The sequence below is a fragment of the Streptomyces sp. NPDC047974 genome, assembly GCF_040653375.1.
Taxonomy (GTDB): domain Bacteria; phylum Actinomycetota; class Actinomycetes; order Streptomycetales; family Streptomycetaceae; genus Streptomyces.
The window spans coordinates 11,109-67,451 of sequence record NZ_JBEZNU010000004.1 but is presented as its reverse complement, the minus strand read 5'-3'; the positions used below and the strand labels follow the sequence as shown (position 1 = coordinate 67,451).

Genomic DNA, 56,343 nt, shown 5'->3' with positions numbered 1-56,343 from the left:
CGCGTGGTCGATGGCGTCGCCGCCGACCGGGATCCGCTCGGCGGTCACGATCGCGCCGAGCGAGAGCACCGCGACCTGGGTCGTCGCCGCCCCGCACACCATGATCATGGTCGCGGTCGGCTGCTCCACCGGCAGGCCGCAGCCGACGGCCGCGGCGATCAGGGTGTCGACCAGCTCGACCCGGCGCGCCCCGAGTCCCACCAGGGTCTCGACGGCCGCCCGCTGGGCGAGCGGATCGCTGTCGTGCGGGGTGCAGGCGGCGGCGCGGAGCCGGGGCTTGCGGCGGAGCTGGCGGCGCAGCTTCTCGCCGAGGAGGTGACGGAGCATCCGCTGGGCCATCTCGATGTCGACGACCGTGCCGCCGGAGACCGGGCGCACGACCCGGATGTAGTCGGGGGTGCGGCCGGTCATCTTCTCGGCGAGCGCGCCGACCGCGATCAGCGCTCCGGTGCGGGTGTTGACGGCGGCGACGCTCGGCTCGTCGACGACGAGTCCGGCCCCCTTGACGAAGACCCGGGTGCGGGCGGCACCGAGGTCGACGGCGACATGGCAACGGCGCAGCTGATCGAGGCTGACGGTCACGGCGGATCCTCCGGGGTGCGGTGCTGACACGGGCGAGGTGTCGCGGTGCGGGTTTCCTGTTGGCATCGTGCGACCGCCGGGCCCGCCGCGCGCGCTGGGCTGCGCCGCCCGGGGCCCCGGTACGGGGGCGGCGCGGGGCCGGTACGACGGCGGCGGGGCGGTGGCGAGGAGCCGGCGGGGCGGCGGCGAGAGGGGAGCAGGCGAACCGGGAGAATCGCGACGCCACGGCGTCCACCTGCGGTTTCCTCACAGGATCCTCACGTCCTCGCCTACCCGGAGTCGTGGCACTCGTCCTAGCGTGCGAGCCCCATGGACTACTGCCACGCGTGCCGGCGGCATCTCAATGGGGCCCTCGCCTGTGCCGGGTGCGGGACTCCCGTCGAGCGGCTGCGGTACGACACCCCCCACGCCCCGCCTCACCCCGCGCCTCACGAGGGCGCCGAGGCACCCGGTCCGTACGGGCCAGGCCCGTCGTACGGGCCAGGCCCGTCGTACGCGCCGGATCCGTACGTGCCGGATCCGTACGTGCCGGATCCGTACGCGCCGGAGATGTTCGCGCCGGATCCGTACGCACCCGCTCCCGGTCCGTACGCGTCCGGTCCGGAGGTGTACGCGCCCGGTCCGGATCCGTACGTGCCCGGCCCGGAGGCGTACGCGCCCGGTCCGGATCCGTACGCGTCCGTGCCGGAGGCGGAGGCGCCGGCCGGTGAGCCCGTGGCTCCCGAGCACGTCTACGAACTGGACCTGGTGGTGCCGCCGAGGCCGGCCGGGCGGCGGGCGGCGGGCCGTGCCGCCGCGCGGGGCGGGCGAGGGCGTGCGGGGCGCTCCGGGCGGGGCCGGACGGTGGCGGTGAGCGCGCTGGGGCTCGTCCTGGCGGCCGGGTCGCTGGGCCTGGCGAAGGCGGTCTTCGAGGAGCCGGAGGAGAAGGGCGGCGCCGCGACGGCGGTGGAGGAGCTGGAGGTCACCGAGACCCCGCTGCCGCCCGCGCTGCCGACCCGGAACCCGGGCGGCGGGGACGCGGAGGACGCGGAGGAGGACGGCGACCGGGCGGGCGGCGCCTCGGCGGCACCCGCCTCGCCGACGGGCCGCCCGCGGCAGATCGGCACGGGGACGGGCGGCGGCTCCGGCGCGGGCGCGACGGCCGTGCCGGCGCGGGGCGGCGGCTCCGGCGGCGGTTCCGGTACGGGGACGGGGACGGGCTCCGGTGCGGGCGCGGGCTCCACGCCCACCGGTCGGCCCTCCTCGGCCGCGCCCTCCTCCCCGGCGCCGTCCGTGCCGGAGGTCACCGCGAACCCGCAGGACGAGAACCCCGGCGGCACGCCGAGCGCCTCGGGCTCGCCCACCGCCCCCGCCTCGGGCAGCGCGACCCCGCCCGCCCCGTCGAGCCCCCGGCCGACCACGGCGACGCCGTCCCCGGAACCCTCGGAGACCTGCACCCCCTTCCTGTGGTGGTGCGTCTAGAAGGCCCGCTTCCGGGCCCGCTCCACGGCGGCCGGGCCCTACGGCAGCTCCGCGCCGACCATGCGGCGCAGCAGGTCGCGCAGGAGGGTGCGCTCGACGGCGGTGAGCTCGCCGAGCGGCTCGCGGGCGAAGTGGAGGGAGTCGCGCAGCCGGCGGGCGGTGTCCCGGCCCTGGTCGGTGGGCGCGGCCAGCTTCACCCGGCGGTCGGCCGGGTCGGGGCGCCGCTCGACCAGGCCCCGGGACTCCAGGCGGTCGATGATCCCGGTGACGTTGGAGGGCTCGCACTTGAGCTTCTCGGCGATCTTCCGCATCGGAGTGGGCTCCAGGGCGAGCAGCCCGAGGACGCGGGCCTGCGCGCCGGTCAGGGAGTGGGCCGCGGCGGCTTCCTCGTACTCCTGGTGGTAGCGCGCCACGACCGTGCCGATCAGCTCGACGACTTCGAGGGTCACGGGGTCGGTGTGTGAGGTGGGCATGGGCACCATCGTACTCCGATGCTTGACAACATGAAATATTCAGGCGCATGGTTGTTTCAGTAAGTGAAGCTTTCCTGTTCGCCCCCGGAGGTCCCCCCCATGACCGCACTGCCCGCCACCAGCCGCGCCTGGCACCTCGTCGCCCGCCCGCACGGCTGGCCCGCCCCCGCCGACTTCGCCCTGCGCGAGACCCCGGTCGAGGCGCCCGCCGAGGGCCGGATCCTGGTGCGGAACCTCCACTTCTCGGTCGACCCGTACATGCGCGGCCGGATGAACGACGTGAAGTCCTACATCCCGCCGTTCCAGCTGGACCAGCCGATGGACGGCGGCGCGGTCGGCGTCGTCGTGGCGTCGAGCGCGGAGGGGTTCGCCGAGGGCGACCACGTCCTGCACGGTCTGGGCTGGCGCGAGTACGCCGACGTGCCCGCCCGGCACGCCACCAAGGTGGACCCGGAGCTCGCCCCCCTCTCCGCCTACCTCGGCGTGCTCGGCATGACCGGCCTCACCGCCTACGCGGGCCTCTTCGAGACCGCCTCCTTCAAGGAGGGCGACGCCGTCTTCGTCTCCGGCGCGGCCGGCGCGGTCGGCAGCCAGGTCGGCCAGCTCGCGAAGCTGGGCGGCGCCTCCCGGGTGATCGGCTCGGCCGGCTCCGACGAGAAGGTGAAGTGGCTGGTCGAGGAGCTCGGCTTCGACGCCGCCTTCAACTACCGCAACGGCCCGGTCAACGACCAGCTCCGCGAGGCCGCCCCCGACGGCATCGACGTCTACTTCGACAACGTGGGCGGCGACCACCTGGAGGCCGCCATCTCCTCGCTCAACGTGCACGGCCGCGCCGCCATCTGCGGCATGATCGCGCAGTACAACGACACGGAGCCGGTCCCCGGCCCGCGGAACATGGCGATGATCATCGGCAAGCGGCTCCGCCTCCAGGGCGTCCTGGTCGGCGACCACTACGGCCTGCAGCCGCGGTTCGTCGAGGAGGTCGGCGCCCGGCTGCGCTCCGGCGAGCTCAAGTACCGCGAGACCCTCGTCGAGGGCATCGAGAACGGCGTGGACGCCTTCCTCGGTCTGCTCCGCGGCGACAACACCGGAAAGATGATCGTCTCGCTGGACCGGTAGTCTTCCCTCAGCCGTCGCGATCGTGGGCGCGAGTCGAGACGGGGAGAAGAAGGTAGAAACCAGCATGTCCATCCAGCACTCCGACGTTCTCTACACCGCCGTCGCCACCGCGGAGAACGGCCGCGACGGCCGTGTCGCCACCGACGACGGCCGGCTCGACGTCGTCGTCAACCCGCCCAAGGCCATGGGCGGCTCCGGCGAGGGCACCAACCCCGAGCAGCTCTTCGCGGCCGGCTACAGCGCCTGCTTCCAGGGCGCCCTCGGCGTCGTCGCGCGGAACGAGAACGCGGACATCTCCGGCTCGACGGTCACCGCCGAGGTCGGCATCGGCAAGAACGACGACGGCTTCGGCATCATCGTCAAGATCTCGGCCTCCATCCCGAACGTGGACGCCGAGACCGCCAAGAGCCTGATCGAGAAGGCCCACCAGGTCTGCCCGTACTCCAAGGCGACCCGCGGCAACATCACGGTCGAGCTCGCGGTCTGAGCCACGCCGGACGCACGGCCGTGCGGGCCGCACCCCGACCGACCGGGGTGCGGCCCGCACGTGCGTACGGATCCGGTGATCCGCCCCGATAGGCTGCGCGCATGCGTGAATTCGGCGTGGGTTTCGGTCATCTGGTCCAAGGCCAGAAGTGGGTGGCGCGGCACGGGCGCCGGTTCGGGTTCGGACTGCTGCCCGGTCTGGTGACGCTCGTGCTCTATCTGGCCGCGCTGGGCGCCCTCGCCTTCAACGCGACCGAGCTGACGGCCTGGGCGACCCCCTTCGCCGACGACTGGTCCACCCTGTGGCGCGAGATCTTCCGCAACGCCATGACGGCCCTCATGGTCGGCTTCAGCGTCTTCCTCGCCGTCGTCACCTTCACCGCCGTCACCCTCCTCATCGGCCAGCCCTTCTACGAGGCCCTCTCCGAGGACGTCGACCGCAGCATGGGCGGTGACGTGCCCGAGTCCGGGCTGCCGCTCTGGCGCGAGCTGCTGATCTCGGCCCGCGACAGCCTGCGGGTGGTGCTCCGGGTGGCCTTCTACTCCGTCCTCCTCTTCGCCTGCGGCTTCATCCCCGTCGTCGGCCAGACCGTCGTCCCCGCGCTCGCCTTCTGCGTCTCCGGCTTCTTCCTCGCCGAGGAGCTGACCGCCGTCGCCCTCCAGCGCCGGGGCGTCGAGCTCAAGGAGCGCCTGACGCTGCTGCGCGGCCGGCGCCGGGCGACCCTCGGCTTCGGCGTCCCGCTCGCCGTCGCCTTCGTCGTGCCGTTCGTGGCCGTCTTCCTGATGCCCGGTGCCGTCGCCGGCGCCACCCTCATGGTCCGCGACCTGCGGGGCGAGGACCCCAAGGAAAACGATCAAGAAGACGGCAACCTTTCCTCCGCGGGCGGCGACCAGGGGGTGCACCACATCCCCCACTGAGGAAGAGAACCATGACGTCACACAAGCGCAGGACGGGCCGCCGCAGGGCGCTCGTCGGCGGTCTGGCCGCGTTCGGAGTCACCGGCGCGGCCATCGTCACGACCGGCCTGCTCGCCCCCGCGGGCGCGGCGCCGGCCGCCGTCCCCGCCTGGCCGACGGCCAGGGGCGAGAAGCCGGTCGCCACGACCATCGAGGTCTCCGGCACCTACGACGGCAAGCTGAAGCGCTTCTCCGGCACCGGCGAGCTCGGCTCCGACGGCCAGGACGAGAGCCAGCAGCCGCTCTTCGTCCTGAAGGACGGCGCCGTCCTCAAGAACGTCGTGCTCGGCACCCCCGCCGCCGACGGCGTGCACTGCCTCGGCAGCTGCACCCTCCAGAACGTCTGGTGGGAGAACGTCGGCGAGGACGCCGCCACCTTCAAGGGGACCTCGGCCGGCGCCGTCTACTCGGTGTACGGCGGCGGCGCCAAGGGCGCCTCCGACAAGGTCTTCCAGTTCAACGGTGCCGGCAAGCTCGTCGTGACCAAGTTCCAGGTCTCCGACTTCGGCAAGCTCGTCCGCTCCTGCGGCAACTGCAAGAAGCAGTACCGGCGCACGATCATCGTCAACGACGTCGACGTCACCGTTCCCGGCAAGTCGCTGGTCGGCGTCAACGCCAACTACGGCGACACCGCCTCCCTGCGGAACGTCCGCATCCACGGCGACGCCAAGAAGAAGATCAAGCCCTGCACCCGCTTCACCGGCAACGACACCGGCAAGGAGCCCCAGGAGACCGGCTCCGGCCCCGACGGCACCACCTGCCGCTACACGGCCTCCGACGTCACCTACGACTAGCCGGTCCTGACCGCCCGGTCACCGGGCCGTCAGGACCGGATGCAGTTCCGGCCTGGCGGCCCACCACTCCTGATGGAAGGCGTTGTTGGCGACGTTCGCCAGGTACGCCTCCGCCGCCGCCCGGTACAGCAGCTCCGCGTGCCGGGCGGAGACGGCCGCGCGGTTCCAGGCGAGACGGATCCTGCCGGTGACCGGGTCGCCCTCCAGGGGACGCAGGACCGTGCCCTCGGTCGGCGGCGCGGTCGGCTGGCTCAGGGAGATCGCGCGGCCCGAGGCGATCAGGTCGTAGTGGATCTTCCGGTCGGCGACCCGGTGCCGCAGGGACGGCGTGAAGCCGGCCCGCTCGCAGGCGGCGACCAGCGCCTCGGGGCCGCCGTCGTCGTCCTCGACCAGCGTCATCCAGGACTCGCCCGCCAGCTCGGCCAGCGCGATCCGCTCCTTCGCGGCCAGCGGGTGCTCCGCCGAGAGCCGCACGCAGAACGGTTCCTTCGCGATCAGCGTCCGGGCCGTCGTGCCCTGCGGCAGCGGCACCTCGTGGTCGTTGACCTCGCCGTACAGCACCGCGTCGTAGCGGCCCGCGCCCAGCTGCCGGGTGAGCGTCGTCGCCGACTGCTCCACCGTCACCGCGATCTCCCGCCCCGCCACGACCTGTTCGAGCCCGACGAGCAGCCGGTCCACCAGGACCAGCAGGATGCAGCCGAGCCGCAGCGGCGTCGACGGGTCGGCGGCCCGCGCCCCCGCCGCCAGCGCGTCCATCTCGCCGAGCACGAGCCGCGCCTTCGAGAGGACGAACTCGCCCAGCGGAGTGGGCTCCACACCCCGCCGACCGCGCAGGAACAGCTCCCCGCCCGCGACCCGCTCGATCCGCCGCAGCTGCGCCGAGAGCGCCGGCTGGGAGATGCCGAGCCGCTGCGCCGCACGGCCCAGGCTTCCCGCCTCCGCAATCCGGCAGACGGCTTCCAGATGCCTCAACTCCAGCTGCATTTCAGCAGCGTACGCAGCACCGCTCGGCCGCACCATAACCCGCGTCTTATGCCCGGTGAGATGTCCCGAACCCGCCATGTCCACGCCCATACTCGGCGCGACGATCCGACCTCCCCCACCCTGAACGGAGCACGACGTTGCACCCCACCAGACTCACGGCGGCCGTGGCCGCCCTGGCCCTCTCGGCGAGCCTCGCGACCGCCCTCGCCGGAACCGCCTCCGCCGCTCCCCAGGCGCAGCCGGTCCCGCCGGGCCACGGCAAGTCCCTGGCCCTGGCGGCCGCGGACTCCGCCGCCGCCAGCGGCCTCGACGAACTGCGGCACGGCGCCGACGAGGACCTCGTCCGGACGTCCGTCACCCCGTGGGCCAACGGCCTCTACTACGCCGCCTACCAGCGGACGTACAAGGGCCTCCCGGTCCACGGCGGCGGCGACGGCGTCGTCCTCTCCGACTCCTCCGGCAAGGTCCGCGACGTGAGCGGCAGCGCCGCCCCGGCCATCAAGGTCTCCACGAGCGCCAGGGTGACCGCCGAGAAGGCCCTCGCCACCGCGCGCGGCCAGCTGGCCGCCGTGGAGAGCGCGAGCGCCCCCGAACTGACCGTGCTCCTCAAGGGCGGCAAGCCCGTCCTCGCCTGGCACACCCTGGTCGTCGGCACCACCGCCACGCACCTCCCCAGCTCGCTCGACACCTACGTCGACGCCCGCACCGGCAAGGTCGCCCAGGCCACCGACAAGGTGATGCACGCCGAGGGCCGCGGCTACCACAACGGCAACGTCACCATCGACACCGCCGCCTCCTCGATGACCGACACCAGCCGCGGTGCCTTCAAGTGCGGCGGCCAGAACGGCAGCGCGTACACCGGCTCCTCCCCGTGGGGCAACGGCGGCGCCAACGACCTCGTCACGGCCTGCGTCGACATCATGTACGCGGCCCAGCGCGAGTCGGACATGCTCAAGGAGTGGTTCGGCTACAACGGCATCAACGGCCAGGGCGGCATGGTCCCGGCCCGCGCCGGACTCACGCAGGTCAACGCGTACTACGACGGTACGAAGACCACCTACGGGCGCAACCAGAACGGCACCAACCAGCTCACCGGCATCGACGTCGTGGCCCACGAGTACGGCCACGAGATCTTCGACCGGACCCCGGGCTCGGCCGGCTCGTCCAACGAGAACGGCGGCATGAACGAGTCCACCGGCGACATCTTCGGCGCGCTCACCGAGCACTACGCCGACAACCCGAACGACACCCCGGACTACACGGTCGGCGAGGAGCTCAACTTCACCGGCAACAACCAGCCGATCCGCAACATGTACAACCCCTCGCTCATCAACAACGACCCCAACTGCTACCCGCAGCTCTCCTCCGGCACCGAGGTGCACGCCGCGGCCGGCCCGCAGAACCACTGGTTCTACCTGCTCGCCGAGGGCTCCAACCCGGGCGGCGGCAAGCCCAGCAGCCCGATATGTTCCGGCGGCCCGTCCTCCGTCACCGGCATCGGCATCCAGAAGGCCGGCAAGATCTTCATGGGCGCCCTGCTCATGAAGACCTCCTCCTGGAACCACCCCGCGGCCCGCCGCGCCACCCTCACCACCGCCAAGAACACCTACGGCGCCACCGAGTGCAACGCGGTGAAGGCGGCCTGGAACGCGATCGGCGTCCCCGCCCAGTCCGGCGAGACCGACTGCGGCGGCACCTCCACCCCGGACTTCTCGCTCTCCCTGAACCCGTCCTCGGGCTCCGCCCAGCCGGACACCCAGGTCACCGCGACCGTCAACACCAGCACCACCGGCGGCGCCGCGCAGACCGTCCAGCTCTCCGCGAGCGGCGCCCCGAGCGGCGTCACGGTCTCCTTCAGCCCCGCCTCGGTGACCTCCGGCAACTCCTCGACGATGACCGTCAAGGTCGCCGCCGGCACCCCGAACGGCACCTACCCGATCACCGTCACCGGTACGGGCTCCGCCACCCACACCGTCACCTACCAGCTGACGGTCGGCTCCACGACCCCGCCGACCGGCTGCGACGCCACCGAGTACACCTACCAGGGCACGCTGGCCTCCGGTCAGGCCGCCGCCCAGCCGGACGGCTCGTACTACTACTCGGCGAGCGCCGGCACCCACGTCGGCTGCCTGCGCGGCCCGGCCGGCACCGACTTCGACCTCTACCTCCAGAAGTGGAACGGCGCGGCCTGGGCCGACGTGGCCGTCGGCGGCACCGCCGGCGCCGACGAGGACACCAGCTACTACGGCACCGCGGGCTACTACCGCTACGTCGTGCACGCCTACAGCGGCTCCGGCGCCTACACGCTGGGCCTGAGCGCCCCCTAAGGGCCGACGAGCGCCCCGCAAGGGGCCATGAGCGCCCAGGGGCGGGGTACCGACCCCGCCCCCGGGCGGGAGACCGCGCGACGGACCGGGGGTTCCGCCGTACAGCCTCCCGGGCCGGGCCGCCGGAGTCCCACGGCGGCCCGGCCCTTTCCCGTACGCCTCCCCGCGGCGGTCAGCCCACCTCGGCGACCACGAACCCGGGCCGCTCCGGCCCCGCGTCCGCGAGCCGCCCGCCGTCCGGGCCCCAGATCCCGGCCCGGCCGCCGCCCTCGCCGACCTCGCTCGGCCCGAGCGAGTTGCCGAGCGCGACGAAGAGCCCGAAGTCCCGTGCCCGCACCGGGTAGACGGTCTCGAAGGAGTCGTTCCCGCCCTCCAGCATGGAACTGGCCAGGTACACCGCGCAGTCGTCCGCCGCGGCCCGCCCGGCGAGCTCGGGGAAGCGGTTGTCGTAACAGGTGGCGAGCGCGAACCGGAGCCCGTCGAGGACGAAGCGCCCGTCGGCGGTGCCCGCCGTGAAGGTGGTCCGCTCGGGCCCGTGGAAGAGGTGCCGCTTGTCGTAGCGCGCGAGCGTCGTGCCGTCCGGCCCGATCACCAGCGTCGCCAGGCCGGGGAGCGGACCGTCGCCGCGCACCGGCCCGTTGACCACCGCGGCCGTCCCCGCGGCCCGGCAGGCGTCCCGGACGGGCCCGAGGCGCGGGTCGTCCTCGGTCAGGACCAGGGCCGGGTCCTCGCGGATCAGGGCCGTCTCGTAGCCGGTGAGCGACAGCTCCGCGAAGACGACGAGCCGGGCCCCGGCGGCCCCGGCCTCCCGGACCAGACCGGCGATCGTACGGACGTTGGCCTCGACGTCCCCGGCGGCCGGGGCGAACTGGGCGGCGGCGATTCTCATGCCGCCCATGCTCGCAGCCCCCGGACGGCGGTGAGCCGCGAGGCCCCGCCCGGAAAAACCGCGGGACCCGTGCCGACGCCGTGGCCTACGCTCCCCGCAGCGGCGCCGCGCGCGGTGCCGCAGGGCGCGGGGCCGTGGCAGAGCGGTCGATCGCCTTCCCGGGCCGAGGAGGTCCCCGGAGCCCGGGAAGCAGGGAGTGGCCGCCGGACCTGGCGGTGCGCTCGCGCGGGTTCGAATCCCGTCGGTCCCGCGCCCGTCCCCGCTACTCCTCCGCGTCCCCGCGCAGCAGCCGGAGGAAGTCCCGGAAGGCGCCCGGCATGTCGACCGAGGCCGGGTCCAGGAGCCACTGGTACTGGAGGCCGTCCATCACGGCGGTGAGCAGCGGCGCCGCCCGCTCCGGCGTCAGGCCGCCCGGCAGCCGCTCGCCGAACTCCAGGCGCAGCACGTCCGCCATGCCGGCCCGCACCTGCGCGTACCGCTCGGTGAAGAACTCCCGCGCCGGATGCCCGTCGGTGACGCTCTCGCCGAGCAGCGCGGAGAAGGTCTGCACGATCCCGGGCCGCATCGCGTTGTACTCCACCAGCGATTCGAGCAGGTCGAGCCGCCAGCCCTCGCGGTCCCGGCCGCCGGTGGTGTCCCAGCGGTCGCGCTCCTCCAGGACGGCGACGAGCAGCGCCTCCTTGGTGGGGAAGTAGTGCAGCAGCCCCTGCTGGGTGAGGCCGACGCGCTCGGCGACGGAGCCCAGGGTGGCGCCCCGGTAGCCGCGCTCGGCGATCACCTCCAGGGCGGCGCGCAGGATCTCCGCGCGGCGCTCCTCGCTCCTGGTCCGTACCATCGCCGGCTCCCTCTCCGCAGGTCCTGTCCCAGGACCGTACGCCATCCGCCGCCCGAAGAGATAACGAAAACATAACGTCACCTACCGATCTACAGGTAGGTGTGCTCATCATGGCGGCACCAGCACTTCGACGCGGAGGTACCGACGTGAATGAGACGGACGTGAACGAGGACGCCGTGCGCGAGGCGGCCGTCGAGGCCGCGCTGGCCCGGCTCGACCTCGACACCAAGGCCCGGCTGCTCGGCGGCCGGGACATGTGGTCGCTGCCCGCCGTCCCGGAGATCGGACTCGCCTCGCTCGTCATGTCCGACGGCCCCATCGGCGTCCGCGGCGTCCGCTGGACCGCCGACGACCCGTCCGTCGCCCTGCCGTCCCCGACCGCCCTCGCCGCCGCCTGGGACCCCGCCCTCGCCCGCCGGGCCGGGCGGCTCCTCGCCCAGGAGGCCCGCCGCAAGGGCGTCCACGTGCTCCTCGCCCCCACGGTCAACCTGCACCGCACCCCGCTCGGCGGCCGCCACTTCGAGGCCTACAGCGAGGACCCGTACCTCACCGGCGCCGTCGGCACCGGCTACGTCCAGGGCGTCCAGGACGGCGGCGTCGGCACCACCGTCAAGCACTTCGTCGCCAACGACGCCGAGACCGACCGCTTCACCGTCGACAACCGGATCGCCCCGCGCCCGCTGCGCGAGCTCTACCTCGCCCCCTTCGAGGCGATCGTCACCCACGCCCACCCCTGGGGCATCATGACCGCCTACAACCAGGTCAACGGCGTGACGATGACCGAGCACCGCCACCTCGTCAACGAGGTGCTGCGCGGCGAGTGGGGCTTCGACGGCTACAACGTCTCCGACTGGATGGCCGCCCGCTCCACCACCGGCGACATCACCGGCGGCCTCGACGTGGCCATGCCCGGCCCCGCCACCGTCTACGGCGAGCACCTCGCCGCCGCCGTCCGGGCCGGCGAGGTCGACGAGTCCGCCGTCGACGCCGCCGTCCGCAACGTGCTGCGGCTCGCCGCCCGCGTCGGCGCCCTCGAAGGCGCCCCCGCCGCCGTCACCGAGCACCCCGCCCCGATCGACGGCGACGCCCTCGCCCGCGAGATCGCCCGCCGCGGCTTCGTCCTCGTCCGCAACGAGAACGGCGCGCTGCCCCTGAAGCCCGGCACCGTCGCCCTCTCCGGCGCCGCCGCCCGCGACGCCCGCGTCCTCGGCGGCGGCTCCGCCCAGGTCTTCCCCGAACACGTCGTCTCCCCGCTCGACGGCCTCACCGCCGCCCTCGCGGCACTTCCCGGCGGGGCGTCGCTCACCTATGCGACCGGCGCCGACCCCAGCGACGAGCTCGCCCCCGCCGACCAGGGCTTCACCCTCCGCGCGGTCTGCCGCGACGCCGACGGCACCGTCCTCGGCGAGGGCACCCTCCCCAACGGTCAGGTCCAGTGGATCGGCGACGACCTCCCGGCCGGCGTCACCCACGAGACCCTCGCCTCCATCGAGGTCACCGGCGCCTTCACGCCCCGCGAGACCGGCGCCCACGCCTTCGGCACCCGCGGCCTCGGCGCCTTCACCCTCACCGTCGACGGGCGCGAACTCTTCGACGGCGTCCAGGAGATGGGCCCGGAGACCGACCCCTTCGAGGCCTTCTTCGGCTCCCCGGTCGCGCGCGGCACCGTCGAGCTCACCGCCGGCGAGACCGTCGAGGTCTCCCTCCGGCACACCCTCGCCAAGGAGTTCGCCGCCCCGCTCCCGGCCGTCATGTTCTCCTTCGTCCACCTCGGTCCCCGCCGGGACCCCGACGAACTGATCGCCGAAGCCGTCGAGGCCGCCCGCGCCGCCGACACCGCCGTCGTGGTCGTCGCCACCACCGAACGCGTCGAGTCCGAGGGCTTCGACCGCAAGGACCTCGCCCTCCCCGGCCGCCAGGACGACCTCGTCCGCGCCGTCGCCGCCGCCAACCCGAACACGGTCGTCGTCGTCAACGCCGGCTCCCCGGTGGAACTCCCCTGGCGCGAGGACGTCGCCGCGATCCTGCTCGGCTGGTTCCCCGGCCAGGAGGGCGGCGCCGCCCTCGCCGACGTCCTCACCGGCGCCGAGGAGCCCGGCGGGCGCCTCCCCACCACCTGGCCCGCCGCCCTCGCCGACGCCCCCGTCACCGAGGTCACCCCCACCGACGGCGCCCTCGACTACACCGAGGGCCTGTACATCGGCTACCGCGCCTGGGACCGGACCGGCGCCGTCCCCGCGTACCCCTTCGGCCACGGCCTCGGCTACACCACCTGGTCGTACGACTCCGTCACGGCGACCCCGGAGCGCGTCACCGTCCGGCTCACCAACACCGGCGACCGCCCCGGCCGCGAGACCGTCCAGCTCTACCTCGCGCCGGTCCAGGACACCGTCGAGCGCCCCGCCCGCTGGCTCGCCGCCTTCGCCGGCGTCGAGGCCGCGCCCGGCGAGACCGTCGAGACGGTGATCGGACTCCCGCGCCGCGCCTTCGAGATCTGGGACGAGGAGAAGAACGCCTGGACCCTCGTCCCCGGCCGCTACGAGGTGCACGCCGCCCACTCGCTGGCCGAACCGCGCCTGACCACCACCGTGGAGCTGTAGGGCGCCCCCGATCCGGCCCCGGGACGGCGGACCTGACGCCCGCCGTCCCGGGGCTACTTCCGGGTGATCCTCCGGTACGCCAGCTCCGCGAGCCGCGCCTGCCCGTCACGGCTCGGATGGAACCAGTCCCAGGTGCTCAGCAGCGACGCGTCGAAGCGGAAACCGAAGACCGCGCCGCCGTCGTACCGGCACAGCTCGTCCGCCGCGCAGACCTCCGCGAGCACCTCGTTGTACGCCACCACCCGGTCGCGCACCGCCGTCCGCCGCTCCTTCGCCGCCGCGCCCAGGTCCTCCGGGTCCGCCAGCATCGAGCCGCAGACGCCCAGCTCCCAGACCCGCCGGACCAGCGGGTTCGCCCGGCCCGTGTCCCACAGGCGGTGCAGGTCCGGCACGCTCGCCACGTACACCTGCGCCTCCGGGGCGTCCTTCCGCAGCCGGGTGAGCGCCGCCTCGAACGACCGGCGGAACTCCGCCACCGGCGTCATGCCCGCCGGGGTGGGCCTGCAGGCGTCGTTGGCCCCGATCATCACCGTGACCAGCCCGGGCCGCTGTGCCGCCGCCCGCGCCATCTGCTCCGGCAGCGCCGCCACCCGCGCGCCGGTCCGGGCCAGGTTCCAGCTGTTCCCGGCCACCCGGCCGGGGCCGAGCAGCCGCAGCGCCAGGCTGTTCACCGCCGGGTCCGTCCCCGTCGCCCAGGACGCCTCCGGGCAGTCCGCGAGCAGCGAGCAGGCGTCGAAGGCACGGGTCACGGAGTCGCCGACGGCCGCGACGGACGCCGGGGAGACGTCCCACCGCGAGGTCGGGGTCGGGCTCGGGGTCGGCGTGGGCGCCGGCGCCGGCTTCCTCCCGGAGGCGGCCTCGCTCCCGGAGCCGGGCGACGCACTCGTACACCCCGCGAGCGCGGCGGCCGCGAGGACCGCTCCCACGACGGCGGTACGGATGCGGTGTCGGCCGTACGGCACCGGCCCCCTCCTTCACGCAGACGTCCTGGCGAGTGAAAGCTTCGTGTCCACCCGCCCCCGGACCGACCGTACGTCACCCTGATGACGGTGCGGCACGGTAGCTTTTCCCCCGTCGAACCTGCGGCGCGCCCGCGCCGACCGGCTCCGGTAAATTACATCACGTCACATGCTGTCCCTTTTCAGAAGGTTTGCGGAGTTCTTCGCCTGATGCTGTTTACCGAGGCCGCTGGGAAGGCGAACCTCGTCCCACACTGGAGGTCCCGGTGACGACACGTGGAGTCCTGTACGTACACTCCGCACCGCGCGCGCTCTGCCCGCACGTCGAATGGGCGGTGGGGGGTGTCCTCGGCGCGAGGGTCCAGCTCGACTGGATCCGGCAGCCCGCGGCGCCCGGCACCTGGAGAGCGGAGTTCTCCTGGCAGGGCGAGACCGGCACCGCCTCGAAACTCGCCTCCGCCCTGCGCGGCTGGCAGATGCTCCGCTTCGAGGTGACCGCCGAGCCCTGCCCCACCGCCGAGGGCGAGCGCTACAGCGCCACCCCCGACCTCGGCATCTTCCACGCCGTCACCGGCATGCACGGCGACATCCTCGTCCCCGAGGACCGCCTGCGCGCCGCCCTGGCCCGCGCCGCGCAGGGCGAGACGGTCCTGGAGGCGGAGGTCGCCCGGCTCCTCGGCAAGCCCTGGGACGACGAACTGGAACCCTTCCGCTACGCCGGCGAGGGCGCCCCGGTCCGCTGGCTTCACCAGGTCGTCTGAGCCCGTTCACCCGGCTCGGCTAGCTTCGCGCCCCGAGGCGCGCCGTGCGGCGCGCGGGCGGGGGACGGGCGTTGAGCAATCTGCGGAGGACGGTCGGCGGGGCCGCCGTCCTGCTGGCGGCGACCGCACTGGGCGCCACTCTGGTGCTCCTCGCGGGCTTCGCCTACCAACTGGCCGCCGGCGACGTGACCGTCGCCCTGGCGGCGTGGGCGGCGGGGCTCCTCGCGCTGACGGTGGTCCTCTTCCTCCTCTTCGGCGCGATGCTGCCGGACGAGCCGACGGCCCCCTCCGAGGGCTGGTTCGACGCGCTGACCTTCTGCTTCGTGCTCGTCGGCCTCGTCGTCGGAGGCCCCCTGGGCATCGCCGGCTACGAAGCCCTGCGCCCCGAGACCACAGCGGTGGCACCCCCGCTCGACGAACCCCGCTGACACGCCTGAGGCCCGCCCCGTACGACGGGGCGGGCCTCAGGCGCGAGAACCGGACGCGACTCGGACGGTCCGGAAGGCCAGGACCACGTTGCGGCCGCCGAAACCGAAGGAGTCGGCCCGTTCCCCGTGCGCCCCTCGCACCGCTTCGCGGGCTTCGGGACGCTGTGCCGGACTCCGTCCGGCGGACGCGGCGAAGGCCCGCCCCCGAGTGGGAAGCGGGCCTCGCGTGTGGGTGCGGGTCAGACCGTCCGGAAGGCCAGGACGACGTTGTGGCCGCCGAAGCCGAAGGAGTCGGCCCCTTCCCCGTGCGCCCCTCGCACCGCTTCGCGGGCTTCGGGACGCTGTGCCGGACTCCGTCCGGCGGACGCGGCGAAGGCCCGCCCCCGAGTGGGAAGCGGGCCTCGCGTGTGGTGCGGGTCAGACCGTCCGGAAGGCCAGGACGACGTTGTGGCCGCCGAAGCCGAAGGAGTTGTTGACCGCGGCGATCGTGCCCTCGGGGAGGGCGCGGGGCTCGTCGCGGACGATGTCGGCGTCGACCTCCGGGTCCAGCTCGTCGACGTTGATGGTCGGCGGGGCCAGGCGGTGGTGGAGCGCCAGGACCGTCGCGACGGTCTCGATGCCGCCGGCGCCGCCGAGGAGGTGGCCGGTCATCGACTTGGTGGCGGAGACCGCCACGTGGTCGAGGTCGTCGCCGAGGACCTTCCGCAGCGCCTTGATCTCGGCGACGTCGCCCTGCGGCGTCGACGTGGCGTGCGCGTTGAGGTGCACGACCTCGGACGGCTTCAGGTCGGTGGTGTTGAGCAGGTGCTGGAGCGCGGAGGCGATGCCCCGGCCGGTCGGCTCGGGCTGGGCGATGTGGTGGCTGTCGGCCGACAGGCCCTGGCCGATCGCCTCGCAGTAGATCTTCGCGCCGCGGGCCTTGGCGTGCGCCTCGGACTCCAGGATCACGACGCCGGCGCCCTCGCCGAGCACGAAGCCGTCGCGGCCGGTGTCGTAGGGGCGCGAGGCCTTCGTCGGCTCGTCGTTGTTCTTCGACATCGCCATCATGTTGGCGAAGGCGGCGATGGGCAGCGGGTGGATCGCGGCCTCGGTGCCACCGGCGACGACCACGTCGGCACGGCCGCTGCGGATCATCTCGATGGCGTAGCCGATCGCCTCGGCGCCCGACGCGCAGGCGGAGACGGGGGTGTGGACGCCGGCGCGGGCGTTCACCTCCAGGCCCACGTTCGCGGAGGGGCCGTTCGGCATCAGCATGGGCACGGTGTGCGGGGAGACGCGGCGGACGCCCTTCTCCTTGAGCACGTCGTACTGGTCGAGCAGGGTCGTGACACCGCCGATGCCGGAGGCGATCACGGAACCGAGCCGCTCGGGGGCGATGGCGGCGTCCTCGCCGGCGGGGGCGGTGAAGCCCGCGTCGGCCCACGCCTCACGCGCCGCGATCAGCGCGAACTGCGCCGAGCGGTCCAGCTTGCGGGCGAGCGGGCGGGGCAGAACCTCGCCCGGGTCGACCGCGGCGAACGCGGCGATCTGGACGGGAAGTTCGGCGAAGCGCTCGCCCTCCAGCGGCCTGACGCCGGAGCGTCCCGCCAGGAGACCTTCCCAGGTCGTCGCGGAGTCGCCACCCAGCGGTGTGGTTGCGCCGATACCGGTGACGACCACGGTGTGATTGGTCGAGCTCACAGGAATTCGTTCTCCATGTGTGTGATGGTCGAAAGACGGCGCCACCGCCGGGTGGCGGACCGAGTCAGCGGGGACCGGGCCCGGTGGGGCCTGGTCCACCAAGGCCGAATCAGGCCTGGTGCTTGAGGATGTAGGAGACGGCGTCGCCGACGGTCTTGAGGTCCTTGACGTCATTGTCGGGGATCTTGACGTCGAAGCGCTCCTCGGCGGCGACGACGACCTCGACCATGGACAGGGAGTCGACGTCCAGGTCGTCGGTGAAGGACTTGTCCATCTCGACGTCCTCGACCGGGATGCCGGCGATCTCGTTCACGATCTCGGCGAGACCCTTGACGATGTCTTCCTGGGTGTGAGCCATAGTGGCGCTCCTTCTTGCGATTACTTCGGTAAAAGGGGGACTTCCGGGAGGGTCCCGGTCGCCTAGGGGAGAGTAACGACCGTCGCGGCGAAGACGAGACCCGCCCCGAAGCCGATGATGAGCGCCGTGTCGCCGCTCTTGGCCTGTCCGGTCGCCAGGAGCCGCTCCATCGCGAGCGGGATCGAGGCGGCGGAGGTGTTGCCGGTGGTCTCGACGTCACGGGCGACCGTGACGTGCTCCGGCAGCTTGAGGGTCTTCACCATCGAGTCGATGATCCGCATGTTGGCCTGGTGCGGGATGAAGACGTCCAGGTCGTCCGCGGTGATGCCGGCCGCGTCCAGGGCCTGCTGGGCGACCTTCGCCATCTCGAAGACGGCCCAGCGGAAGACCGCCTGGCCCTCCTGCGTGATGGCGGGGAACTTGATCTCGCCGGCCTCGTTGAGCGGCAGGTTCGTGACGTCGCCGGCGGGGGTCCCCCCTGCTCGAGCGGAGCCGAGAGCTTGGGGGTGGAACTCGTTCCACGGCACGGTCTGCTTGATGGTCTCCGACTTGTCGCCCTCGGAACCCCAGACGGTGGGGCCGATGTGCGGCACGTCGGAGGGGCCGACCACGACCGCGCCGGCGCCGTCGCCGAACAGGAAGGCCGTCGCGCGGTCCTCCAGGTCCGTCAGGTCGCTCAGCCGCTCCACGCCGATCACCAGGACGTACTCGGCCGAGCCCTCGACGATCATGCCCTTGGCGAGCGTCAGGCCGTAGCCGAAGCCCGCGCAGCCCGCGGAGATGTCGAACGCGGCCGGCTTCCCGGCCCCGATCTTGTCGGCGATCTCGGTGGCGACGGCCGGGGTCTGCTTGAAGTGCGAGACCGTGGAGACGACGACGGCACCGATCTGCTCGGGAGTGATCCCGGCCGCGGCGATCGCCTTGCCGGACGCCTCCACGGACATCGCGGTGACGGTCTCCTCGGGCGAGGCCCAGTGGCGGGTGGCGATGCCCGAGCGCGAGCGGATCCACTCGTCGGACGAGTCGATCTTCTCGAGGATCACCTCGTTGGGCACGACCCGGGCCGGGCGGAAACCGCCGACGCCCATGATCCGCGCGTACGGGGCGCCCTTGCTGGGCTTGATCTTCGACATGCTTCTCGACACTCCTCGTCAGACGGCCGTGTGCTCGGCGACGAGCGTACGGGCCGCATCCAGGTCGTCGGGCGTCTTGAGGGCCACGGTGGCGACCCCCGGCAGCGCGCGCTTGGCGATGCCGGTGAGCGTGCCGCCCGGGCAGGCCTCGATCAGCGCGGTGGCGCCCAGCGCCTGGAAGGTCTCCATGCACAGGTCCCAGCGGACCGGGTTGGCGACCTGGCCGACCAGCCGGGCGAGGACCTCGGTGCCGGTGGCGACGGCCTGACCGTCCTTGTTGGAGACGTATGTCACCTTCGGATCGGCCGGGGTCAGCTCCTTCGCGGCCTGCTCCAGGGTGGCGACCGCGGGGGCCATGTGGTGCGTGTGGAAGGCGCCGGCGACCTTGAGCGGGACGACCCGGCGGACGCCCTCGGGCTTGTCCTCGGCCAGGGCGGCCAGCTGCTCCAGCGTGCCGGCGGCCACGATCTGGCCCGCGCCGTTCACGTTGGCCGGGGTCAGGCCCAGCTTCTCCAGGTGCGGGACGGTCACCTCGGGGTCGCCGCCGAGCAGCGCCGACATGCCGGTCGGGGCGATCGCGGCCGCGTCGGCCATCGCCAGACCACGGGTCCGTACGAGACGGAGCGCGGCGGTGTCGTCGAGGACGCCCGCGAAGGCGGCGGCGGTGAACTCGCCGACGCTGTGGCCGGCGACCACGCCGGGGCGGAGACCCGCCGCGTCAGCGGCTGATGCTCCCGTGCCGAGGGCGGCGGCGGAGAGCAGGCCGGCCGCGACGAGCAGCGGCTGGGCCACGGCGGTGTCGCGGATCTCGTCCGCGTCCGCCTTCGTGCCGTAGTGGACGAGGTCGAGCCCGATGGCGTCCGACCATGCCGCGAGGCGGTCGGCGGCACCGGGGAGTTCGAGCCAGGGAGTCAGGAAGCCGGGCGTCTGGGCGCCTTGGCCGGGAGCGACGAGTACGAGCACCCTCACACTCTCTCTTGCGGACGGTGTCCGGCGCCCGTGGGGACTAGGACGAAGAACCGTCGGGGTAATTGTCGGTGTTCGACAAAAGTCTAGGACTGGCCCTCCGCCTCGGCCAAGCGTCCGAGGATCAGCGCGATCCGCAGGGTGAAGGCGGAGCGGACGTCGGAGGGTGACCAGCCGGTGACGTCGGTCACACGTCGGAGCCGGTAGCGCACGGTGTTCGGGTGGACGAACAGCATCCTCGCCGCGCCTTCGAGACTACTGGCCTGCTCCAGGTAGACACTCAGAGTTTCCAGGAGCGCCGAGCCCGCTTCCTCCAGCGGTCTGTAGATCTCCTCCACCAGCTGTTCACGGGCCGAAGGGTCGGAGGCGATCGCGCGTTCCGGCAGGAGATCGTCCGCGAGGACCGGCCGGGGCGCGTCCTGCCACGCCGTGCACGCCTTGAGCCCGGCCGCCGCGGCCTGCGCGGAACGGGTCGCCGCCAGCAGGTCGGGCACCACGGGACCGGCCACCACCGGACCCGGCGCGTACGGCCCGAGCAGCGCCTTCGCCACGCCGAGCGGATTGTCGGAGCCGCCCGCGATCACCACGAGCCGGTTGCCGAGCACCCCGGTGAGGACCTGGAGCTTGGCGTGCCGGGCGGCCCGCCGGATCGCCTCCACGGTCAGCTCGCTGTCGCCGTCCGGGGCGGTGCCGAGCACCACGCACACGTGGTCCGGCGAGTTCCAGCCGAGCGCGGCGGCCCGCGACACGGCGCCCTCGTCGGCCTCGCCGGACAGCACCGCGTTCACCACCAGCGACTCCAGGCGCGCGTCCCAGGCGCCCCGCGCCTCCGCCGCCTGCGCGTACACCTGCGCGGTCGCGAAGGCGATCTCCCGCGCGTACACGAGCAGCGCCTCGCGCAGCACCGACTCGTCGCCGGGCGCGGCGACATCCTCGATCGCCACCTCCATGACCTCGATGGTCGTCCGGACCATCTCCACGGTCTGCCGCAGCGTGATCGCCCTGGTCAGCTCGCGGGGCGCCGTCCCGAAGACGTCCGTGGAGATCGCCTGCGGGGTCTCCGGGTGCCGGAACCACTCGGTGAACGCGGCGATGCCGGCCTGCGCGACCAGTCCGATCCACGAGCGGTTCTCTGGCGGCATCGCCCGGTACCACGGCAGCGTCTCGTCCATGCGGGCGATGGCGTTCGCGGCGAGCCGCCCGGAGGACTGTTCGAGGCGCTTCAGGGTCGCGGGGTGCGGATGAGCGGCGTTCGTGGGTTCAGACACGGGACAAGACTGCCTCATCCGGGCACGGACGTGCGGGGTCGGGGCCGTTTCGCCACGGCGGGCCCCGCTACTGTACGGGGGATGATCCGCATCCAGCGCGCGTCCGACCGCTATCCGGGCGGCGACCCCGCGGCCGGCGTCGAGACCCGGCACGCCTTCTCCTTCGGGGCGCACTACGACCCCGACAACCTCCGCTTCGGCCCCCTCCTCGCCGTCAACGAGGAGCGCCTCGCCCCCGGCGCGGGCTTCGACGAGCACGCCCACGCGCACACGGAGATCGTGACCTGGGTGGTCGAGGGCGAGCTCACCCACCGGGACACCACCGGTCACGAGACGCTGGTCCGCCCCGGGGACCTCCAGCACCTCTCCTCGGCGGCCGGCGTCCGCCACGTGGAGCGCAACGCGGGCGGGGCCCCGCTGACCTTCGTCCAGATGTGGCTGGCGCCCCTGGAGCCGGGCGGCTCACCCTCGTACGAGCTGATCCGCGGCCTGGACGGCCCGTACCCCGTCCCGGCGGCGGGGGCCACGCTCCACGTCCACCGGCTGGCGGCGGGGGAGGAGGCCGGCCTCCCGGCGGCCGGGACCCTCTACGTCCACGTGGTCCGGGGCACGGTCGCCCTGGCGGGCGAGGAGCTGGCGCGCGGGGACGCGGCACGCGTCACGGAGGCGGCGGGGCAGACGCTCCGGGCGTCGTCCGACGCGGAGGCACTGGTCTGGGCGTCGGACGTCTGAGGCCCTTCAACGGACCGCGCTCTTCGCCTTCCAGTCGGCCCAGGACAGGTTCCACGCCCCGTACCCGTTGCCCTCCGCGACGACCCCCTTCGTGTCGCCTCCGCGGATCTCGAACGGGTCCCCGACGTTCACGCTCGCGTAGAAGGACTGCGCGTCGGCGGTGCTCATCCCGATGCACCCGGAGCTCCTGTTCGCGACCCCGAAGTTCCCCGCGTTCCACGGCGCCGCGTGCGCGTACATCCCCGACCACGTCAGCCGCATCGAGTAGTCGACCATCTTGTCGTACGCGTCGCCGAGGCCGACCGTCTCGGAGTTCATCCGGATCGTCCCCTCCTTGGCCATGAGCACGGCCGTCCCCCGCCACGACCGCTTGTCGCCGCCCGGCGTCCCGCCCGAGACGGGGATGGTCCGCACCGTCCGCCCGTCCTTGACCAGGGACAGCCGCTTGGTGTCCAGGTCCACCTTCACGACCTGCGCCGCGCCGACGGTGAACCCGGTCCGGTAGTCGCGGATGAACCAGCCGTCGCCGGAGTCCGTGCCGTTGAGGTCCGCCTCCAGCGTGACCTTCGTGCCGGGCTTCCAGTACTCCCGGGGCCGCCAGTCGACGCGGTCGCGCCCGGAGTAGTCGGTGACCCAGCCCCACGACCCCTCGGTGCCGTTGGACGTCGTCACCTTCAACTGCCGTTCCACGTCCGCCTTCCGCGTCACCGGCCGGTCGAAGACGATCGACAGCGGCTGCCCGATGCCGACGGTCGTGTTCTTCCCGGGCGCCAGCGTCAGCTTGTTGACCCGGTCCGCCTTCTCCGTGGTGAACGCGGACTTCGTCGTCGTCTCCTTCCCGCCGGCGCCCCGCGAGACGACCTCGACGGTGTACGAGGCGCCCGGCGCCGCCTTGCGGTCCGAGGTCCAGCGGGCCCCGCCCGCCGCGGACTTCCCGGTGAGCCGCCCGCCGTCCGCGTCCGTGACCGTCACCGACGCGATCGTCCCGCCGGCCGCCGTCACGGTCACCTGCTTCCCGGCCTCGGGCTTCGCCACGGTCACCCGCGCGGGCGCCCCGTCCTCGGCGGCCCCGCCCGACGGGGCGGCGGAGGAGCCCGGGCCGCTCGCCGCCTGGGCCGTGCAGGCGGTGAGGGAGACGGCGAGGGCGATGGCGGCAAGGGCGGGCCGGGACGTGCGTATCGGCGGCACGGAGCACCTCCGGAAGAGGAGAGAAAAGGGTGGGATGCCCGGACTCTAGGCCGCCCGGGAGCCCCTCCGCCCCGCCGGAGGCCCATGTGACGGGCGCTGATGGGAAACGGTCATCGTCCCGTCACACACGCCGCGCGGACCCGTCTCATCCGGCTGTGAGCCTGCTGTGCGCCGCGCCACCGAGGGGCGGCCGAACCAAGGAGGCTCCCGTTGTGTCAGCGCTGCTCGTGACGCCCGCACCCGTGAAGCGCCGCCCCGCCGCCGCGCCGTCGCCCGCCGGTCCGCTCCGGCTCGGCCCCGTCTCCCCGGAGGTGTACCGCGCCTTCCTCGCGGCCCGTGGCACCGGCGCCGACGGCCCCAGCTTCCTCCAACTCCCCGCCTGGGCCGAGGTGAAGGAGGGGTGGAGTCACCAACTCATAGGCTGGGGGCCGGAGTCGGGTGAGCTCACCGGCGTCGCCCTCGTCCTGCTCCGGACCTTCCCCGGCACCCGCAAGCACTTCGCCTACCTCCCCGAAGGGCCGGTCGCCGACTGGGCCGACCCGGACCTCGACCGCTGGCTCGACCCGCTCCTCGCCCATCTGAAGGCCTCCGGCGCCTTCGCCGTACGCATCGGGCCCGGGCCCGCCCACCGCCGCTGGACCGCCGCCACCGTCAAGGCCGCCACCGGGCCCGGCCGCCGGCTCGGCGACGTCCTCGCCGACGAGGTCGACCCGCTCGGCACCGCCGTCGCCGAACGGCTCCGCGCCCGCGGCTGGAAGCGCTGCGGCGGCGACTCCGAGGACGGCGCCGACGCCCAGCCCCGCCACGTCTTCCAGGTCCCGCTCACCGGCCGCACCCCCGACGACCTGTGGTCCGGCCTCAACCAGGAGTGGCGGCGCAACGTCCGCAAGGCCCGCAAGTCCGGCGTCGAGATCACCGTCGGCTCCGCCGCCGACCTGCCGGAGTTCCACCGGCTGCTGAAGATCACCGAGGAGCGCGACGGCTTCCGCCTCGGCCGCTCCCTCGCCTACTACGAGCGCCAGTACGCCGTCCTCAACACCGAGCACGCGGGCCGGATGAAGCTCTACCTCGCCCGCCACGAGGGCGAGATCCTCGCCGCCCACACCATGATCACCGTCGGCCGGCGGGTCTGGTACCAGACCGGCGCCTCCGCCGACCACCGCCGCGAGGTCCGCCCCTCCAACGCCCTCCAGTGGCGGATGCTGCTCGACGCCCACGCCCTCGGGGCCGACGTCTACGACCTCCGCGGGGTACCCTCCACCCTCGATCCGGACGACCGCGCCCACGGGCTCCTGCGCTGGAAGCTCGGCACGGGCGGACAGGTCGTCGAGACGCTGGGGGAGTGGGAGACACCGATGCACGGCACGACCAACCAGGCGCTGTACCGCGCCTTCCAGGCCTACCTGAACCGCCGATGAGCGCCGGCACGACCCTCGCCCCGCCCGCGCCGTCCCGGCGCAAGCCCGCGTCCGCGCTGCGCAGCGGAGCCCTCATGGCGGCCGGCTCGCTCGTCTCCCGCGCCACCGGCTTCGTCCGCGCCGCCGTCGTCGCCGCCGCGCTCGGCGCGGGCCTGGTCGCCGACGGCTACGCGGTGGGCAACTCCGTCCCCACCATCGTCTACATGCTGCTCCTCGGCGGCGCCCTCAACGCCGTCTTCGTGCCCGAGCTGGTCAAGGCCGCCAAGGAGCACGAGGACGGCGGCGCCGCCTACACCGACCGCCTCCTCACCCTCTGCGGCCTCGCCCTCGCCGTCCTCACCGCCGGCGCCGTCCTCGCCGCGCCCGCGCTCGTCGACGGCTACACCGACTACCACGGGCCCCAGCGGGACCTGACGATCGCCTTCACGCGCGCGTGCCTCCCGCAGATCCTCTTCCTCGGCCTCTTCACCCTCCTCGGGCAGGTCCTCAACGCCCGCGGCCGCTTCGGCGCCATGATGTGGACCCCGGTCCTCAACAACGTCGTGGTCGTCGCCGTCTTCGGCCTCTTCCTGGCGGTGAGCGACGGCGGCGAACTCACCCCCGGCGAGACCGCGCTCCTCGGCTGGGGCACCACCGCCGGCATCGCCGCCCAGGCCCTCGCCCTGCTGCCCTCGCTGCGCGCCGCCCGCTTCCGCTTCCGGCCCCGCTTCGACTGGCGCGGCAGCGGACTCGCCGCCCCGCTGCGCGCCGCCGGCTGGCTCGTCCTCCTCGTCCTCACCAACCAGGCCGCCTACTGGGTCACCACCTGGGTCGCCACCTCCGCCGGCACGGACACCGACACCGGCGGCTCGGGCCTCGCCGCCTACAACAACGCCTACCTCCTGTGGGCCGTCCCGCACGGCATCGTCACCGTCTCCCTGGTCACCGCCCTCATGCCCCGCATGAGCGGCGCCGCCGCCGACGGCGACCTCGCCGCCGTCCGCCGCGACGTCGGCTACGCCCAGCGCACCACCGCCGCCGCCGTCGTCCCCGCCGCCTGCGCCCTCTTCGCCCTCGCCGGCCCGCTGATGTCGGTCGTCTTCGGGTACGGCGCGACCGACACCGCCGACGTCCGCGCCATGGCCTGGACGCTGACCGCCCTCGCCCCCGGCCTGATCGCCCTCTCCGGGCAGTACGTCTGCACCCGCGCCTTCTACGCGCTCCGCGACACCCGCACCCCCTTCCTGCTCAACCTGGTGATCGCCGGGCTCAACGCGGCGCTCTCCCTCGCCGCCCACCACTGGCTGCCCACCCGCTGGACGGTCACCGGCATGGCCGCCGGCTACTCGCTCGCCCTCTGGGCGGGCTGGGCGCTCACCGCGTACGTCCTGCGCCGCCGGCTGCCCGCGGCCGACGACGGCGGCACCGGCCTCGGCAGGCTGCTCCTCGCCGCCGTCCCCGCCGCCGGCTACGGCCTCTTCGCCGTCGACGGAACCGCCTCCGCCGGGGCCGTCGTCTCCGGTCTCGCGGGCGCGGCCGCCGTCCTCGGCTCCTTCGTCCTGCTCGCCGGACCGCTGCGCCTCACCGAGGTCTCCGCCCTGCTCAAGACCGCCGCCGGCCGGCTCACCCGCCGGTCCTGACCACCGGGGCTCCCCTCCCGCGGGGGCCTCCACCGACCTTGGGATACTCCACGAATGCCTCGCGTGCTCCTCATCGAAGACGACCCCTCGGTCCGTGAAGGCGTCGAGCTCGGGCTCCGGCGCCGCGGGCACGAGGTGCGCACCGCCGCCACCGGGGAGGCCGGGCTCGCCGCCCTCGGCGAGTTCCGCCCCGACCTGCTGCTGCTCGACCTGATGCTGCCCGGCATGAACGGCGTCCAGGTCTGCCGCCGGGTCCGCGAGGACAGCCAGCTCCCGATCATCATGCTGACCGCCCGGGGCGACGACTTCGACGTCGTCATCGGCCTGGAGGCGGGCGCCGACGACTACATCGTCAAACCCGCCCGCACCGAGGTCATCGAGGCCCGCATCCGGGCCGTCCTGCGCCGCATCGAGGAGCCGGGCGGCGGCCGCCCCGCCGTGGAGCACCACGGCGCCCTCGCCGTCGACCGGGCCGGCCTCACCGTCGCCAAGAACGGCGAGCGCCTCGCCCTCGCCCCCTCCGAGCTGAAGCTGCTGCTCCACCTCACCGCCGCCCCCGAGCAGGTCTTCAGCCGCCAGCAGCTCCTGGAGCACGTCTGGGAGCACAACTACCACGGCGACGCCCGCCTGGTGGACGCCTGCGTGCGCCGCCTCCGCGCCAAGATCGAGGACACCCCCGGGGAGCCCCGCTACATCCAGACCCTGCGCGGCTTCGGCTACCGCTTCGGACCCCTGTGAAGGCCTGCGTCCCCGGCGAGGAACCGGGCACGGGACACGAACCCGGGGCGACGGCGTACGCCCCCGGGACGACGGCGTACGAACCCGCCGCCGGGCCCGCGTACGGCACCGCCCGGGAGACCGCCGTCCGGGAGCCCGAGGCCCGGCCGGAGGACACCGGTGACGGGGCCGGCCGGGCGCGCGGCCGCCGCCGGGTCCGGACGCGGGGGCGCAGGCCCCGGCCGTTCGGGCTGCGGACGCGGCTGGTCTTCGCGTTCCTGCTCGTCGCGGCCGTCGGCTGCGGCACCACCGCCGCGCTCACCTACCGGGCCGCCCGCAGCGCCATCCTGGAGCAGACGCAGAACACCGCCGTCTCCGCCTTCCGCCAGCAGGTCGAGGACCTCAACATCAGCCTGCCCCTCGACGAGGCCTCGCTCCGCGACCGGCTCCTCCACATCGCCCGGCAGGGCAAGCCGCGCCCCTGGCGGGTCTACGCCGAGTACGGCACCCTCCGCGTCTCCTCCACCGACCGCCCCACCTCCTCCGTCCTCACCCCGGAGCTGCGGGCCCGCGCCCACGCGCGCGAGGCGACCCCGCACACCGGCTTCCAGCGCGTGGTCACCCACGGCACCCCCTACCTGACGATCGCCGTCCCCGCCGTCTTCCTCACCCAGGTCGGCGGCGAGCCGCAGCCCACCGGCCTCGTCCTGTACGCCGTGATGGAACTGCGCGAGGACGAGGCCAACATCGAGGCCCTCGTCACCGCCGCCCGCGACGGCGCCCTGCCCGCCCTCGCCATCGCCCTGATCCCGGCCCTGATCGCCGCCCGCGGCGTCCTGCGCCCGGTCCGCGAACTCCGCCACGCCGCCGCCAGCATGGGCCGCGGCCGGCTCGACACCCGCATCCACGCCAAGGGCAGCGACGAACTCGCCGACCTGGCACGCACCTTCAACGAGTCGGCGGCCGAACTGGAGCGCTCCGTCACCGAACTGCGCCGCGCCGAGGCCCGCGCCCGCCGCTTCGCCTCCGACGTCTCGCACGAACTGCGCACCCCGCTCGCCGGGATGCTCGCCGTCACCGAGGTCCTCGACGAGGACGCCGGCGCCCTCGACAGCGACACGGCCCGCGCGGTCCGGCTGATCAGCGCCGAGACCGTCAAGCTCGCCGTGCTCGTCGAGGACCTGATGGAGATCTCCCGCTTCGACGCCCGCGCCGCCGAGCTCCACACCGACGAGGTCGACGTCGCCGACTGCGTCCGCAAGACCCTGAGCAGCCGGCACTGGACGGACCCCGAGCAGGTCCACGCGGTCCTCGGGGAGGGCATCAGGGCCCGGCTCGATCCCCGCCGCTTCGACGTCGTCGTCGCCAACCTGGTCGGGAACGCGCTGCGGCACGGCCGCGCGCTCGTCACCGTCCGGGTGTACGTCGACGGCGGCTCCACGCTCGTCGTCCAGGTCTCCGACCGGGGCCCCGGCATCCACCCGGACGTCCTGCCGCACGTCTTCGAACGCTTCTACAAGGCCGACCCGGCCCGCGCCCGCTCGGCCGGCAGCGGCCTCGGCCTGGCGATCACCCAGGAGAACGTCCGGCTGCACGGCGGCACCGTCGGGGCCGCCAACCACCCGGCGGGCGGCGCGGTGTTCACGGTCAGGATCCCGCTGTGAGGCGCCGCACGGCGCTGGGCGCGCTGCTCGCCGCCCTGCCGCTGGCCGTCGGCTGCGGCATCCAGGGCAGCGACGTCGTGGAGGCGGGCGGCGCGCCGACCGTCGTCGTCCAGCCGATCCCCGAGAGCCGGATGCTGCTCTACTTCCTCGGCCCCCACGGGGAGCCGATGCCGGTCTCCCGGGACGCCGGCATCAGCTTCGTGCCCCTCCCCGAGCGGACCCGGCCGGAGGGCGGCTCGGACGTGGACGACGCGGCCACCGACGGGAGGGGCCTCGGCTTCGAGTCCTCCGACGACAAGGCGCCGTACGGCTCCGCCCCGGCCACCATGAAGGTGCTCGCCGCGCTGCTCGCCGGGCCCGGCGGCGCCGAGTTCCAGGCGGGCATCACCACCGAGCTGCCCCAGAGCGGCGAGCTGATCCGCGTCGAGTCCGAGCTCGCGGGCGGGGTCCGGCTCCGCACGCCCTTCCCGGCACGGGAGCTGTCGCCGGGCGCGGTCGTCCAGCTGGTGTGCACGGCCGCCCACGCCGTGGACCGCGCCGGCACGCTCCCGGTGACCGTCGAGGGCCCGGACGGCGCCCTCCCGGCCACCACCTGCGCGGCCGCGGCGAGCTGAGGCCCGGGCCCGGGGACGGCGCCTCGGGACGGCGCCTCGGGTCAGCGCCGCAGGTCGGCGAGGACCGCGTCCGTGAACGGCGTCCAGGCCTCGATCGCCCACGGCCCGAAGGCCCGGTCGGTGAGCGCCACGCAGGCGGCGCGGACGTCCGGGTCGATCCACAGGAACGTGCCGGACTGGCCGAAGTGGCCGAAGGTGCGCGGCGAGGAGGTGGTGCCGGTCCAGTGCGGCGACTTGGCGCCCCGGATCTCGAAACCGAGCCCCCAGTCGTTGGGCCGCTGGTGTCCGTAGCCGGGCAGGATGCCGGTGAGCCCGGGGTACGTGACGGTCATCGCGTCCAGGACCGTGCGGGCGTCGAGCAGCCGGGGCGCCTGCACCTCGGCCGCGAACCGCACCAGGTCGTCCACGGTCGACACCGCGTCCTTGGCGGGGGAGCCCTCCAGGGTGGTGGCGGTCATGCCGAGGGGCGCCAGGACCGCCTGGTGCAGGTAGTCGGCGAAGGGGATGTCGGTGGCCTTGGCGACCAGATCGCCCAGGACCTCGAAGCCGGTGTTGGAGTAGATCCGGCGGGTGCCCGGCGCGGCCTGGACCCGGTTCTCGTCGAAGGCGAGCCCGGAGGTGTGGGCGAGCAGGTGGCGCACGGTCGCGCCCTCGGGCCCGGCCGGCTCGTCGAGGTCGATCGCCCCCTCCTCGTACGCGACGAGGACCGCGTACGCCGCCAGCGGCTTGGTCACCGAGGCGAGCGGGAAGCGCTGCCCGGTCGGGCCGTGGCTCCCGGCCACCGTGCCGTCCGCGCGGACCACGGCCGCCGCCGCGGTGGGGACGGGCCAGTTCTCTATCGCCGCCAGACTGGGCACGCTGCTGCTCTCCATGGGGCCGAGCCTACTTGCTTGGAGTGCGCTCCAACCTTTTAGCGTGGGGGCATGAGCGCGATCGAGAGCACCCCCCGGCCGCCGGCCGCCCGCAAGGACCGCTACACGATCAGCGAGGTCGCCGCCCTGACCGGACTCACCGCGCACACCCTGCGCTGGTACGAGCGGATCGGCCTGATGCCGCACGTCGACCGGTCGCACACCGGGCAGCGCCGCTTCACCGAGCGGGACCTCTCCTGGCTGGACTTCGTCGGCAAGCTCAGGCTGACCGGGATGCCGGTCGCGGACATGGTCCGCTACGCCGAACTGGTCCGGGAGGGCGAGCACACCCACGGGGAGCGCCGGGCCCTCCTGGAGGCCACCCGCCGGGACGTGCTGACCCGGATCGAGGAGCTCCGGTCGACGCTCGCCGTGCTCGACCTCAAGATCGACCACTACGGAACCATCTGCGGAGGTACGCCCTCATGACCGAGACGACCGACAGGACCGGTGGGACCGACAGGACCGGTGGGACCGACAGGACCGGTGGGGCCGGGAAGATCGACACCGTACGCCTCGGGCCCGGTCAGGACGGGCCCGAGACCGGCGTCCAGGGCTTCGGCGCCATGGGCATCAGCGAGTTCTACGGCGCCACCGACGAGGCCGCCGCCCGCGACACCCTCGACGCGGCCCTGGAGGCCGGCGTCACCCTGATCGACACCGCCGACATCTACGGCAGCGGGGCCAACGAGGAGTTCCTCGCCCCCTTCGTCGCCGCGCACCGCGACGAGATCGTCCTCGCCACCAAGTTCGCCATCGAGCGCGACCCGGAGCGGCCCGCCCACCGGGCCGTCCGCAACGACCGCGCCTACATCCGGCAGGCCGTCGAGGGCAGTCTGCGCCGCCTCGGCACCGACACCATCGACCTCTACTACATGCACCGCCGCGACCCGGCCGTGCCGCTCGCCGAGTCCGTCGGCGCGATGGCCGAACTGGTCGCCGAGGGCAAGGTCCGCCACCTCGGCCTGAGCGAGGTCACCGGGCCCGAGCTGCGGGAGGCCTTCGAGGTCCACCCGATCACCGCCCTCCAGTCGGAGTGGTCGCTCTTCTCCCGGGACGTCGAGCGCTCCGCCGTGGCCGCCGCCGCCGACCTGGGCGTCACCTTCGTCCCGTACTCGCCGCTCGGCCGGGGCTTCCTCACCGGCGCCTTCGCGGACGCCGGCAAGGACCTCTCGGACAGCGACTTCCGCCGCCACCAGCCCCGCTTCACCGGCGAGAACGCCGAGCGGAACGCGGCCCTCCTGGACCCGGTCCGGAAGATCGCCGCCGCCCACGGCGCGACCCCCGCGCAGATCGCCCTCGCCTGGGTCCAGCAGCGCGCCGCCGTCCACGGCCTGACGGTCGTCCCCATCCCCGGCACCCGCAAGCGCTCCCGCCTGGAGGAGAACGCCGCCGCCACCCGCATCACCCTCACCGCCGCCGAACTCGCCGCCCTGGAACCCCTCGCGGCCCGGGTCGCGGGCGACCGCTACCCGGACATGAGCTTCACCTCGGCGAGCCGGGAGGTCTGAGCGGCGCGGCTACGCGAGCCCCAGCGCGAAGACCGCGAACCCCGCCGCGAGCACGCCCGCGAGGGCGCGGCGGGCCGGGCCGGTGCGCGCCCACGGCGACTCGAAGCCGCGCGCGTACCGGCCGATCAGCACCAGCAGTCCGGCGAAGACCGGCATCCAGGCCAGCCGGGCCAGGATCCAGCCGGCCGAGTCCGGCGCCCCGACGAGACCGGGCACCTCGCCCAGGTACGAGGCGGGGACCGCCGCCGCGAGCATCGCGGTCTGGTGCCAGCACAGGATCGTCATCGCCGACAGGTTGATCACGACCACCGGCGCCCACAGCGCGGGCCGCCGCAGCCACCGGCCGAGCCGGTCCCGCAGCAGGATCGCGGCACCGCTCTGGAGCGCGGCGAGCGCCAGGACGAGCAGCGACGGCGGGTGCGAGTTGGTGCGGGCCTCGCCGGGCACGCCGACCATCGACGCCGGATAGCCGAAGGCGAGCAGCAGCGCGGCGAAGAGCGCCGCCCCGCCGATCAGCAGCCCCCAGGCGTGCCGGCGGCGCACCCGTCCCTCGCCCCAGGCGGTGCCGAGCTGGTACGCGAAGAGCCATCCCGGCAGGATGTTCAGCAGGCTCAGCCAGGACGGCACGGCGTCGGCGTACGGGCCGTACCGCAGGAAGTCCACGACGGCGACCGAGCCGAGCAGCGGGGCCGCCGTCCACACCCCGAACCGGCGCGCGGCCCGCACGCACAGCGGCGTCAGCGCCGTCACCACCGTGTACACCCCGACGAACCACAGGGGCTGGATCACCAGCGTGGACGCCGTCCGCAGGGTGCCCACCGGCACCCCGAACCCGTGGTGGAGCAGCGGCAGCAGCGCCGCCCACACCGCGGTCACCCCGAGCACCGGCCGGCCGAGCCGGGCGAGCCGCCCGCCGAGCCAGGCGCGGACGGTGCCGGTCCGGCGGCGGAAGGAGAGGGCGGAGGCGTAGCCGCCGACCAGGAAGAAGATCCCCAGCATCTGGAGGATCCAGCTCGCCGGGGCGAGCGCGCCGAAGGCCGCGAGCGGCGAGGCGTTGTGGATCGCGCCGTCGGCGGAGAGCGTGAACCCGCCGAGCAGCCAGTGTCCGGTGGGCACGGCGAGCAGCGCGAGCGCCCGCAGCCCGTCCACGGCCCGGTCGCGGTGGGCCGGAGTACCGGCCTCGATCTTCCGGACGAGGGCCGTCACGGGGGCCAGGGCCTTCCGGGGGGCGCTCGCCCGCACGGGAGCGGGGGCCGCCACGGAGGCGGGTGCCTGCACGGGAGCGGGCGTCTTCATCGGACGTCCCCCTCGGCGATCGCGGCGAAGGCGCGCAGCGAGGAGGTGCCGGGCGCGAAGTAGCCGTCGTGGCCGTCCGCGTCGCCCGCGGGCACGGCCCGCGCCCCGAACTCCGGTGCCGTGGGATCGGTGCCGTGTCCGTACCCGCCCACCGACACGTACGGCACCCGGTCGATCCAGTCCGTCGGGTCCTTCGCCGCCCACACCCGGGCCGTGGTCCGCAGCGCCGCCGCGTTCTCCGCCCGCATGCCGGGGGAGCCGAACACCACCAGGTCCTTCGCCTTCAGGCCGGGCGCGGCGAGCCCGCAGACCACGGAGCCGTAGCTGTGGCAGAACAGGGACGGCTCCGGGCGCACCCCGGCGGCCCGCAGGCCTTCCGCGAAGCGGGTGAGGCGCTCGGCGCCCGCCTCCGCCAGGTCGCCGGCGGCGGCGTCGAGTCCGACGCCGAGCGGGGTGGTGTAGCCGGCCCAGGCGACGACAGCGGTCCGCCCGCCGGTGGCCGCGCGCAGGGCGGTGGCCTTCCGGGTGAGGGAGTCCATCCGCCCGGCGTCGACGTCCGAGCCCGGCACCAGCACCGCCACCCGCTCGGCCGTCGCCAGGTCCCCGTAGACCAGGACCGTCTGACCCCGGCCCCGGGAGTCGTGCGCCAGGACCCGGGCACCGGGATGACGTCCCGAGTCGACGCGGGAGTTGGCCTCGTAGCGCAGCTCCAGCGGCGCCCCGTCCAGGTTCCCGACCACCGTCGGGTGCGTCCGGACGAGCCGCTGCCGCTCCTCGGGGCCGAGTCCGGCGAAGAAGCGGGCGATCCCGGCCGGGTCCGTCCGCTCCGGATCCGGAAGCCTGGCCGCCCGCCACTCGGCGGTCCCCGGCGGCGGCCCGGTGACCGGCTCCTGCGCGGTCCCGGACGCCCAGCCCGCCGTCCCCGCCACGACCGCCGTCACCATGACGGCGGTCACCAGGCTCCTCGTGATCCGGCCCATGCCCGTCCTCCCTCTCTCGTCGTCGGCGAGAGGAAGGTAGGAAGACGGTGGGTGACGGCACGTCACACCGGGGAGCCAACTCCCGTGCCATACCCGGGTAGGGGGTGGACGAGGAGACCGCCCCCGGCGCGGGGTGGGGCTAGCCCCCGGGGGTCACCAGGCCCGACTCGTAGGCGAAGACCACCGCTTGCGCGCGATCCCGCAGGTCGAGCTTGGCGAGCACCCGCCCGATGTGGGTCTTCACGGTCTGCTCGGCGAGCACGAGCCGCTCCGCGATCTCCTGGTTGGAGAGCCCCCGGGCGATCAGTTCGAGTACCTCGGTCTCACGTGGCGTCAGACCGTTGAGCCGCAGCGCCGTCACGTCCTTGCGGGCGGCGGGGCGGGTCGCGGCGAAGTCGGCGATGAGCCGCCGGGTCACGGACGGCGCGAGCAGCGCGTCGCCCGCCGCGACCACCCGCACGGCGGCGATGAGGTCGGCCGGCGGCGCGTCCTTGAGCAGGAAGCCGGACGCCCCGGCGCGCAGCGCCTCGTACACGTAGTCGTCGACGTCGAAGGTGGTCAGCATCAGCACCTTGGGCCGGTGCACCACCCCGGCCGGAGGGTGCAGGATCTCCCGGGCCGCGGCCAGCCCGTCCAGCTCCGGCATCCGTACGTCCATCAGCACCACGTCGGGGTGGACGGCCCGCGCCACCTCGACGCCCTGCCGCCCGTCCGGTGCCTCCCCGACCACGTCGATGTCGGCCTGGGCGGCGAGGAGCGCGGCGAACCCCGCCCGCACCATGGCCTGGTCGTCCACGATGATCACCCGAATGGTCACACGACACCCTTGCTTGTGAGACGTCCCCCTGCGCGACCGACTCTAGTTCGCGTCCGGGCCGGGACCGGGTTCCAGCCCCGGGCGCGGCCCCGGAGCCGGATCCGAGGACGGACCAGGTTCCGCCCCCGGGGCCGTCCCCGGTTACGTCCCCGGTTCCGCGTCCGGTTCCGTGTCCGGTTCCGTGTCCGCGCCCGCCGGTCCGAGGGGCAGGCGGGCCGCGACGCGGAAGCCGCCGTCCGGGAGGGGGCCGGTGTCGAGGGTGCCGCCGGTCAGCCGGACGCGCTCGCGCATGCCGACGAGGCCGTGTCCGGTGCCCGCGCCCTCCAGGGGCGAGACCGGCTCCGCGGCGGGCCCGTTGACCACCAGGACCGTCAGCAGGCCGGAGCCGTCCTCCCGCACCGACACCCGGGTCGGCGCGCCCGGCGCGTGCCGCACCACGTTGGCGAGGGCCTCCTGCACGATCCGGTACGCGGAGAGGCCCACCGCCTGCGGCACCTCGGTCCGCCCGTCCGCGAGCTCGGCCGCCAGCGACAGCTCGGCCGGCAGTCCGGCCCGCACGGTCGCCTCCACCAGCTGCTGGAGCCGGTCGAGCCCGGGCTGCGGGGCCCGCTCGCCCTCGCTCCCGTCGCTGCGGAGCACCGCGAGCAGCCGCCGCATCTCCGCCAGCGACTCCCGCGCGCTGCCCGCGATCGACGCGAACTCCTCGCGGGCCGCCTCCGGGAGCTCCGGGATCCGGTACGGCGCGGAGTCCGCCTGCACGGTGATCACCGACATGTGGTGCGCGACGACGTCGTGCAGCTCGCGGGCGATCCTGGCCCGCTCCTCCAGGAGCGTGCGCCGGGCCCGTTCGGCCTCGCTGATGGTCTCCTGCTCGGCGAGCCTGCGCTGGGCCTCGCCGCGGGCCCGGAACGAGGAGGCCAGGAGCAGCAGCACGCCGCTCAGCACGAACAGCAGCGTGGTGACGCCGGACTGGCCGTACGGCCGTACGAGCTCCAGGAGGTAGCCGGCCGCGCCGGTCGCCAGCCACACCCCGACGAGGGTGCGGCGCGGCTCGCGCAGCCCGAGCGCGAGCATCAGCGCGCAGTAGCCCACGACCGCCGGCGGCGTCCACGGCCACACCTGGGCGTGCGGCCCGTCGAAGGCCGTCAGGAGCAGCGCCCCGGCGATGTCGGCGGGGAAGACGACCCACCAGGCCTGGAGCGGCCGGGTGGTGGCGAGCAGCAGCGGCGCGGTCTGGGCGGTGGCGAGCGCCCCGGCGAGGGCGCCGGGCACGCCGTAGTCGGTGATGAGCAGGTTGACGGTGACCGGGAGCAGGGAGGCGACGAGGGCGACACCGAACGCGTACGGCAGCAGCCGCGCCCACCGGGACGACGCGCCGCCGAAGGGCGACGCGCCCGGCGCGGCGGGGGTGGCGAAGGTGGCCTCCAGCGCCTGGAGGGCCGGCCGGGACCAGGTCTGGAGCCGCACCGCGAGCCGGCCGGCGCCCGGTCGCTTCTCGAACGCTTTCATTCGGGTCAGCCTAGGTTCGCGGCCCGGCCCCGTCGTCGTACCAGGGGGGTCGATCCCGGGTCAGACCCTGGTATGACCCCTTGGGTCGTCCTGGGCCGTCCTGTGCCGTCCTGGGCCGTCGGGGCGTCCCGGGGCGTCCCCCGGGCCGTCGGGGCGTCCCGGGCCGTCTCCGGGCGCCGCCAGGGTGTCCTGGGGACGCCTCGGGGCGGCCCTACAGCTCGGCGAGCAGCTCCGTCTTCTTCGCCGAGAATTCCGCGTCCGTCACCAGGCCCGCCCGATGCAGTTCGCCGAGGTGGCGAATCCTTTCAGCAATGGCGCCGGGGTCCCCGTGCGCCGCGCTGCGCGCCCCCGCGGGGACGGGAGCGCGGTCCTTGGCGCGGATCGCCGCGAGGACCGCGGCCGCGAACGGCAGGGAGTCGTGCACGGGACCGTAGCCGAGCCCGAAGACCACCGACGCCGGATCGTGGTCCGGCCGCTCCGGCCGGGGCGCGCCGCCCCGCGGGAGCAGCCGCAGGAACCCGCCGGGGGAGTCCGGGGTGCGCCACTCGACCCCGCTCAGCTCCCGTACCGGGAAGACCTGGTCCCCCGTCTTCCACTTCTCCGAGGTGGCCATCGTCGACGACCAGCGGAAGGAGACCTCGGACGTGCCGTCGAACGTCGCCTTCCCGTCGTACGCCTTGAAGGAGATCGGCCCCTGCGGCGCCGCGACCAGGAAGCCCGAGTCGAAGCGGTCCACCGGGTCCAGCGGGTCCGGCCGCCCCTCGGGGATCACCGCCGCCAGCTCGTCCCGCAGCTTGGCGGCGAGCTCCTCGCGGTCGGCGGGCAGCGCGAGCCGGTACGGGTCGCAGGTCTCCTTCAGCTGCCCCGCGGCCGCCTCCATCAGCGGATCGGCGCCAGGCCGCGGCACGGCGTGCAGCACGACGGTGCCCCGCCTGCCCGGCGCGAGCGTCGCCGCGGACAGCGCCTCGTACGGCACGCGTCGCTCGCGCAGCGCCTGGAACAGCCTCGGCGTACGGATCCCCCGTTCGAAGCGGATGACGAGGGCGTCGCTCTCGAACTCCCAGGTGGCATGAATTCCGGCCAGCACATCACCCATACGCCTCATCGTAAGCGGCGCGTGGCCGTGCGTCGCCCCTCGGAACTATGGGGAAATTACGTGATCTACGCGCGTCAGATCCCGGCGCCGCCGGAGATTCCCCCGTGGCAAGCGCTGTCGGCACGTGCGCAGACGACCCTGCCGAAGGCTCCCGCGCCGATCGCCGCGAAGTTGCCGAGGCTCTCCGTCCCCGGCTCGAAATAGCCGCTGTGACCGGCCGCCCCGGCCGCCGAGACCAGCCGGGCCCCGAACTCCGGCGCCACCGGGTCCGCCCCGTGCCCGACCCCGCCGACCTCCAGGTGGGGGACGTCGGCGATCCAGTCCTGGGCGTCCCGCATCGCCCATATCCGCGCCTTCGTGCCCAGCTCGGCGGCGGTCTCCACCCGCATCCCGGGGCTGCCGGCCACGGCCAGGTCCGTCACCCGCTCCGGCAGCCGGGGTGCGGCGATCCCGCAGAGCACGGAGCCGTAGCTGTGGCAGAAGAGCGCCACCCGCGCCGTCCCCGGCAGTCCCTCGGTGAGCCGGACGAGCCGGTCGGCGCCGGTGGCGGCGAGCCGCCCGGTCGCCGCGTCCACGCCGACGCGGGCGGGCGCGGTGTAGTCGGCCCAGGCGATGACCGCCACCCTGGCCCCGGGGGCGGTGCGCCGCTCGGCCTCGTACAGGGCGCGGGCCATGCCGACGGGGGCGGTGTACCGGCCGTTGGTCTTCTGGAAGGTGAGGAGGTGGGTGTCGACGCCGGGCACGACGACCGACACCCGCCGCGCCCGCTCCAGGTCGCCCAGGACCTCGGCGGCCCGGCCCGTACCGGTGGGGTCGAAGGCGAGGATCCGGCGGCCGGGGGTGAGGAGGGACCGGAGGCGGTCCACCCGCCGGCGGGCCTCGTGCCGCCCCTCGGCGGAGAGCCGGGGGTCGTCGACGCGGGGCCGTTCGGCCGCGAGCGCGCGGGTGAGGCCGATGCGGTTGGCGCGGTAGCGCAGGGCCGGCGGGGCCCCGTCGAGATTGCCGACGACGAACGGATGCCGCTCGGCCAGGCCCTCGGCGCGGGCGGGGCCGAGGGCGGCGAACCAGGCGGCCACCGTGCGCGGCGGGGCGGTCGCCGGATCCGGCGGCGGGGTGTCCGCGATCCGCTCCCGCGCCCAGGCGGCCAGCGCGGCCTCCATGGACGGCCCGGCCACGGGCCGGTGCCGGACGGTGGTCCACCCGGTGGTGGCCAGCATCACGAGGACGACGCCCAGCGCGAGGAGCGTGCGCAGGACGGTGAGGGACGGCGGGACGTCGGCGGAGGTCACGGGCGCACACCCTAGACGGCCGAGATGACGGACCTGCCCGGGGGAGCCCCCCGCGCGACCCGGCCCGGGGGGCGCCGGTCCCGTGCGCCCGACCTCGCGTCGACGTCGTGCCGACCTTGAGCCGATGTCGTGCGGACCTTGAGCCGACCTCGTGTCGACCTCGCGCTGACCTCGCGCCGATGTCGCGTCGATGTCGTGTCGATGTCGTGTCGACCTTGGATCCGGGTCGTGTCCTGCTCGCGTCAGCCTTGCGGTCCGGGCTCGCGTCAGCCTTGCGGTCCGGCTCGCGTCAGCCTTGCGGTCCGGGCTCCCGCCAGTGCAGGGACAGGGCGGGGCCGAGGTGGTCGAGGTACCGCTCGGTGAGGGCGCGGATGGCCTCCAGGGAGCGGTCCGTCCCCTTGCCCCACATCTGTCCGGTGACGCGCATCACGCCGCAGAAGGCGGCCACGGCGATCCGGGGCCGCGGGTCGGCGTCCACGTCGAGCCCCTCGCGGCGGGCGACGAGCCGGGCGACGGTCTCCTCCATCTCGCTGGAGCGGCGCAGGTGGGCGGCGAGCAGCGCCGGCGTCGACTCGATCATGAGGAAGTTGCGCAGGTACAGCTCGACGGGGACGACCTCGTGGATCGCGTCGCCCACCCCGTCCCAGGAGGCCAGCACGGCGTTGCGCATCGCGTCGAAGGGCCCCTCCGCGGGCGGGCGCGCGGCCAGCGCCCGGACGAACTCCTCCTCGACGATCCGCTGGAGGGCGAAGGCGACCTCCTCCTTGGAGGCGAAGTAGCGGAAGAAGGTGCGCTGGGAGACCTCCACCGCCTCGACGATCTCGTCGACGGTGGTCCGCTCGTACCCCTGGGTGGTGAAGAGCTCCAGGGCGACCCTGATGAGCGCGTCGCGGGTGCGCTGTTTCTTCCGCTCACGCAGGCCGGGCGCGGACACGGTCAACTGACTCTCTTTTCGGTCGATTACGGGAGCTTCTCCCAGTTCAGCGTACCTGTGAGCTACGTGACAGTTACCGACGCGTGAATCGCTTTGTCAATTGTCAGTGGCTGTCACTAGCCTTCGTTTCTATGACTAGTCAGACCACAGTGGAAAAGACCCCGCAGGGTCAGGGGGGCGTCCGGGAACCCGTACCGGTCCCGGCGAAGGGCCTGCGCGGCCACCCCTGGCTGACTCTGTTCGCCGTCGCGGCGGGCGTGATGATGGTCGCGCTCGACGGCACGATCGTCGCCATCGCCAACCCGGCCATCCAGGCCGATCTCGGCGCCTCCCTGGACCAGCTCCAGTGGATCACCAACGGCTATCTGCTCGCGCTGGCCGTCGCCCTGATCACCGCCGGCAAGCTCGGCGACCGCTTCGGCCACCGCCAGACCTTCCTCATCGGCATCGCCGGCTTCGCCGCCGCGTCGGGCGCCATCGGCCTCTCCGATTCGATCGCCGCCGTCATCGGCTTCCGCGTGCTCCAGGGCCTCTTCGGCGCCCTGCTGATGCCGGCCGCGCTCGGCCTGCTCCGCGCGACCTTCCCCGCCGAGAAGCTGAACATGGCGATCGGCATCTGGGGCATGGTCATCGGCGCCTCCACCGCGGGCGGCCCGATCCTCGGCGGCTTCCTCGTCGAGCACGTCAGCTGGCAGTCCGTCTTCTTCATCAACGTGCCGGTCGGCATCCTCGCCCTCGCCCTCGGCCTGCTGATCCTCAAGGACCACCGCGCCGAGAACGCGCCGCGCTCCTTCGACGTCCTCGGCATCGCGCTGCTCTCCGGCGCGATGGGCCTGCTCGTCTGGAGCCTCATCAAGGCCGGCGCGGACTGGGGCTGGTCCAGCGGCAACACCTGGGGCTGCCTGATCGGCTCGATCGTCCTCTTCGCCGTCTTCGCGGTCTGGGAGACGAAGGTCGAGGAGCCGCTCATCCCGCTCGGCATGTTCCGCTCCGTGCCGCTCTCGGCCGGTGTGGTGCTGATGGTCCTGATGGCCTTCGCCTTCATGGGCGGCCTCTTCTTCGTGACCTTCTACCTCCAGGGCGTGAAGGGCCTCGGCCCGATCGACGCCGGTCTGCGGCTGCTGCCGCTGACCGCGATGATGATCGTCTCCTCGCCGCTGGCCGGCGCGCTCATCACCAAGTTCGGGCCGCGGGTGCCGCTGGTCGGCGGCATGGTCTGCACGGCCGCCGCGATGTTCGGCATGATCTCGCTCTCGGCCGGTACGAGCACGCTGACGATGTCCCTCTGGTTCGCCCTCCTCGGCCTGGGCCTCGCCCCGGTCATGGTCGGCGCCACCGAGGTCATCGTCGGCAACGCGCCGCTGGAGCTCTCCGGCGTCGCCGGCGGTCTCCAGCAGGCCGCCATGCAGGTCGGCGGCGCGCTCGGCACCGCGGTGCTCGGCGCGGTCATGTCCTCCAAGGTCGCCGGCTCCTTCGCGGAGAACTGGAAGGAGGCCGGCATCCCGGTCCCGGTCGACCCGCGCCTGGAGGAGGCCGCCGAGTTCGGCATGGCCCCGGAGGCGATGGCGAAGGCGCCCGGCATGACCCCGGACCTCTTCGCCAAGATCAGCGACGTCATCCACGACACCTTCCTCCAGGGCATGGGCCTCGCCTTCACCGTCGCCGGTGTCGTCGCGGTGGTCGCGGCCCTGGTCGCCACCCTCACCAAGCGCGGCGAGAACGCGCAGGCGGGCATGGGCGGCGGGCACATCTGACCCGCGGGGGCCGCCCGGAAGGGCGGCGGAGACCCTGAGGTTCCCTAAGGGGCCGTCACCCGTTCGAAGGAACGGGGGCGGCCCCTCTTCCGTCCGGCGGGTCACCTCCTCCATGCTCGTGATTACAGAGAGTGACGACATGGGGGATGATCTGTATGAACGCGAAGACGATGGCCGTACTCACGGGGCTGGCGGCCCTGCTCCTGGCCACCCTCCCGGCCGCGGCCGCCCCGGCGGTTCCGGAAGCTCCGACGGCCCGAGCCGCACCGGCCGGCGGGGGCGGGACCGCGCTGGGGGCCTGCGGGCCCGGGCGGCTCTGCCTCTGGCCCAGGCCCGACTTCAAGGGCCGGCCGTGGACGTACGAGCTGGCGACGACGGACCTCGACAGCTGTGTCGCCCTCCCGGCGGGTGCCTCGGCCCAGTCCCTGGCCGTCCGCACCGGCCGGCCGGTCACGGCCTACCAGTCGGCGGAGTGCGCGGAGACCGGCGAGTTCGAGACCTATCCGGGCCGCGGCACCTGGGTCCCGCAGACGCCCTACGAGGTCAGAGCCTTCAAGCTCTGGGAGCGCTAGGACCACCCGGCGCCGGCACCCCGTCCGGTACGCCCTCCGGCACCCCGTCCGGTACGCCCTCCGGCACCCTGTCCGATACGCCCTCCGGCCCCGCGCCCGGCTGCCGTGGCAGCGGGTCCGAGAGGCGGGCGACCTCGGCGCGGAGCTCGCGGACCTCCCGGGTCAGGGCCTCCAGGAGCTCCGTCTGGCGGCGCTCCACCGCGTCGTCCCGCTCGAAGCGGGCGATGAACCAGGCCGCGATGTTCGCGGTCACCACACCCAGCAGCGCGATGCCCGAGAGCATCAGCCCGACCGCGAGGACCCGCCCGAGACCGGTCGTCGGCGCGTGGTCGCCGTAGCCGACCGTCGTCATCGTGGTGAAGGACCACCACACGGCGTCGCCGAGGGTCTTGATGTTGCCCTCCGGCGCGTCCCGCTCGACGTGCAGCACCGCCAGCGAGCCGAACATCATCAGCCCGACCACCGCGCCCGCCACATAGGTGGTGAGCGTGACCTGCGGGGCCATCCGGGCCCGCCGGCCGACGAGGAGGAGCGTGGAGACCAGCCGCAGCAGCCGCAGCGGCTGCACCAGCGGCAGCAGCACCGCCAGGAGGTCGAGGGGGTGGGAGCGGACGAACGCCCAGCGCGACGGCGCGAGCGCCAGCCGGACGGCGTAGTCCACCGCGAAGGTGCCCCACACCGCCCACTCCACCCGGGAGCACAGCCGGTGCACCCACGGATCGGCGTCCGGCGCGACGATCGGCACGGCGTAGGCGATGCCGAAGGCCACCGCCAGGACCAGCAGCGGGGTCTGCGTGCGCTCTTCCCAGCGGACGTTCGCGGGGCGCTCCTTCTTCACGGACATGCGGGGCATCGTAAGGAATGCCGGGGAAGGCGAAGGGCGGCGGGACCCGCCGGTCCCACCGCCCTCACCAGGTGCTACGCCCCGCCGGTGCCCGTCAGGCGTCGCCGCCCGCGGGGCCCGGGTCGGCGGCGGACACGTCCAGGAGCTGGTAGCGGTCCACCGCCTGCTTCAGGACCGCGCGGTCCACCTTGCCGTCGCGGGCCAGCTCGGTCAGCACCGCGAGCACGACCGACTGGGCGTCGATGTGGAAGTAGCGGCGGGCGGCGCCCCGGGTGTCCGCGAAACCGAAACCGTCCGCACCCAGGGAGGTGTACGCGCCGGGGATCCAGCGGGCGATCTGGTCCGGCACCGAACGCATCCAGTCCGAGACCGCCACGAAGGGGCCCTCGGCGGCCTGGAGCTTGCGGGTGACGTACGGCACGCGCTGCTCCTCGTCCGGGTGGAGCAGGTTGTGCTCCTCGACCGCCACCGCCTCGCGGCGCAGCTCGTTCCAGGAGGTCGCGGACCAGACGTCGGCCTTGACGTTCCACTCCTCGGCGAGGATCCGCTGCGCCTCGATCGCCCACGGGACGGCGACGCCGGAGGCCATGATCTGCGCCGGGACGGCGCCGGCCTCGGCCCGCTTGAAGAGGTGGATGCCCTGGAGGATGCCCTCCACGTCCACGTCCGCCGGCTCGGCCGGGTGCTGGATCGGCTCGTTGTAGACCGTCAGGTAGTAGAAGACGTCCTCCGCCTGGGGGCCGTACATCCGGCGCAGACCGTCCTTGACGATGTGCGCGATCTCGAAACCGAACGCCGGGTCGTAGGCGATGCAGGCCGGGTTCGTCGAAGCGAGGAGGTGCGAGTGACCGTCGGCGTGCTGGAGGCCCTCGCCGGTCAGCGTGGTGCGGCCGGCCGTGGCGCCGAGGACGAAGCCGCGGGCGAGCTGGTCGGCCATCTGCCAGAACTGGTCGCCGGTCCGCTGGAAACCGAACATCGAGTAGAAGACGTAGACCGGGATCAGCGGCTCGCCGTGGGTGGCGTAGGCCGAGCCGGCGGCGATCAGCGAGGCCGTGCAGCCGGCCTCGGAGATGCCGTCGTGCAGCATCTGGCCGGTCGGGGACTCCTTGTAGGCGAGGAGGAGTTCGCGGTCCACCGCCTCGTACTGCTGCCCCAGCGGGTTGTAGATCTTGGCGCTCGGGAAGAAGGAGTCCATGCCGAAGGTGCGGTACTCGTCCGGCGCGATCAGCACGAAGCGCTTGCCGATCTCCTTGTCCCGCATCAGGTCCTTCAGCAGCCGGACGAAGGCCATGGTGGTGGCGATCGACTGCTGGCCCGAGCCCTTGCGGACCGCCGCGTAGGTCGTGTCGTCCGGCAGCGCCAGCGGCCTCGACCGCACGACCCGGGTCGGCACGTAGCCGCCGAGCGCGTTGCGGCGGTCGTGCATGTACTGGATCTCCTCGGAGTCCCGGCCCGGGTGGTAGTACGGCGGCAGGCCGGACTCCAGCTCCTTGTCGGTCACCGGGATGTGCAGCCGGTCGCGGAAGCGCTTGAGGTCGTCGACCGTCAGCTTCTTCATCTGGTGGGTGGCGTTGCGGCCCTCGAAGTTGGGGCCGAGGGTCCAGCCCTTGACGGTCTGGGCCAGGATCACCGTCGGCTGGCCCTTGTGGGCCTTGGCCGCCGCGTAGGCCGCGTAGATCTTCTTGTGGTCGTGGCCGCCGCGCCCCAGGTGGAGGATCTGCTGGTCCGACATGGACTCGACCATGGCCCGCAGCCGGTGGTCGTCGCCGAAGAAGTGGTCGCGGATGTACGCGCCGGTCTCCGTCGCGTAGGTCTGGAACTGCCCGTCCGGCGTGGTGTTCAGCCGGTTCACCAGGATGCCGTCGCGGTCCTGGGCGAGCAGCGGGTCCCAGGAGCGGTCCCAGATCAGTTTGATGACGTTCCAGCCGTTGCCCCGGAAGATCGACTCCAGCTCCTGGATGATCTTGCCGTTGCCGCGGACCGGGCCGTCGAGCCGCTGGAGGTTGCAGTTGACGACGAAGGTGAGGTTGTCGAGGCCCTCACGGGCCGCGATGGAGAGCTGGCCGAGCGACTCGACCTCGTCCATCTCGCCGTCGCCGAGGAAGGCCCACACGTGCGACTGGGTGGTGTCGGCGATCCCGCGCGCCTCCATGTACCGGTTCATCCGGGCCTGGTAGATCGCGCCGAGCGGGCCGAGGCCCATCGACACCGTGGGGAACTCCCAGAAGTCCGGCATCAGTCGCGGGTGCGGATACGACGAGAGCCCGTTCGGGTACTTCGACTTCTCCTGGCGGAAGCCGTCGAGCTGGGTCGCGGTCAGCCGGTCCAGGAGGAAGGCGCGGGCGTAGATGCCGGGGGAGGCGTGGCCCTGGAAGAAGATCTGGTCGCCGCCGTCGCCCTCGTCCTTGCCCCGGAAGAAGTGGTTGAAGCCCACGTCGTAGAGGGAGGCGGAGGAGGCGAAGGTGGCGATGTGGCCGCCGACGCCGATCCCCGGGCGCTGGGCGCGCGAGACCATCACGGCCGCGTTCCACCGGGTGGCGTTGAGGACCTTGCGCTCGATCTCCTCGTTGCCGGGGAAGAAGGGCTCGTCCCTGGTGGCGATGGTGTTGACGTAGTCCGTGCTCCGCATCTCGGGCACGGCCACCCGCTTCTCGCGGGCGCGCTCGATCAGCCGGAGCATCAGGTAGCGGGCCCGCTCGCGGCCCCGCTCGTCGACGGCCGCGTCGAGGGAGTCGAGCCACTCCTGGGTCTCTTCCGGGTCGAAGTCCGGGACCTGGCTGGGAAGGCCGCCAATGATGATCGGGTTGCGGTCGGATCCGGGAGCCACGCTGTTCCTTCGCTGGTCGGGGGGAGCCCCATGAGGGAGGGGAGCCCCGTTGAGGCCGGGATGTCCGGGGCCGGGGACGTCCATCGTGTACCCGGCTCGCGGCACGCGTCATCTTTACCGAGAGGTAGCCCTCCCCGCGCCCTCCGTGCGCGAGCGGTGTGGTCAAATCGCAACCTTACGCCCAATCCGCGCATGCGTTCCGGCAATGCGTTCGGCAGACTGAAACCGCAGAAACCCGCGAAGCGGGACGAATCGTGTACACCTGATCACGGAGAGCTGTCGAAATTCGCCGGAAGTTGCGGCGAGACAGCCCCAAACGTCACCGTTTCGGCGGTCTCCACGGCCGGGTACTTGCGCGATCCGCCCCGTCACGTGTGGACTACGGCCAGCGCCGCGCGCACGCGCGGCCCGAGCATTTTCCGTTACATGATCAGGAGGCAAGCCGTGAGCGCGACCGCGGACCACGCGGAGGAGCGGACCAACCCGGCGGCGAGGCTGGGGTTCGAGCCCGGACAGGTGGTCCAGGAGATCGGCTACGACGAAGACGTCGACCAGGATCTCCGTGAAGGCATCGAGTCCACCATCGGCCAGGAGCTCGTGGACGAGGACTACGACGACGTCGCCGACGCCGTCGTCCTCTGGTTCCGCGACGAGGACGGTGATCTCACCGACGCCCTGGTGGACAGCATCGGTCTGCTGGAGGACGGCGGCAACATCTGGTTGCTGACGCCGAAGACCGGCCGTGACGGCTACATCGAGCCGTCCGACATCAACGATGCCGCGCAGACCGCTGGTCTCTCCCAGACCAAGAGCATCAGCGTCGCCAAGGACTGGACGGGCACCCGCCTGGCCGCTCCCAAGCGCTGATCCCCCTGCTGCGCGAAGCCCCCGCCGTCACCACGGCGGGGGCTTTCCCGCACCCGCACCCGCCCCGCCCGGGGGCCGCCGGCCAGGCCGTAGGGTGGGGTTCACCGGTTCGGCCCAGAGGCCGGGCCCCGTCGAAGGGATGCGTACGCGATGGCGATCGAGGTCGGCACCAAGGCCCCCGATTTCGAGCTCAAGGACAACCACGGCCGCACCGTGAGGCTCTCCGACTTCCACGGTGAGAAGAACGTCGTCCTGCTCTTCTACCCCTTCGCCTTCACCGGCGTCTGCACGGGCGAGCTGTGCGAGCTCCGCGACAACCTGCCGACGTTCGTCAACGACGACACCCAGCTGCTCGCCGTCTCCAACGACTCCATCCACACCCTGCGCGTCTTCGCCGAGCAGGAGGGCCTGGAGTACCCGCTGCTCTCCGACTTCTGGAAGCACGGCGAGGCCTCCCGCGCCTACGGCGTCTTCGACGAGGACAAGGGCTGTGCCGTCCGGGGCACCTTCATCATCGACAAGGAGGGCGTCGTCCGCTGGACGGTCGTCAACGCCCTGCCGGACGCGCGCGACCTCGACGCGTACGTGAAGGCGCTCGAAACTCTCTGAGCGCGCCCCGGAATCGGCGGCGCGAACCGACATCCCCCGATTCCCCGGGCGAATCGCCTGTTTCGACTGGGAACCCGTCACTAGGATCCAGTCGTTGATCCGATGCCAACGCACGACCGGGGGCGCTGCCCCTGGAAACCAATGATGGAGGGACTCGTGGGAGTCAGCCTCAGCAAGGGCGGCAACGTCTCGCTGACCAAGGAGGCCCCTGGCCTCACCGCCGTGACCGTCGGTCTGGGCTGGGACGTCCGCACCACCACCGGTACGGACTTCGACCTCGACGCCAGCGCCATCCTGGTGAGCGAGGCCGGCAAGGTGCGCAACGACCAGGACTTCGTCTTCTTCAACAACCTCAAGAGCGCCGACGGTTCCGTCGAGCACACCGGTGACAACCTCACCGGTGAGGGCGAGGGCGACGACGAGCAGGTCAAGGTCAACCTGGCCGGCGTGCCGGCCGACGTGGCCAAGATCGTCTTCCCGGTGTCCATCTACGACGCCGAGAACCGCCAGCAGTCCTTCGGCCAGGTGCGCAACGCGTTCATCCGCGTCGTGAACCAGGCCGGCGGCGCCGAGATCGCGCGGTACGACCTCTCCGAGGACGCCTCGACCGAGACCGCCATGGTCTTCGGCGAGCTGTACCGCCACGGCGCGGAGTGGAAGTTCCGCGCGGTCGGCCAGGGTTACGCCTCCGGCCTGCGCGGCATCGCGCAGGACTTCGGCGTCAACGTCTGAGCCGAGCCCGCTCGCACACGTCCGGCGCCGCACCTCGTGCGGCGCCGGACGTGCCTCATGGCAGCAGCATCCACCGGGGAGGAACCGAACACCATGGGCGTCACGCTCGCCAAGGGAGGCAACGTCTCCCTCTCCAAGGCCGCACCCAACCTCACCAAGGTCCTCGTGGGCCTCGGCTGGGACGCGCGGTCCACCACCGGAGCCCCCTTCGACCTCGACGCCAGTGCCCTGATGTGCCAGGCGGGCCGGGTGCTCGGTGACGACTACTTCGTCTTCTACAACCAGCTGCGCAGCCCCGAGGGTTCGGTCGAGCACACCGGTGACAACCTCACCGGAGAGGGCGACGGCGACGACGAGTCCCTGGTCATCGACCTCACCCGCGTCCCGCTCCAGTGCGACAAGATCGTCTTCCCGGTCTCCATCCATGACGCGGACAACCGCGGCCAGACTTTCGGCCAGGTCAGCAACGCCTTCATCCGCGTGGTGAACCAGGCGGACGGCCAGGAGCTGGCCCGCTACGACCTCTCCGAGGACGCCTCCACCGAGACCGCGATGATCTTCGGCGAGCTCTACCGCTACAACGGCGAGTGGAAGTTCCGCGCGGTCGGCCAGGGGTACGCGTCCGGGCTGCGGGGCATCGCTCTAGACTTCGGGGTCAACGTTTCGTAAAGCCGCGTTATCACACAATGGGGTAGGCAGTGGTTCTGAAAACCTTCGGCTGGTCGTTCGCGATCACCGCGCTCGGCCTGGTCGCCGCGGTTCTCTACGGGGGGTGGGAGGCGTTCGGGGTCGTTGCGATCCTGTGCATCCTCGAGATCTCGCTCTCCTTCGACAACGCGGTCGTCAACGCCGGCATCCTGAAGAAGATGAATGCCTTCTGGCAGAAGATCTTCCTCACCATCGGCATTCTGATCGCCGTCTTCGGAATGCGACTGGTCTTCCCCGTCGTGATCGTCGCGATCAGCGCCAAGATCGGCCCGATCGACGCCGTCGACCTGGCGTTCAACAACCCGGACAAGTACGAGGAACTCGTCACCGACGCGCACCCGTCGATCGCCGCCTTCGGTGGCATGTTCCTGCTGATGATCTTCCTCGACTTCATCTTCGAGGACCGTGACATCCAGTGGCTGCGCTGGATCGAGCGCCCGCTGGCCAAGCTCGGCAAGGTCGACATGCTGTCGGTCTGCATCGCGCTGATCGTCCTGCTCGTCACCTCGATGACCTTCGCGACCCACGCCCACCAGCACGGCGGCATGCACGTCGACAAGGCGCAGACGGTCCTGATCTCCGGCATCGCCGGCCTCATCACGTACCTCGTCGTCGGCGGTCTCTCCGGCTTCTTCGAGAACAAGCTGGAGGAGGAGGAGGAGCGCGAGCACGAGGCCGAGGAAGAGGCCAAGCGCAGCGGCAAGAAGGTCTCCGCGGTCCAGCTGGCCGGCAAGGCCGCCTTCTTCATGTTCCTCTACCTGGAGGTCCTCGACGCCTCCTTCTCCTTCGACGGTGTCATCGGCGCGTTCGCCATCACCAACGACATCGTCCTGATGGCGCTCGGCCTCGGCGTCGGCGCCATGTACGTCCGGTCCCTGACGGTCTATCTGGTCAAGCAGGGCACCCTGGACGACTACGTCTACCTGGAGCACGGCGCCCACTACGCCATCGGCGCCCTCGCCGTCCTGCTCCTCATCACCATCCAGTACGAGATCAACGAGGTCATCACCGGCCTCATCGGCGTCGTCCTGATCGCCTGGTCCTTCTGGTCCTCCGTCCGCCGCAACCGCGCGCTGGCGGCCGAGGAGGGCGGCTCCGGCTCCTCCGGCGACAAGGCCGAGGTGAGCTCCGGGGTGTGACACCCTGCTCCCCGGTGTGCGCCCCGCCACGGGGTGTGACACCGGGGACAATGAGGAACGCTTCCCTGCGGGGCGGCCGGCACGTCCGGCCGCCCCGCAGGCGTGTGGCGGACGGACAAGGCGACCGATCGTGGGGGGTGGGGGCCGATGGCCTTCTGGGACAGTCTGATGCCGGGGCGGGCGACGCCCTTCGACACGGGGATGGGCGCGTCCCACACCATCGACCTGACCAGGCGCCGCCCGCAGGTCTCACTGGCCCGCCAGGGCGGCGCCACCGGCAACCTCCGGGTCAACCTCTCCTGGCGGATGCGCACCTCCGACATCGAGGGCCGCTCCCGGCAGAGCGGCCGGCTGCTGCGCAACCCGGCCCAGTTCTTCAGGCCCGAGGTCGTCCAGGCCCACACCCAGGGCATGGTCAACGTCGACCTCGACCTCGGCTGCCTCTACGAGCTCAAGGACGGCAGCAAGGGCGTCGTACAGCCGCTCGGCGGCTTCTTCGGCGACCTCAACGCCGCCCCGTACGTGAAGCTCAGCGGAGACGACCGCTTCGGCGCCCCCTCGGGCGAGACGATCTTCGTCAACCTCGACCACAAGGACGAGATCAAGCGGCTGCTCTTCTTCGCGTACATCTACGACCAGACGCCGGCCTTCGACCGCACGCACGCCAAGATCACGCTCTATCCGAGCAACGGCCCGCGCATCGAGATCGACCTCGACGAGCGCGCCCCGCAGGCCCGCTCCTGCGCCGTCTTCTCGGTGGACAACAGCAAGGACGAACTGCTCGTCCGGCGCGAGGTGCGGTTCGTCTACGGCTTCCAGGCCGAGCTGGACCGGCTCTACGGCTGGGGACTCCAGTGGGGCCGCGGCTACAAGTCCAAGACCTGACGGCGGCCCCCCGGCTCCCGGGTCAGGAGCGCTGGAACTGCGGCCCCATCGGCGGCATGCGGAACTCCGCGACCGGCTCGTGACCGCCGCCCTGCCCGCCCTGCCCGGCGTGCACCGGCTGCGGGTAGCCGTACGCGGGCCCGGGACCCGGCACCGACGGCTGCGGGTAGCCGTAGGCGGGCTCCCGCTCGGGCCTCGGCGGCACGGGAGGGACCGGCGGCAGCGGCGGCGACTGCGGTACGGGGGTGTGGACGACGGTCGCGTCGAGGTCCGGGTCCACGGCGGAGCCCGTACCCGCTGCCGTACCCGTGCCCGTACCGGCACCACCGGCGGCGGAGGCGTCGACGAGCGCCGTCTCGGCGAGCGGGCTCTCGGCGGAGGCGTCGTCCCCGGAGGTCCCGTCGGCCGCTCCGGCGGCGGCATCGGCGGCCTCGGGGGCCTCGTCGACCGAGATGCCGAAGTCCGTCGCCAGGCCCACCAGACCGGTCGGATAGCCCTGCCCGACGGCCCGGAACTTCCACCCGTCGCCGCGGCGGTACAGCTCGCCGCAGATGACCGCGGTCTCCTCACCGGTCTCCGCCGTCACGTCGAAGCGCGCCAGCGGCTCGTGGTCGGGCGCGGCCGTGGCGTCGTACAGGAAGATCCGCAGGTCCGTGACCGAGCGGAACGTGCCGCCGTCCGAGGAGGCGGCGAGCACCACCCGGTCGACGGCGGCGTCGAGCGCCCCGAGGTCGGCCTCGACCGTGTCCGTCAGACCGTCGGCCACCCGCTTCTTCGGCAGCCGCCGCACCAGGCCCGAGGGGTGGCGCGGCTGGTTGTAGAAGACGAAGTCCTCGTCGGAGCGGACTCGCCCGTCGGGACCGAGGACCAGGGCCGAGGCGTCCACGTCGGGGACCCCGGGGCCCGGGGTCCAGCGGAGCACGGCCCGTACGGCCGCGGTGTCGAGAGGGACGTTGGAGCCCTTCAGCATCGCGTGCGTCATGACGGTCATCCTGCCCTCCTGCCCGACCGCGGGACAACGCGGGGGCGCGACGAGCCTCCCGGCGGCCGGCCGGAGCCGCGGAACCGGGGTCGTACACCTGACGGAATCCGGTGTAGGAGAGCGAGCCGACGGGGACGGGTTACCTGGATTTCATGCGCGCTGGGAACTATGGACACCCGCACCTACGTACTATTACCGGCCACGCGTCATCCGGCCAAAGAAACCAGACGGGGGACTTATATGCGTCATTTCGGGCACATCCCGTCCACCGTACGGAGCGGGCTGTTCCACCGCGAGCCGGTCGAGTTCACCGCCGACTCGCCCGCCGCCACACTCGCGGTCGCCCTCGGCGCCACCCTCTACAGCCCCGCCACCCGGCCCCGGCTCGCCGACGCGATCCGCAAGCAGGCCGCCCGGGGCGTCGTGTCGATGGTGCTCTGCCTGGAGGACTCGATCGGCGACGGAGACGTCGAGGCGGGCGAGGCCAACCTGGTCCACGAGTTCCGCCGCCTCGCCGCGGAGGCCGACGGGCGGCCCTCCGGAGGCCGCCCTGGCGACGCCGCCGCGGACGGTCCCGGCGCAGGCTCCGCGGACGGTCCCGGCACAGGCCCCGCGGACGGTCCCGGCACAGGCCCCGGCGAGGGGCCGGGCGTGCCCCTCCTCTTCATCCGCGTCCGCGACCCCCGCCAGATCACCGACCTCACCACCCGCCTCGGCGACACCGTGCGCCTGCTGTCCGGATTCGTCCTGCCCAAGTTCACCGAGGCCCGCGGCGCGGCCTTCCTCGAAGCGCTCACCCGGGCCGAGCGCATCGCGGGCCGCCGCCTCTACGCCATGCCCGTCCTGGAGTCCCCCGAGCTGCTCCACCTGGAGACCCGGGCCGAGACCCTGGCCGGCATCGCCGCCATCACCGACAAGTACCGGGACCGCGTCCTCGCCCTCCGTCTCGGCGTCACCGACTTCTGCTCCGCCTACGGGCTCCGCCGCTCGCCCGACATGACCGCCTACGACGTCAAGGTCGTCGCCCACGTCATCGCCGACGTCGTCAACGTCCTCGGCCGCGCCGACGGCACCGGCTTCACCATCACCGGCCCCGTCTGGGAGTACTTCCGCCCCGGCGAGCGCATGTTCAAGCCCCAGCTGCGCCGCAGCCCCTTCCTGGAGGGCCGCGCCGAGGACCTGCGCACCGCCCTCATCGAGCACGACATGGACGGCCTGCTCCGCGAGATCGAGCTCGACCGCGCCAACGGCCTCCTCGGCAAGACCTGCATCCACCCCACCCACGTGGTGCCCGTCCACGCGCTGTCCGTGGTCAGCCACGAGGAGTGGAGCGACGCCCAGGACATCCTCCGCCCCGAGCGGGACGGCGGCGGAGTACTCCGCTCCGCCTACACGAACAAGATGAACGAAGTGAAGCCGCACCGGGCCTGGGCCGAGCGCACCCTGCTGCGCGCGGACGCCTTCGGCGTCGCCCGCGAGGACGTCGGCTTCGTGGAACTGCTCACCGCCGGCCTGGCCGGCTGACGAAAGGACTGCGGCGACGTGGTGTGGACCGGAACGTGGGTCGCGGAGCGGCTCGGCGTCGAACTGATCGGCGACGAGGAGCTGCCGGCCCTCTTGGGCCTCGCCCTGCGCCGCAACCCCAAGCGCGCCCACCTGCTCGTCTCCAGCGTGCTCGGCAAGCACGTGCCGCAGCACCCCTCCGTCGTGTACGGCTCCGGCCTCGGCCTCGGCCTGCGCGTCCGTGAGCTCCTCGGCGCGGAGGAGGCCGGGCGGGCCGTCGTCCTCGGGTACGCCGAGACCGCCACCGCCCTGGGCCACGCCGTCGCCGACGGCCTCGGCTCCGCCCCCTACCTCCACTCCACCCGCCGCCCCGTCCCCGGCGTCGCCACGGCGGGCGGCTTCGAGGAGTCCCACTCCCACGCCACCTCCCACCTGCTGCTCCCCGAGGACCCGGAGCTGCTGGCGGGCAAGGGCCCCCTCGTCCTCGTCGACGACGAGTTCTCCACCGGCAACACCGTCCTCAACACCATCCGCGGCCTCCACGAGCGCTACCCCCGCGACCGGTACGTCGTCGTCGCCCTCGTCGACATGCGCGCCCCCGCCGACCGCGACCGCCTCACCGCCTTCGCCGCCGAGCTGGGCGCCCGCGTGGACCTCCTCTCCCTCGCCGCCGGCACCGTCACCCTCCCGGACGGCGTCCTGGCACGGGGCCAGGAACTGGTGGCCCGGCACGAGACACCCCCCACCCCGTCCACCGCGCCGCCGGCGCCCTCCGAGCCCGCCGCGCCCACCCCGCTCGACGAGCCCGCGGCGACGCCGGCACCCGCTGGACCGGCGTCGCCCGCCGCGCTCCCCGCGCCCCCCGTCGTACGGATCCCTCTCGACTGGCCCGTCGAGGTCCCCGACGGGGGCCGGCACGGGTTCACGCCCGGGCACCGGGCGCGGCTGGAGGCGGCGCTGCCGGCCATGACGGAGGCCCTCGCCGAGGCGCTGGCCGTCGCCGCGCCGGACGGCGCCGAGCGCGGCCCCCGCGTCCTCGTCCTCGGCTTCGAGGAGCTGATGTACGCGCCGCTGCGGCTCGCCGGCGCCCTGGAGGACGCGGGCCTCGACGTCCGCTACTCCACCACCACCCGCTCGCCCGTCCTCGCCGTCGACGACCCCGGCTACGCCATCCGCACCCGGCTGGTCTTCCCCGCCCACGACGACCCCGCCGACGGTCCCGGCGACCGCTACGCCTACAACGTCGCGGGCGGCGGCTTCGACGCCGTCGTCGCGGTCGTCGACTCGACCGCCGACACCCCCGAACTGCACGCCCCCGACGGCCTGCTCGCCCAGCTCGCCGCGCACATACCGCGCGTCGCCCTGGCCGTCGTCCCGTCGTACACCCCGCGGCCGCAACGGCGGCCGCGACCGCAGGCGGCCATGGAACCGGTGGCCGCGACCCTCACCGAAGCTCCCGAAAGGAGCTCCATGCTGCCCGAGCCCCTCCGCGGCCCCGCCTTCTCCTCGTACGCCCCCGAGGAGGTCGGCTGGCTGCTCCAGGACCTCTCGGACGTCGAGCTGGAGGCGCCCACCGAGGAACGCGAGGAAGCCATCCAGCGCGGCGGCGCGCACTACGCCGAGTCGCTGCCCGTCGAGTACCAGCCGAGCGCCCGCTACCAGGAGCTCTTCCACAGCGCCCTGGAGTCCTCCGCCGCCCGCATCGCGCACGCGGTCGGCACCGTCACCGAGACCGTCCTCGCCGAGCGGCCCGGCCGCCCGGTCCTCGTCTCGCTCGCCCGCGCCGGCACCCCCGTCGGCGTCCTGATGCGCCGCTGGGCCCGGCACCGCCACGGCCTCGACCTGCCGCACTACGCCGTCTCGATCGTCCGCGGCCGCGGCATCGACGCCAACGCCCTGCGCTGGCTCGCCGCCCATCACGACCCGGCCGACGTCGTCTTCGTCGACGGCTGGACCGGCAAGGGCGCCATCACCCGCGAACTCGCCGCCGCCCTGCGGGAGTCGGAGGAGTTCGCCGGCTTCGACCCGGAGATCGCGGTCCTCGCCGACCCCGGCTCCTGCGTCCGCACCTACGGCACCCGCGAGGACTTCCTCATCCCGTCCGCGTGCCTCAACTCCACCGTCTCCGGCCTGATATCGCGTACGGTGCTCCGCTCCGACCTGGTCGGCGCGGACGACTTCCACGGCGCCAAGTTCTACCGCGACCTGACCGGCGCCGACGTCTCGAACACCTTCCTCGACGCCGTCGAGGCCCGCTTCGACGAGGTCGCCGACACCGTCGACACCGACGTGAAGGACCTCCTCGCCGCCGACCGCACCCCCACCTGGGAGGGCTGGGCGGCCGTCGAGCGGATCAGCGAGGAGTACGGCATCCACGACGTGAACCTCGTGAAGCCCGGCGTCGGCGAGACCACCCGCGTCCTGCTCCGCCGCGTCCCCTGGAAGATCCTCGCGAAGCGCGGCGCCGGCGCCGACCTCGCCCACGTCCGCCTCCTCGCGGAGCAGCGCGGCGTCCCCGTGGAGGAGGTCGACGGCCTCCCGTACACCTGCGTGGGCCTGATCCACCCCCAGTACACCAGGGGTGCGACAGGCGCCGACGGGAAGGCGGTGGTGACCCGATGAACACCCCCTCGACCACCACGCTGGTCGCCAGCGACCTCGACCGCACCCTCATCTACTCGACCGCGGCCCTCGCCCTCGGCATGCCGGACGCGCAGGCACCCCGGCTGCTGTGCGTCGAGGTCCACGAGTCCAAGCCGCTCTCGTACATGACGGAGGAGGCCGCCGACCTCCTCGCCCGGCTCACCGCCGAGACCGTCTTCGTGCCCACCACGACCCGGACGCGCAAGCAGTACCAGCGCATCCAACTCCCGGGCAGCGCACCGAAGTACGCGATCTGCGCCAACGGCGGGCACATCCTCGTCGACGGCGTCACCGACGCCGACTGGCACGCCTCCGTCCTCCGCAGGCTCGCCGACGAGTGCGCCCCGCTCTCCGAGATCCGCGCCTACCTGACCGCCACGACGGACCTCTCCTGGGTGCGCAAGCACCGGGTCGCCGAAGACCTCTTCGCGTACCTGGTCGTCGAGCGGGAGCGGCTCCCGGAGGACTGGCTGGACCGCTTCGGCGCCTGGGCCGGCGAGCGGGGCTGGACGGTCTCGCTCCAGGGCCGCAAGGTGTACGCGGTGCCGAAGCCGCTCACCAAGAGCGCAGCCGTCCGCGAGGTCGCCCGGCGCACCGGCGCCGCGCTCACCCTGGCGGCGGGCGACTCGCTCCTCGACGCGGATCTGCTGCTCGCCGCGGACCGGGCCTGGCGCCCGGGCCACGGCGAACTCGCCGACAGCGCCTGGACCGCCCCCCACCTCGACGTCCTCGCGGAGCGGGGCGTGGCGGCGGGCGAGGAGATCCTCCGCCGCTTCAGAGCGGCGGCACTGGCCTGAGTCCCTGAGGCCCTGAGGCCCTGAGGCCACGAGGCCCTGAGGCCACGAGGCCCTGAGGCCACGAGGCCCTGAGGCCACGAGGCCCTGAGGCCACGAGGCCCTGAGGCCACGAGGCCCTGAGGCCAC

The 56,343-nt window shown here is 73.3% G+C and carries 51 protein-coding genes (1 of these 51 cut by a window edge); 28 read left to right on the top strand and 23 right to left on the bottom strand.

What is annotated here, in order from left to right:
- Positions 1 to 582, bottom strand: the 5' portion of a protein-coding gene (locus tag AB0E19_RS08080; RefSeq protein WP_362175104.1) for a rod shape-determining protein. The gene continues 531 nt to the left of window position 1, outside the view; 582 of the gene's 1,113 nt are visible here — the first part of the coding sequence; its start codon is at positions 580 to 582; its stop codon lies beyond the left edge, outside the window.
- A gap of 510 nt (positions 583 to 1,092) precedes the next feature.
- On the opposite strand from AB0E19_RS08080, the gene AB0E19_RS08075 reads away from it, so the two are divergent.
- Entirely contained in the window at positions 1,093 to 2,043 is a 951-nt protein-coding gene (locus AB0E19_RS08075; protein ID WP_362175102.1) for a hypothetical protein, read from the top strand.
- Between the two features lie 38 nt (positions 2,044 to 2,081).
- On the opposite strand, the gene AB0E19_RS08070 is transcribed toward AB0E19_RS08075, so the two are convergent.
- Complete coding sequence (locus tag AB0E19_RS08070; RefSeq protein WP_360606400.1) at positions 2,082 to 2,516, bottom strand: MarR family transcriptional regulator; 435 nt, start codon at positions 2,514 to 2,516, stop codon at positions 2,082 to 2,084.
- Positions 2,517 to 2,615: 99 nt separating this feature from the next.
- Between AB0E19_RS08070 and AB0E19_RS08065 the strand changes: the two genes are divergently transcribed.
- The 4 genes from AB0E19_RS08065 to AB0E19_RS08050 all read left to right on the top strand — a co-directional run bounded on the left by AB0E19_RS08065 (position 2,616) and on the right by AB0E19_RS08050 (position 5,872).
- Positions 2,616 to 3,635, top strand: coding sequence for an NADP-dependent oxidoreductase (locus AB0E19_RS08065; protein WP_362175098.1), 1,020 nt, complete (start codon positions 2,616 to 2,618; stop codon positions 3,633 to 3,635).
- A 64-nt stretch (positions 3,636 to 3,699) separates the two neighbouring features.
- Complete coding sequence (locus tag AB0E19_RS08060; protein ID WP_189946868.1) at positions 3,700 to 4,122, top strand: organic hydroperoxide resistance protein; 423 nt, start codon at positions 3,700 to 3,702, stop codon at positions 4,120 to 4,122.
- A 101-nt stretch (positions 4,123 to 4,223) separates the two neighbouring features.
- Positions 4,224 to 5,039: an EI24 domain-containing protein gene (locus AB0E19_RS08055; protein WP_362175095.1), complete on the top strand. Its 816-nt coding sequence runs from the start codon at positions 4,224 to 4,226 to the stop codon at positions 5,037 to 5,039.
- Positions 5,040 to 5,050: 11 nt separating this feature from the next.
- Entirely contained in the window at positions 5,051 to 5,872 is an 822-nt protein-coding gene (locus AB0E19_RS08050) for a pectate lyase (RefSeq protein ID WP_362175091.1), read from the top strand.
- Between the two features lie 18 nt (positions 5,873 to 5,890).
- Here AB0E19_RS08050 and AB0E19_RS08045 read toward each other — a convergent pair whose 3' ends face one another.
- Entirely contained in the window at positions 5,891 to 6,856 is a 966-nt protein-coding gene (locus AB0E19_RS08045) for a LysR family transcriptional regulator (protein ID WP_362175088.1), read from the bottom strand.
- A 137-nt stretch (positions 6,857 to 6,993) separates the two neighbouring features.
- Between AB0E19_RS08045 and AB0E19_RS08040 the strand changes: the two genes are divergently transcribed.
- Positions 6,994 to 9,183 (top strand): M4 family metallopeptidase, encoded by a 2,190-nt coding sequence (locus AB0E19_RS08040; protein WP_362175085.1) that lies wholly within the window; start codon positions 6,994 to 6,996, stop codon positions 9,181 to 9,183.
- 172 nt (positions 9,184 to 9,355) lie between these two features.
- Here the strand turns inward: AB0E19_RS08040 and AB0E19_RS08035 are convergent, their stop codons facing one another.
- Positions 9,356 to 10,072: a carbon-nitrogen hydrolase family protein gene (locus tag AB0E19_RS08035; protein ID WP_362175082.1), complete on the bottom strand. Its 717-nt coding sequence runs from the start codon at positions 10,070 to 10,072 to the stop codon at positions 9,356 to 9,358.
- Positions 10,073 to 10,334: 262 nt separating this feature from the next.
- Positions 10,335 to 10,907 carry a TetR/AcrR family transcriptional regulator gene (locus tag AB0E19_RS08030; RefSeq protein WP_362175079.1) on the bottom strand — a complete coding sequence of 191 codons (573 nt, stop codon included), beginning with the start codon at positions 10,905 to 10,907 and terminating at the stop codon, positions 10,335 to 10,337.
- A gap of 146 nt (positions 10,908 to 11,053) precedes the next feature.
- Between AB0E19_RS08030 and AB0E19_RS08025 the strand changes: the two genes are divergently transcribed.
- Complete coding sequence (locus tag AB0E19_RS08025; protein WP_362175076.1) at positions 11,054 to 13,507, top strand: glycoside hydrolase family 3 C-terminal domain-containing protein; 2,454 nt, start codon at positions 11,054 to 11,056, stop codon at positions 13,505 to 13,507.
- A 53-nt stretch (positions 13,508 to 13,560) separates the two neighbouring features.
- On the opposite strand, the gene AB0E19_RS08020 is transcribed toward AB0E19_RS08025, so the two are convergent.
- Positions 13,561 to 14,469, bottom strand: coding sequence for an SGNH/GDSL hydrolase family protein (locus AB0E19_RS08020; RefSeq protein WP_362175073.1), 909 nt, complete (start codon positions 14,467 to 14,469; stop codon positions 13,561 to 13,563).
- A gap of 263 nt (positions 14,470 to 14,732) precedes the next feature.
- Between AB0E19_RS08020 and AB0E19_RS08015 the strand changes: the two genes are divergently transcribed.
- Both AB0E19_RS08015 and AB0E19_RS08010 read left to right on the top strand, forming a co-directional pair.
- Entirely contained in the window at positions 14,733 to 15,227 is a 495-nt protein-coding gene (locus AB0E19_RS08015; protein WP_351101145.1) for a DUF3145 domain-containing protein, read from the top strand.
- A gap of 71 nt (positions 15,228 to 15,298) precedes the next feature.
- Positions 15,299 to 15,655 carry a hypothetical protein gene (locus AB0E19_RS08010; protein WP_362175068.1) on the top strand — a complete coding sequence of 119 codons (357 nt, stop codon included), beginning with the start codon at positions 15,299 to 15,301 and terminating at the stop codon, positions 15,653 to 15,655.
- Between the two features lie 417 nt (positions 15,656 to 16,072).
- Here the strand turns inward: AB0E19_RS08010 and AB0E19_RS08005 are convergent, their stop codons facing one another.
- The 5 genes from AB0E19_RS08005 to AB0E19_RS07985 form a co-directional block, all read right to left on the bottom strand.
- Positions 16,073 to 17,335: a beta-ketoacyl-[acyl-carrier-protein] synthase family protein gene (locus AB0E19_RS08005; protein WP_362175065.1), complete on the bottom strand. Its 1,263-nt coding sequence runs from the start codon at positions 17,333 to 17,335 to the stop codon at positions 16,073 to 16,075.
- A 109-nt stretch (positions 17,336 to 17,444) separates the two neighbouring features.
- Positions 17,445 to 17,693: an acyl carrier protein gene (locus tag AB0E19_RS08000; protein ID WP_362175062.1), complete on the bottom strand. Its 249-nt coding sequence runs from the start codon at positions 17,691 to 17,693 to the stop codon at positions 17,445 to 17,447.
- 62 nt (positions 17,694 to 17,755) lie between these two features.
- A complete protein-coding gene (locus AB0E19_RS07995; protein ID WP_362175059.1) occupies positions 17,756 to 18,826 on the bottom strand; it encodes a ketoacyl-ACP synthase III in 1,071 nt (356 codons plus the stop codon).
- An 18-nt stretch (positions 18,827 to 18,844) separates the two neighbouring features.
- Complete coding sequence (locus tag AB0E19_RS07990) at positions 18,845 to 19,789, bottom strand: ACP S-malonyltransferase (RefSeq protein ID WP_362175056.1); 945 nt, start codon at positions 19,787 to 19,789, stop codon at positions 18,845 to 18,847.
- Between the two features lie 89 nt (positions 19,790 to 19,878).
- Positions 19,879 to 21,078 (bottom strand): helix-turn-helix domain-containing protein, encoded by a 1,200-nt coding sequence (locus AB0E19_RS07985; protein ID WP_362175054.1) that lies wholly within the window; start codon positions 21,076 to 21,078, stop codon positions 19,879 to 19,881.
- A 63-nt stretch (positions 21,079 to 21,141) separates the two neighbouring features.
- Here AB0E19_RS07985 and AB0E19_RS07980 point away from each other — a divergent pair, with 63 nt between their 5' ends.
- The gene (locus AB0E19_RS07980) at positions 21,142 to 21,792 is read left to right on the top strand and encodes a pirin family protein (protein WP_362175051.1); all 651 of its coding nucleotides are present in this window, start codon (positions 21,142 to 21,144) and stop codon (positions 21,790 to 21,792) included.
- A gap of 6 nt (positions 21,793 to 21,798) precedes the next feature.
- On the opposite strand, the gene AB0E19_RS07975 is transcribed toward AB0E19_RS07980, so the two are convergent.
- Positions 21,799 to 22,980 (bottom strand): Ig-like domain-containing protein, encoded by a 1,182-nt coding sequence (locus AB0E19_RS07975; RefSeq protein WP_362175048.1) that lies wholly within the window; start codon positions 22,978 to 22,980, stop codon positions 21,799 to 21,801.
- A 242-nt stretch (positions 22,981 to 23,222) separates the two neighbouring features.
- Between AB0E19_RS07975 and AB0E19_RS07970 the strand changes: the two genes are divergently transcribed.
- From AB0E19_RS07970 to AB0E19_RS07950, 5 genes are all read left to right on the top strand, one after another.
- Complete coding sequence (locus AB0E19_RS07970) at positions 23,223 to 24,398, top strand: peptidoglycan bridge formation glycyltransferase FemA/FemB family protein (RefSeq protein WP_362175741.1); 1,176 nt, start codon at positions 23,223 to 23,225, stop codon at positions 24,396 to 24,398.
- Positions 24,395 to 26,017 (top strand): murein biosynthesis integral membrane protein MurJ, encoded by a 1,623-nt coding sequence (murJ, locus tag AB0E19_RS07965; protein ID WP_362175045.1) that lies wholly within the window; start codon positions 24,395 to 24,397, stop codon positions 26,015 to 26,017. Before AB0E19_RS07970 ends, murJ begins: the two co-directional genes overlap by 4 nt.
- A gap of 54 nt (positions 26,018 to 26,071) precedes the next feature.
- A complete protein-coding gene (locus AB0E19_RS07960; protein ID WP_362175042.1) occupies positions 26,072 to 26,755 on the top strand; it encodes a response regulator transcription factor in 684 nt (227 codons plus the stop codon).
- Positions 26,756 to 26,985: 230 nt separating this feature from the next.
- The gene (locus AB0E19_RS07955) at positions 26,986 to 28,398 is read left to right on the top strand and encodes a HAMP domain-containing sensor histidine kinase (protein WP_362175738.1); all 1,413 of its coding nucleotides are present in this window, start codon (positions 26,986 to 26,988) and stop codon (positions 28,396 to 28,398) included.
- Positions 28,395 to 29,012 carry a hypothetical protein gene (locus tag AB0E19_RS07950; RefSeq protein WP_362175039.1) on the top strand — a complete coding sequence of 206 codons (618 nt, stop codon included), beginning with the start codon at positions 28,395 to 28,397 and terminating at the stop codon, positions 29,010 to 29,012. Before AB0E19_RS07955 ends, AB0E19_RS07950 begins: the two co-directional genes overlap by 4 nt.
- Before the next feature lie 41 nt (positions 29,013 to 29,053).
- Here AB0E19_RS07950 and AB0E19_RS07945 read toward each other — a convergent pair whose 3' ends face one another.
- Positions 29,054 to 29,884: a serine hydrolase domain-containing protein gene (locus AB0E19_RS07945; protein WP_362175036.1), complete on the bottom strand. Its 831-nt coding sequence runs from the start codon at positions 29,882 to 29,884 to the stop codon at positions 29,054 to 29,056.
- A gap of 51 nt (positions 29,885 to 29,935) precedes the next feature.
- Here AB0E19_RS07945 and AB0E19_RS07940 point away from each other — a divergent pair, with 51 nt between their 5' ends.
- Together AB0E19_RS07940 and AB0E19_RS07935 are read left to right on the top strand one after the other, a co-directional pair.
- Positions 29,936 to 30,352 carry a MerR family transcriptional regulator gene (locus AB0E19_RS07940; protein WP_362175033.1) on the top strand — a complete coding sequence of 139 codons (417 nt, stop codon included), beginning with the start codon at positions 29,936 to 29,938 and terminating at the stop codon, positions 30,350 to 30,352.
- The gene (locus tag AB0E19_RS07935; RefSeq protein ID WP_362175029.1) at positions 30,349 to 31,434 is read left to right on the top strand and encodes an aldo/keto reductase; all 1,086 of its coding nucleotides are present in this window, start codon (positions 30,349 to 30,351) and stop codon (positions 31,432 to 31,434) included. The genes AB0E19_RS07940 and AB0E19_RS07935 overlap by 4 nt, the downstream gene beginning before the upstream one ends.
- Positions 31,435 to 31,443: 9 nt before the next feature.
- Here AB0E19_RS07935 and AB0E19_RS07930 read toward each other — a convergent pair whose 3' ends face one another.
- The 7 genes from AB0E19_RS07930 to AB0E19_RS07900 all read right to left on the bottom strand — a co-directional run bounded on the left by AB0E19_RS07930 (position 31,444) and on the right by AB0E19_RS07900 (position 39,355).
- Positions 31,444 to 32,730 (bottom strand): acyltransferase, encoded by a 1,287-nt coding sequence (locus AB0E19_RS07930; RefSeq protein WP_362175026.1) that lies wholly within the window; start codon positions 32,728 to 32,730, stop codon positions 31,444 to 31,446.
- On the bottom strand, positions 32,727 to 33,710 hold the full coding sequence (locus AB0E19_RS07925) for an alpha/beta hydrolase (protein WP_362175023.1): 984 nt from the start codon (positions 33,708 to 33,710) through the stop codon (positions 32,727 to 32,729). Before AB0E19_RS07925 ends, AB0E19_RS07930 begins: the two co-directional genes overlap by 4 nt.
- Before the next feature lie 139 nt (positions 33,711 to 33,849).
- Positions 33,850 to 34,527 (bottom strand): response regulator transcription factor, encoded by a 678-nt coding sequence (locus AB0E19_RS07920; protein ID WP_360606454.1) that lies wholly within the window; start codon positions 34,525 to 34,527, stop codon positions 33,850 to 33,852.
- Between the two features lie 141 nt (positions 34,528 to 34,668).
- Positions 34,669 to 36,036, bottom strand: a complete 1,368-nt coding sequence (locus tag AB0E19_RS07915) for a sensor histidine kinase (RefSeq protein WP_362175019.1) — start codon at positions 36,034 to 36,036, stop codon at positions 34,669 to 34,671.
- 211 nt (positions 36,037 to 36,247) lie between these two features.
- The gene (locus tag AB0E19_RS07910) at positions 36,248 to 37,132 is read right to left on the bottom strand and encodes a DUF4429 domain-containing protein (RefSeq protein WP_362175016.1); all 885 of its coding nucleotides are present in this window, start codon (positions 37,130 to 37,132) and stop codon (positions 36,248 to 36,250) included.
- Positions 37,133 to 37,206: 74 nt separating this feature from the next.
- Complete coding sequence (locus AB0E19_RS07905; protein ID WP_362175013.1) at positions 37,207 to 38,421, bottom strand: alpha/beta hydrolase; 1,215 nt, start codon at positions 38,419 to 38,421, stop codon at positions 37,207 to 37,209.
- A gap of 289 nt (positions 38,422 to 38,710) precedes the next feature.
- Positions 38,711 to 39,355, bottom strand: coding sequence for a TetR family transcriptional regulator (locus AB0E19_RS07900; RefSeq protein ID WP_362175736.1), 645 nt, complete (start codon positions 39,353 to 39,355; stop codon positions 38,711 to 38,713).
- 131 nt (positions 39,356 to 39,486) lie between these two features.
- On the opposite strand from AB0E19_RS07900, the gene AB0E19_RS07895 reads away from it, so the two are divergent.
- Both AB0E19_RS07895 and AB0E19_RS07890 read left to right on the top strand, forming a co-directional pair.
- Positions 39,487 to 41,109: an MFS transporter gene (locus AB0E19_RS07895; protein WP_362175010.1), complete on the top strand. Its 1,623-nt coding sequence runs from the start codon at positions 39,487 to 39,489 to the stop codon at positions 41,107 to 41,109.
- Positions 41,110 to 41,264: 155 nt separating this feature from the next.
- Positions 41,265 to 41,681, top strand: coding sequence for a peptidase inhibitor family I36 protein (locus tag AB0E19_RS07890; protein ID WP_362175007.1), 417 nt, complete (start codon positions 41,265 to 41,267; stop codon positions 41,679 to 41,681).
- Here AB0E19_RS07890 and AB0E19_RS07885 read toward each other — a convergent pair.
- Positions 41,662 to 42,525, bottom strand: coding sequence for a potassium channel family protein (locus AB0E19_RS07885; protein ID WP_362175004.1), 864 nt, complete (start codon positions 42,523 to 42,525; stop codon positions 41,662 to 41,664). The genes AB0E19_RS07890 and AB0E19_RS07885 overlap by 20 nt on opposite strands.
- A gap of 94 nt (positions 42,526 to 42,619) precedes the next feature.
- Complete coding sequence (gene aceE / locus AB0E19_RS07880) at positions 42,620 to 45,352, bottom strand: pyruvate dehydrogenase (acetyl-transferring), homodimeric type (RefSeq protein ID WP_362175001.1); 2,733 nt, start codon at positions 45,350 to 45,352, stop codon at positions 42,620 to 42,622.
- A gap of 444 nt (positions 45,353 to 45,796) precedes the next feature.
- On the opposite strand from aceE, the gene AB0E19_RS07875 reads away from it, so the two are divergent.
- From AB0E19_RS07875 to AB0E19_RS07850, 6 genes are all read left to right on the top strand, one after another.
- Entirely contained in the window at positions 45,797 to 46,219 is a 423-nt protein-coding gene (locus AB0E19_RS07875; protein ID WP_360606470.1) for a DUF3052 domain-containing protein, read from the top strand.
- A 150-nt stretch (positions 46,220 to 46,369) separates the two neighbouring features.
- Positions 46,370 to 46,828: a peroxiredoxin gene (locus tag AB0E19_RS07870; RefSeq protein ID WP_362174997.1), complete on the top strand. Its 459-nt coding sequence runs from the start codon at positions 46,370 to 46,372 to the stop codon at positions 46,826 to 46,828.
- Between the two features lie 156 nt (positions 46,829 to 46,984).
- A complete protein-coding gene (locus AB0E19_RS07865) occupies positions 46,985 to 47,560 on the top strand; it encodes a TerD family protein (RefSeq protein WP_030495317.1) in 576 nt (191 codons plus the stop codon).
- Between the two features lie 93 nt (positions 47,561 to 47,653).
- Entirely contained in the window at positions 47,654 to 48,229 is a 576-nt protein-coding gene (locus AB0E19_RS07860) for a TerD family protein (protein WP_360606568.1), read from the top strand.
- A 29-nt stretch (positions 48,230 to 48,258) separates the two neighbouring features.
- Positions 48,259 to 49,407: a DUF475 domain-containing protein gene (locus tag AB0E19_RS07855; RefSeq protein WP_362174994.1), complete on the top strand. Its 1,149-nt coding sequence runs from the start codon at positions 48,259 to 48,261 to the stop codon at positions 49,405 to 49,407.
- 147 nt (positions 49,408 to 49,554) lie between these two features.
- Positions 49,555 to 50,292 (top strand): Tellurium resistance, encoded by a 738-nt coding sequence (locus AB0E19_RS07850; RefSeq protein ID WP_362174991.1) that lies wholly within the window; start codon positions 49,555 to 49,557, stop codon positions 50,290 to 50,292.
- Between the two features lie 22 nt (positions 50,293 to 50,314).
- Here the strand turns inward: AB0E19_RS07850 and AB0E19_RS07845 are convergent, their stop codons facing one another.
- Positions 50,315 to 51,283, bottom strand: a complete 969-nt coding sequence (locus AB0E19_RS07845) for a TerD family protein (RefSeq protein WP_362174987.1) — start codon at positions 51,281 to 51,283, stop codon at positions 50,315 to 50,317.
- A 231-nt stretch (positions 51,284 to 51,514) separates the two neighbouring features.
- On the opposite strand from AB0E19_RS07845, the gene AB0E19_RS07840 reads away from it, so the two are divergent.
- The 3 genes from AB0E19_RS07840 to AB0E19_RS07830 are packed head-to-tail and all read left to right on the top strand — an operon-like array spanning position 51,515 to position 56,217.
- Positions 51,515 to 52,798 (top strand): HpcH/HpaI aldolase/citrate lyase family protein, encoded by a 1,284-nt coding sequence (locus tag AB0E19_RS07840; RefSeq protein WP_362174984.1) that lies wholly within the window; start codon positions 51,515 to 51,517, stop codon positions 52,796 to 52,798.
- An 18-nt stretch (positions 52,799 to 52,816) separates the two neighbouring features.
- Positions 52,817 to 55,399: a phosphoribosyltransferase gene (locus tag AB0E19_RS07835; RefSeq protein WP_362174981.1), complete on the top strand. Its 2,583-nt coding sequence runs from the start codon at positions 52,817 to 52,819 to the stop codon at positions 55,397 to 55,399.
- Complete coding sequence (locus tag AB0E19_RS07830; protein WP_362174978.1) at positions 55,396 to 56,217, top strand: HAD family hydrolase; 822 nt, start codon at positions 55,396 to 55,398, stop codon at positions 56,215 to 56,217. The genes AB0E19_RS07835 and AB0E19_RS07830 overlap by 4 nt, the downstream gene beginning before the upstream one ends.
- Positions 56,218 to 56,343 lie beyond the last annotated feature (126 nt).

Excerpts from the sequence above, each read along its gene's own strand:
- AB0E19_RS08070 (WP_360606400.1), bottom strand. The coding sequence starts at position 2,516 with ATGCCCACCTCACACACCGACCCCGTGACCCTCGAAGTCGTCGAGCTG.
- AB0E19_RS08065 (WP_362175098.1), top strand. The coding sequence starts at position 2,616 with ATGACCGCACTGCCCGCCACCAGCCGCGCCTGGCACCTCGTCGCCCGC.
- AB0E19_RS08060 (WP_189946868.1), top strand. The coding sequence starts at position 3,700 with ATGTCCATCCAGCACTCCGACGTTCTCTACACCGCCGTCGCCACCGCG.
- AB0E19_RS08055 (WP_362175095.1), top strand. The coding sequence starts at position 4,224 with ATGCGTGAATTCGGCGTGGGTTTCGGTCATCTGGTCCAAGGCCAGAAG.
- AB0E19_RS08050 (WP_362175091.1), top strand. The coding sequence starts at position 5,051 with ATGACGTCACACAAGCGCAGGACGGGCCGCCGCAGGGCGCTCGTCGGC.
- AB0E19_RS08045 (WP_362175088.1), bottom strand. The coding sequence starts at position 6,856 with ATGCAGCTGGAGTTGAGGCATCTGGAAGCCGTCTGCCGGATTGCGGAG.
- AB0E19_RS08035 (WP_362175082.1), bottom strand. The coding sequence starts at position 10,072 with ATGAGAATCGCCGCCGCCCAGTTCGCCCCGGCCGCCGGGGACGTCGAG.
- AB0E19_RS08030 (WP_362175079.1), bottom strand. The coding sequence starts at position 10,907 with ATGGTACGGACCAGGAGCGAGGAGCGCCGCGCGGAGATCCTGCGCGCC.
- AB0E19_RS08000 (WP_362175062.1), bottom strand. The coding sequence starts at position 17,693 with ATGGCTCACACCCAGGAAGACATCGTCAAGGGTCTCGCCGAGATCGTG.
- AB0E19_RS07995 (WP_362175059.1), bottom strand. The coding sequence starts at position 18,826 with ATGTCGAAGATCAAGCCCAGCAAGGGCGCCCCGTACGCGCGGATCATG.
- AB0E19_RS07985 (WP_362175054.1), bottom strand. The coding sequence starts at position 21,078 with ATGAGGCAGTCTTGTCCCGTGTCTGAACCCACGAACGCCGCTCATCCG.
- AB0E19_RS07980 (WP_362175051.1), top strand. The coding sequence starts at position 21,142 with ATGATCCGCATCCAGCGCGCGTCCGACCGCTATCCGGGCGGCGACCCC.
- murJ (WP_362175045.1), top strand. The coding sequence starts at position 24,395 with ATGAGCGCCGGCACGACCCTCGCCCCGCCCGCGCCGTCCCGGCGCAAG.
- AB0E19_RS07960 (WP_362175042.1), top strand. The coding sequence starts at position 26,072 with ATGCCTCGCGTGCTCCTCATCGAAGACGACCCCTCGGTCCGTGAAGGC.
- AB0E19_RS07945 (WP_362175036.1), bottom strand. The coding sequence starts at position 29,884 with ATGGAGAGCAGCAGCGTGCCCAGTCTGGCGGCGATAGAGAACTGGCCC.
- AB0E19_RS07940 (WP_362175033.1), top strand. The coding sequence starts at position 29,936 with ATGAGCGCGATCGAGAGCACCCCCCGGCCGCCGGCCGCCCGCAAGGAC.
- AB0E19_RS07935 (WP_362175029.1), top strand. The coding sequence starts at position 30,349 with ATGACCGAGACGACCGACAGGACCGGTGGGACCGACAGGACCGGTGGG.
- AB0E19_RS07930 (WP_362175026.1), bottom strand. The coding sequence starts at position 32,730 with ATGAAGACGCCCGCTCCCGTGCAGGCACCCGCCTCCGTGGCGGCCCCC.
- AB0E19_RS07925 (WP_362175023.1), bottom strand. The coding sequence starts at position 33,710 with ATGGGCCGGATCACGAGGAGCCTGGTGACCGCCGTCATGGTGACGGCG.
- AB0E19_RS07915 (WP_362175019.1), bottom strand. The coding sequence starts at position 36,036 with ATGAAAGCGTTCGAGAAGCGACCGGGCGCCGGCCGGCTCGCGGTGCGG.
- AB0E19_RS07910 (WP_362175016.1), bottom strand. The coding sequence starts at position 37,132 with ATGGGTGATGTGCTGGCCGGAATTCATGCCACCTGGGAGTTCGAGAGC.
- AB0E19_RS07895 (WP_362175010.1), top strand. The coding sequence starts at position 39,487 with ATGACTAGTCAGACCACAGTGGAAAAGACCCCGCAGGGTCAGGGGGGC.
- AB0E19_RS07890 (WP_362175007.1), top strand. The coding sequence starts at position 41,265 with ATGAACGCGAAGACGATGGCCGTACTCACGGGGCTGGCGGCCCTGCTC.
- AB0E19_RS07885 (WP_362175004.1), bottom strand. The coding sequence starts at position 42,525 with ATGTCCGTGAAGAAGGAGCGCCCCGCGAACGTCCGCTGGGAAGAGCGC.
- AB0E19_RS07870 (WP_362174997.1), top strand. The coding sequence starts at position 46,370 with ATGGCGATCGAGGTCGGCACCAAGGCCCCCGATTTCGAGCTCAAGGAC.
- AB0E19_RS07860 (WP_360606568.1), top strand. The coding sequence starts at position 47,654 with ATGGGCGTCACGCTCGCCAAGGGAGGCAACGTCTCCCTCTCCAAGGCC.
- AB0E19_RS07850 (WP_362174991.1), top strand. The coding sequence starts at position 49,555 with ATGGCCTTCTGGGACAGTCTGATGCCGGGGCGGGCGACGCCCTTCGAC.
- AB0E19_RS07845 (WP_362174987.1), bottom strand. The coding sequence starts at position 51,283 with ATGACCGTCATGACGCACGCGATGCTGAAGGGCTCCAACGTCCCTCTC.
- AB0E19_RS07840 (WP_362174984.1), top strand. The coding sequence starts at position 51,515 with ATGCGTCATTTCGGGCACATCCCGTCCACCGTACGGAGCGGGCTGTTC.
- AB0E19_RS07830 (WP_362174978.1), top strand. The coding sequence starts at position 55,396 with ATGAACACCCCCTCGACCACCACGCTGGTCGCCAGCGACCTCGACCGC.